The organism is Kitasatospora sp. NPDC058184, from assembly GCF_042883725.1.
In the GTDB taxonomy this organism is placed as follows: Bacteria; Actinomycetota; Actinomycetes; order Streptomycetales; family Streptomycetaceae; genus Kitasatospora.
In genome coordinates this window covers 1-48,195 of record NZ_JBHVVE010000005.1, presented here as the reverse complement: position 1 = coordinate 48,195, position 48,195 = coordinate 1, and the positions used below count along the sequence as shown (strand labels likewise).

General features: G+C 71.6%; 39 protein-coding genes, 1 tRNA gene and 2 pseudogenes. 20 read left to right on the top strand and 22 right to left on the bottom strand.

The window, feature by feature from the left end:
• Positions 1 to 179: 179 nt before the first annotated feature.
• Entirely contained in the window at positions 180 to 659 is a 480-nt protein-coding gene (locus ACFVXH_RS10980) for a hypothetical protein (protein WP_074001845.1), read from the bottom strand.
• A 394-nt stretch (positions 660 to 1,053) separates the two neighbouring features.
• Between ACFVXH_RS10980 and ACFVXH_RS10975 the strand changes: the two genes are divergently transcribed.
• From ACFVXH_RS10975 to ACFVXH_RS10965, 3 genes are all read left to right on the top strand, one after another.
• Positions 1,054 to 1,836, top strand: coding sequence for an alpha/beta fold hydrolase (locus ACFVXH_RS10975; protein ID WP_387822271.1), 783 nt, complete (start codon positions 1,054 to 1,056; stop codon positions 1,834 to 1,836).
• Between the two features lie 266 nt (positions 1,837 to 2,102).
• On the top strand, positions 2,103 to 3,221 hold the full coding sequence (locus tag ACFVXH_RS10970) for a glycosyltransferase (RefSeq protein WP_387822268.1): 1,119 nt from the start codon (positions 2,103 to 2,105) through the stop codon (positions 3,219 to 3,221).
• Between the two features lie 626 nt (positions 3,222 to 3,847).
• Positions 3,848 to 4,285: a hypothetical protein gene (locus tag ACFVXH_RS10965; protein ID WP_387822265.1), complete on the top strand. Its 438-nt coding sequence runs from the start codon at positions 3,848 to 3,850 to the stop codon at positions 4,283 to 4,285.
• Positions 4,286 to 4,552: 267 nt separating this feature from the next.
• Here the strand turns inward: ACFVXH_RS10965 and ACFVXH_RS10960 are convergent, their stop codons facing one another.
• The gene (locus ACFVXH_RS10960; RefSeq protein WP_387822262.1) at positions 4,553 to 4,687 is read right to left on the bottom strand and encodes a hypothetical protein; all 135 of its coding nucleotides are present in this window, start codon (positions 4,685 to 4,687) and stop codon (positions 4,553 to 4,555) included.
• Positions 4,684 to 5,943: an MFS transporter gene (locus tag ACFVXH_RS10955; protein ID WP_387822259.1), complete on the bottom strand. Its 1,260-nt coding sequence runs from the start codon at positions 5,941 to 5,943 to the stop codon at positions 4,684 to 4,686. Before ACFVXH_RS10955 ends, ACFVXH_RS10960 begins: the two co-directional genes overlap by 4 nt.
• Positions 5,944 to 6,089: 146 nt before the next feature.
• Between ACFVXH_RS10955 and ACFVXH_RS10950 the strand changes: the two genes are divergently transcribed.
• Complete coding sequence (locus ACFVXH_RS10950; RefSeq protein WP_387822256.1) at positions 6,090 to 7,025, top strand: LysR family transcriptional regulator; 936 nt, start codon at positions 6,090 to 6,092, stop codon at positions 7,023 to 7,025.
• A 61-nt stretch (positions 7,026 to 7,086) separates the two neighbouring features.
• On the opposite strand, the gene ACFVXH_RS10945 is transcribed toward ACFVXH_RS10950, so the two are convergent.
• Positions 7,087 to 7,160 (bottom strand) — tRNA-Gly (locus ACFVXH_RS10945).
• Between the two features lie 276 nt (positions 7,161 to 7,436).
• Between ACFVXH_RS10945 and ACFVXH_RS10940 the strand changes: the two genes are divergently transcribed.
• A complete protein-coding gene (locus ACFVXH_RS10940; RefSeq protein ID WP_074001850.1) occupies positions 7,437 to 7,658 on the top strand; it encodes a hypothetical protein in 222 nt (73 codons plus the stop codon).
• Between the two features lie 71 nt (positions 7,659 to 7,729).
• On the top strand, positions 7,730 to 8,305 hold the full coding sequence (dcd, locus tag ACFVXH_RS10935) for a dCTP deaminase (RefSeq protein ID WP_049651628.1): 576 nt from the start codon (positions 7,730 to 7,732) through the stop codon (positions 8,303 to 8,305).
• A gap of 95 nt (positions 8,306 to 8,400) precedes the next feature.
• On the opposite strand, the gene ACFVXH_RS10930 is transcribed toward dcd, so the two are convergent.
• The 4 genes and pseudogenes from ACFVXH_RS10930 to ACFVXH_RS10915 all read right to left on the bottom strand — a co-directional run bounded on the left by ACFVXH_RS10930 (position 8,401) and on the right by ACFVXH_RS10915 (position 14,308).
• A complete protein-coding gene (locus ACFVXH_RS10930; protein ID WP_074001851.1) occupies positions 8,401 to 9,291 on the bottom strand; it encodes a metal-dependent hydrolase in 891 nt (296 codons plus the stop codon).
• Positions 9,292 to 9,415: 124 nt separating this feature from the next.
• The gene (locus ACFVXH_RS10925) at positions 9,416 to 10,462 is read right to left on the bottom strand and encodes a Yip1 family protein (protein WP_387822252.1); all 1,047 of its coding nucleotides are present in this window, start codon (positions 10,460 to 10,462) and stop codon (positions 9,416 to 9,418) included.
• 186 nt (positions 10,463 to 10,648) lie between these two features.
• A pseudogene (locus tag ACFVXH_RS10920) lies at positions 10,649 to 11,722 on the bottom strand (sugar phosphate nucleotidyltransferase); the annotation flags it as partial.
• A 342-nt stretch (positions 11,723 to 12,064) separates the two neighbouring features.
• Entirely contained in the window at positions 12,065 to 14,308 is a 2,244-nt protein-coding gene (locus tag ACFVXH_RS10915; RefSeq protein ID WP_387822249.1) for a (Fe-S)-binding protein, read from the bottom strand.
• A gap of 308 nt (positions 14,309 to 14,616) precedes the next feature.
• On the opposite strand from ACFVXH_RS10915, the gene dnaK reads away from it, so the two are divergent.
• The 5 genes from dnaK to ACFVXH_RS10890 all read left to right on the top strand — a co-directional run bounded on the left by dnaK (position 14,617) and on the right by ACFVXH_RS10890 (position 20,084).
• Positions 14,617 to 16,458: a molecular chaperone DnaK gene (gene dnaK, locus ACFVXH_RS10910; protein WP_074001854.1), complete on the top strand. Its 1,842-nt coding sequence runs from the start codon at positions 14,617 to 14,619 to the stop codon at positions 16,456 to 16,458.
• Positions 16,455 to 17,072, top strand: coding sequence for a nucleotide exchange factor GrpE (grpE, locus tag ACFVXH_RS10905; protein ID WP_049650422.1), 618 nt, complete (start codon positions 16,455 to 16,457; stop codon positions 17,070 to 17,072). The genes dnaK and grpE overlap by 4 nt, the downstream gene beginning before the upstream one ends.
• A gap of 146 nt (positions 17,073 to 17,218) precedes the next feature.
• Complete coding sequence (gene dnaJ / locus ACFVXH_RS10900) at positions 17,219 to 18,382, top strand: molecular chaperone DnaJ (protein ID WP_049650429.1); 1,164 nt, start codon at positions 17,219 to 17,221, stop codon at positions 18,380 to 18,382.
• Between the two features lie 7 nt (positions 18,383 to 18,389).
• Positions 18,390 to 18,920: a heat shock protein transcriptional repressor HspR gene (locus ACFVXH_RS10895; protein WP_304414261.1), complete on the top strand. Its 531-nt coding sequence runs from the start codon at positions 18,390 to 18,392 to the stop codon at positions 18,918 to 18,920.
• A 174-nt stretch (positions 18,921 to 19,094) separates the two neighbouring features.
• On the top strand, positions 19,095 to 20,084 hold the full coding sequence (locus tag ACFVXH_RS10890; protein WP_074001855.1) for a helix-turn-helix domain-containing protein: 990 nt from the start codon (positions 19,095 to 19,097) through the stop codon (positions 20,082 to 20,084).
• Positions 20,085 to 20,165: 81 nt separating this feature from the next.
• Here ACFVXH_RS10890 and ACFVXH_RS10885 read toward each other — a convergent pair whose 3' ends face one another.
• Positions 20,166 to 20,324, bottom strand: coding sequence for a hypothetical protein (locus ACFVXH_RS10885; RefSeq protein ID WP_158077685.1), 159 nt, complete (start codon positions 20,322 to 20,324; stop codon positions 20,166 to 20,168).
• A 336-nt stretch (positions 20,325 to 20,660) separates the two neighbouring features.
• On the opposite strand from ACFVXH_RS10885, the gene ACFVXH_RS10880 reads away from it, so the two are divergent.
• Positions 20,661 to 21,278: a hypothetical protein gene (locus ACFVXH_RS10880; protein WP_143204511.1), complete on the top strand. Its 618-nt coding sequence runs from the start codon at positions 20,661 to 20,663 to the stop codon at positions 21,276 to 21,278.
• 7 nt (positions 21,279 to 21,285) lie between these two features.
• On the opposite strand, the gene ACFVXH_RS10875 is transcribed toward ACFVXH_RS10880, so the two are convergent.
• From ACFVXH_RS10875 to ACFVXH_RS10850, 6 genes are all read right to left on the bottom strand, one after another.
• Positions 21,286 to 22,257 carry a LuxR C-terminal-related transcriptional regulator gene (locus ACFVXH_RS10875; protein WP_074001856.1) on the bottom strand — a complete coding sequence of 324 codons (972 nt, stop codon included), beginning with the start codon at positions 22,255 to 22,257 and terminating at the stop codon, positions 21,286 to 21,288.
• Entirely contained in the window at positions 22,250 to 23,209 is a 960-nt protein-coding gene (locus ACFVXH_RS10870; RefSeq protein WP_074001857.1) for a hypothetical protein, read from the bottom strand. The genes ACFVXH_RS10875 and ACFVXH_RS10870 overlap by 8 nt, the downstream gene beginning before the upstream one ends.
• Positions 23,202 to 24,182 (bottom strand): helix-turn-helix domain-containing protein, encoded by a 981-nt coding sequence (locus tag ACFVXH_RS10865; protein WP_387822242.1) that lies wholly within the window; start codon positions 24,180 to 24,182, stop codon positions 23,202 to 23,204. The genes ACFVXH_RS10870 and ACFVXH_RS10865 overlap by 8 nt, the downstream gene beginning before the upstream one ends.
• Complete coding sequence (locus tag ACFVXH_RS10860; protein ID WP_387822239.1) at positions 24,175 to 25,149, bottom strand: LuxR C-terminal-related transcriptional regulator; 975 nt, start codon at positions 25,147 to 25,149, stop codon at positions 24,175 to 24,177. Before ACFVXH_RS10860 ends, ACFVXH_RS10865 begins: the two co-directional genes overlap by 8 nt.
• Positions 25,139 to 26,128: a LuxR C-terminal-related transcriptional regulator gene (locus ACFVXH_RS10855; protein WP_049650416.1), complete on the bottom strand. Its 990-nt coding sequence runs from the start codon at positions 26,126 to 26,128 to the stop codon at positions 25,139 to 25,141. Before ACFVXH_RS10855 ends, ACFVXH_RS10860 begins: the two co-directional genes overlap by 11 nt.
• A gap of 701 nt (positions 26,129 to 26,829) precedes the next feature.
• Positions 26,830 to 27,939 (bottom strand): TDT family transporter, encoded by a 1,110-nt coding sequence (locus tag ACFVXH_RS10850; protein WP_387822235.1) that lies wholly within the window; start codon positions 27,937 to 27,939, stop codon positions 26,830 to 26,832.
• A gap of 71 nt (positions 27,940 to 28,010) precedes the next feature.
• Here ACFVXH_RS10850 and ACFVXH_RS10845 point away from each other — a divergent pair, with 71 nt between their 5' ends.
• Both ACFVXH_RS10845 and clpB read left to right on the top strand, forming a co-directional pair.
• On the top strand, positions 28,011 to 28,952 hold the full coding sequence (locus ACFVXH_RS10845; protein ID WP_387822232.1) for a LysR family transcriptional regulator: 942 nt from the start codon (positions 28,011 to 28,013) through the stop codon (positions 28,950 to 28,952).
• 97 nt (positions 28,953 to 29,049) lie between these two features.
• The gene (clpB, locus tag ACFVXH_RS10840) at positions 29,050 to 31,656 is read left to right on the top strand and encodes an ATP-dependent chaperone ClpB (RefSeq protein ID WP_049650413.1); all 2,607 of its coding nucleotides are present in this window, start codon (positions 29,050 to 29,052) and stop codon (positions 31,654 to 31,656) included.
• Between the two features lie 120 nt (positions 31,657 to 31,776).
• On the opposite strand, the gene ACFVXH_RS10835 is transcribed toward clpB, so the two are convergent.
• On the bottom strand, positions 31,777 to 32,058 hold the full coding sequence (locus ACFVXH_RS10835) for a helix-turn-helix domain-containing protein (protein WP_074001862.1): 282 nt from the start codon (positions 32,056 to 32,058) through the stop codon (positions 31,777 to 31,779).
• A 439-nt stretch (positions 32,059 to 32,497) separates the two neighbouring features.
• Here ACFVXH_RS10835 and ACFVXH_RS10830 point away from each other — a divergent pair, with 439 nt between their 5' ends.
• A complete protein-coding gene (locus tag ACFVXH_RS10830) occupies positions 32,498 to 33,055 on the top strand; it encodes a YbjN domain-containing protein (RefSeq protein ID WP_049650411.1) in 558 nt (185 codons plus the stop codon).
• Positions 33,056 to 33,184: 129 nt separating this feature from the next.
• Positions 33,185 to 34,351: a pyridoxal phosphate-dependent aminotransferase gene (locus ACFVXH_RS10825; RefSeq protein ID WP_387822227.1), complete on the top strand. Its 1,167-nt coding sequence runs from the start codon at positions 33,185 to 33,187 to the stop codon at positions 34,349 to 34,351.
• Between the two features lie 28 nt (positions 34,352 to 34,379).
• Here the strand turns inward: ACFVXH_RS10825 and ACFVXH_RS10820 are convergent, their stop codons facing one another.
• The 6 genes from ACFVXH_RS10820 to ACFVXH_RS10795 all read right to left on the bottom strand — a co-directional run bounded on the left by ACFVXH_RS10820 (position 34,380) and on the right by ACFVXH_RS10795 (position 42,798).
• The gene (locus tag ACFVXH_RS10820; RefSeq protein WP_387822224.1) at positions 34,380 to 35,711 is read right to left on the bottom strand and encodes a sigma factor-like helix-turn-helix DNA-binding protein; all 1,332 of its coding nucleotides are present in this window, start codon (positions 35,709 to 35,711) and stop codon (positions 34,380 to 34,382) included.
• 27 nt (positions 35,712 to 35,738) lie between these two features.
• Positions 35,739 to 36,338 (bottom strand): hypothetical protein, encoded by a 600-nt coding sequence (locus tag ACFVXH_RS10815; protein WP_387822221.1) that lies wholly within the window; start codon positions 36,336 to 36,338, stop codon positions 35,739 to 35,741.
• Complete coding sequence (locus ACFVXH_RS10810) at positions 36,335 to 37,999, bottom strand: DEAD/DEAH box helicase family protein (protein ID WP_387822218.1); 1,665 nt, start codon at positions 37,997 to 37,999, stop codon at positions 36,335 to 36,337. Before ACFVXH_RS10810 ends, ACFVXH_RS10815 begins: the two co-directional genes overlap by 4 nt.
• On the bottom strand, positions 37,996 to 40,338 hold the full coding sequence (locus ACFVXH_RS10805; protein ID WP_387822215.1) for an ATP-binding protein: 2,343 nt from the start codon (positions 40,336 to 40,338) through the stop codon (positions 37,996 to 37,998). Before ACFVXH_RS10805 ends, ACFVXH_RS10810 begins: the two co-directional genes overlap by 4 nt.
• 397 nt (positions 40,339 to 40,735) lie before the next feature.
• Positions 40,736 to 41,509, bottom strand: coding sequence for a very short patch repair endonuclease (locus ACFVXH_RS10800; RefSeq protein WP_387822212.1), 774 nt, complete (start codon positions 41,507 to 41,509; stop codon positions 40,736 to 40,738).
• Positions 41,506 to 42,798: a DNA cytosine methyltransferase gene (locus ACFVXH_RS10795; protein ID WP_387822209.1), complete on the bottom strand. Its 1,293-nt coding sequence runs from the start codon at positions 42,796 to 42,798 to the stop codon at positions 41,506 to 41,508. The genes ACFVXH_RS10800 and ACFVXH_RS10795 overlap by 4 nt, the downstream gene beginning before the upstream one ends.
• Before the next feature lie 176 nt (positions 42,799 to 42,974).
• Here ACFVXH_RS10795 and ACFVXH_RS10790 point away from each other — a divergent pair, with 176 nt between their 5' ends.
• From ACFVXH_RS10790 to ACFVXH_RS10775, 4 genes and pseudogenes are all read left to right on the top strand, one after another.
• Entirely contained in the window at positions 42,975 to 43,685 is a 711-nt protein-coding gene (locus tag ACFVXH_RS10790) for an Eco29kI family restriction endonuclease (protein ID WP_387822206.1), read from the top strand.
• An 852-nt stretch (positions 43,686 to 44,537) separates the two neighbouring features.
• Positions 44,538 to 44,963: pseudogene (locus ACFVXH_RS10785) on the top strand (aminotransferase class I/II-fold pyridoxal phosphate-dependent enzyme); the annotation flags it as partial.
• A 513-nt stretch (positions 44,964 to 45,476) separates the two neighbouring features.
• On the top strand, positions 45,477 to 46,007 hold the full coding sequence (locus ACFVXH_RS10780; protein WP_049650409.1) for a DUF2617 family protein: 531 nt from the start codon (positions 45,477 to 45,479) through the stop codon (positions 46,005 to 46,007).
• A 155-nt stretch (positions 46,008 to 46,162) separates the two neighbouring features.
• Positions 46,163 to 47,809, top strand: a complete 1,647-nt coding sequence (locus ACFVXH_RS10775; protein WP_259316660.1) for a polyamine aminopropyltransferase — start codon at positions 46,163 to 46,165, stop codon at positions 47,807 to 47,809.
• Positions 47,810 to 48,195: the final 386 nt, after the last annotated feature.

Genomic DNA, 48,195 nt, shown 5'->3' with positions numbered 1-48,195 from the left:
GGGGGGCGGGGGGGGGGGGGGGGGGGGGGGGGCCGCCCCCCCCCGCCGCGGGGGGGGGGGGGGGGGGGGGGGCGGGGGGGGGGGGGCCCCCCCCCCACGCCTCCCCCGGTCCCCAGCGCCCCCGGTTGGACCAGCACCCCCGGCCGGACCAGCGCTCCCGGCTAGACCAGTACCCCCGGCTAGACCAGCGCGCTCCAGTACGGGCAGCGGACGTACGGCAGCGGCGGCGCGCAGCGGTCGACGCTCCCGGACAGCACCGGGCCCCGCTCCGAGCGGGCCACTCCGGGCGAGCTCGCCGTCAGCCCGGCCTCGCCCGACTCGCCGAAGCGCAGCTCCAGCCGGTAGCCGTCCGGCGTGGCCGCGGCGACGCCCGGGCGGTCCCGGCCGGCGTTCAGCGAGGTGATGGTCCAGCCGCGCCGCCGCCAGTGCCGCTCCACCACGTCCGCCAGCGCCGCCCGTCGGGACAGCGAGACGACGGTGAGGAGGTCCCGGCCCCGGGTGACGTACCAGAGCAGCTCCGACTCGCGCCCCGGCAGCGGCAGTCGTGCCCCCGCCCGCGCGGGCGCCCCCTGCCAGACCGGCGCCGGACGGACGGCGTCCAGGGTGTCCTGGAGCAGCGTCTCGCAGCGTTCGGTGGCGTCGAGTTGGTCGATCGTCACCTCCGGCCCCGACTCCGCCCCCGACTCGGACTCCGACCGCCGGACCGGCGCGACCCGCGCACCGCCGGGGCGGCCGGGGCCGCCGCCACCCGGGCATCCGACGTTCAGTTCGGCACCACCTGACTGCACAGGGCCCTCCGTACTCCCCCGGTGTTCAACCCGGGCCGGCATTCCGTCACTGCTTGGACGGCGGGCGGGTACGGGCAGTTCCCCTCCCGGTTCCGTCCCTCACCGTTCCCACACCTTCAAAATGCACTGCACGGTGTAGTTGAATTACTGATCTGCACTGTGTAGTTTACTTCCCGGGCCGACCGGCCGGTCCGGACCGGCCCACCGGCCGTACCCGGCAGGCCTTCTGACCTGCCGTCCGACCCAGTCATCGAGAGGACCCGCCATGCCCGTCATCACCGTCGGCGCCGCCCGCATCCCCTACCGCGTCGTCGGCGACGGCCCCGACACCCTCGTCCTGGTGCACGGCACCGGCCCCGGCTCCGCCATGTGGGACGGCCTGCTGGACTCCTTCACCGACCGCTGGACCGTGCTGCTGCCCGACCTCTCCGGCAGCGCGGCCGCCGAGGACGACGGCGGTCCGCTCGCCCTGGAGGCCCTGGCCGCCCAGGTCGCCGCCGTGATCGAGGACGCCGGCCGCGGCCCCGCCGACGTCCTCGGCTTCTCGCTCGGCGCCGTCGTCGCCACCGCGACCGCCGCCCTGCACCCCGGGCGGGTCCGCCGCCTGGTCGCCGCCGCCGGCTGGATCAGCGCGGAACAGGACGAGTACCTGCGGCTCTCCATGGCCACCTGGCTCTCCCTCGCCGACCACCCCGCCGCGTTCGGCGGCTACGCCACCCTCACCGCCTTCAGCCCCGGCTTCCTCGACCGGATCGGGCGCGCCGCCGTCCAGGCCAACACCGCCTACATGCGGCCGACCCCGGGCACCCTGCGGCACATCGCCCTCAACCTCGGCCTGGACCTCGGCCCGCTGCTCCCGCGCGTCCAGGCCCCCGCCTTGGTGATCGGCTGCCGCCAGGACGCCACCGTCCCGGTGGAGAACGCCCGCCGGCTGCACGCCGCCCTGCCCGGCAGCGCCTACGCCGAGTTCGACACCGGCCACATCGTGCTCGCCGAGCAGACCGGGGCGTTCACCGGCGCCGTCCGGGACTTCCTCGTCGCCGCGTGACCGCCCGCCGCACGACCACCCGCTGAACGCCGACCGCCGACCGCCGGCCGCCGGCCGCCGGGAGGGAGCGAACGGCGGCGCGCGGGCGGCCCGTCCGGCGGGCGCGCACGGCCCGGGCGACCGGCGCGCGGAGCACACCGTTGCCCGAGAGGCAAGCCCTGCTCCAGAAAGGCCGATTAGCGCGCATGGTGATCCTTATCGAATTGACTGAACGTCAACTTCAAAGGTGAGACTGCCTTGTCAGCAACATTCGCAAGGAGACCACCATGCGCATACTCTTCACCGGCCCCGCCGCGGCCGGTCACCTCTACCCGATGGTGCCCACCGCCCAGGCGCTGCGCGCCGTCGGGCACGAGGTCCTGTTCGCCACCGGGCAGCCCGTCGAGCTGATCCGCTCCGCGGGCTTCCCCGTCGCCCAGGTCGGCGACGGCCGGGGCCTGCGGGAGATCATCGAGGAGGCTCTCGGCGGCAAGGTCCAGTACGTCAACCGGGACAAGACCCAGGAAGAGATCCTCGACATGGCGGCCGCGATGTTCGCGCACGCCTCCCGCCCCGACGTGGACGGCCTGCTCGCGGTCGCCACCGACTGGGGCGCCGACCTGATCGTCCACGACTCCTTCGCCGCCGCCGGCCCGCTGGTCGCCGCCCAGCTCAAGATCCCGTCGGTGGTGCAGAACTTCGGTGCCAGCCCCGGCCGCCCGATGGCCGACCTGGTGGCCTCGCACGTCTCCGACCTGTACGAGGAGCGCGGCCTGACCGCTCCGGGCGTCACCGCGGTGCTCAACCTCGGCCCGCTCGGCGGCGACCCGGACGGCCTGCCGGTGCGCTACGTCCCGTACAACGGCGGCGGCATCGTCCCGGGCGAGTTCCTCCGCAAGCCCGAGCGCCCGCGGGCGGTCGTCACCCTGGGCACCGTGCTCGCCGAGATCGACGGCGTCCGCGCGGTGGTCCGCCTGGTCGAGGCGGCGGCCGAGGTCGACGCCGACTTCCTGCTCGCGGTCGGCAACGCCGACCTCGCCCCGCTCGGCACCCTGCCCGCCAACGTCCGCGGCCTGCCCTGGGTCCCGCTCAACGAGCTGCTCGGCCGCGCCGACGCGCTGATCCACCACGGCGGTTCGGGCACCATGCTGACCGCCCTCCAGGCCGGCCTGCCCCAGCTGCTGCTCCCCCAGGGCGCGGACCACTTCCTCAACGCCGACGCCATCACCGCCACCGGTGCCGCCCTGAGCTCCACCTCCGAGGCCGTCGACACCCCGCTGCTCACCCGTGTCCTCACCGACGCCGCGCTGCGCGACGCCGCCCACCGCCTCCGGGCCGACAACGCCGCCCTGCCCACCCCGGCCGCCCTGGTCCCCACCCTGGAGGACCTCGCCGCCCGCCGCTGATCCCCCACCCCGTTGCCGTCGGCAGCCGCGGCGCCGCAAGGCCTCGCGTCTCCCGGCGGTACGGCGGGCGACGCCCCTTCTCGACGAGGCCCCGCCGGCCGCGCCCCCGCGATTACCAGCTGGAAGCACCCCCGAACCAGATCGATCTCGGCCACTTCCACGCACCGCCGCCCCGAGCACAAGCGCACCCACCGCCCACCGGCCCCACCGCCCGCCGGGCGGCACCACGGCCAGTGCCCCGGGCCCCGTCGCGGCCGGGGGAACCGAACAGGCTGCCGCCATCGACGTGTTCGACCGTCTGCGCGACCGGATCGACGAAGAGCGGGGTGCCGCACCAGGCGTGGAGGTCCGCGAACCCCCTTGCAGGTGCTGCCTCGCCGGCTCCGGCCGCACCCATCCCTCGACAGCGCCCGCGTCGGCCTCCTCATCCGCACCTCCGCCGTGCCCTGCCCCTTGCCGCCTGACCGACCACCCTCCCGGACGCCACGACCATCCCCCGGTCGCTCGGTAGAGGCGCCTGCCCTACACCACACCCGTGCCCCATGAGGCGGATTTTGATGTTTCTGTGCACAGGCGCCGAGGACTCGTCATCGTGGCGGCACTTATCCGGCTTATGGAGGAATTCGATGACAGTTCATGTCTGCCACAGCACAATCGAGGCAATCAAAGCCCGTGTCGAAAGCTCGAACGGGGCCGTCATGATCTCGAATGCAACTGTCCGCGCCCTTGAAGAAAAGGAACGCCTCAGGGTGGAGCGACTGCAGAGGGTGTTCACCTTGCTCCGTGCTCGCGGGCTTGAGTGCTACCCGCAGGTACCGCTGTATGCCAACGAGTGGTGGTCGTTCCTGGTGTACCGCCGAGATCTTCTGACAGTCAACCTCCGCACCGCATCGGCTGATTCAACGACGAGGGCGGCTCTGATCTGCACTATCGACGCGCTCAGCAAGCCTTACTGGCACGAGCAGGCACCAAGTAGCTGGGACCTGCACAAAGCGCTTCGGAAGCTGGGCGCCGCTTCCGTCGATCCGCCCCGCCGCAGCGAGCGACACCTTTCAGTCGCCTGATACGAGGCCCAGAGGCACTCCGAACCAACAGGCTGACGCGGAAATCGATCGGTCAGCGCTCCGTCGTCCACGTGGATCGCACACCGCTCCCCAGCACACACCACCGCAGCTGTCGACAGGTTCCGTCGCTGCGGTGGGCAAATGGATCCAAACCCGACAACGACTCATATGTCGCGAACGCCGCAGGTCAAATGGCCTGCGGCCTTCACATGGTTCGGCTGTATCGGAATGGACGCCACTCGCAAACCCGGATCCGTTCGGGCCCGGTCAGCCCGTCTCCCGGAACAAGGCGCGCAGCGTGGCGGTGTCAAGCACGTGGGCCCTGGAGGGGAGGAGCCGATGGGGCAGGGCGGTGCGCGCGGGGTCGAGCGCGAACGGGCCGGCGGCGGGGGTGGTGGTCATGCGGATGTCCTCCGTGCGGGTGGTGTGCCGGGTACGGCCTCCGGTCGCGCCCGGCCGTCGACCCGGGGCAGCAGGAGCGGCGTGCCGAGGATGAGCAGTCCCGCGACCGCGAGGGCGGTGCGCGGTCCGGTGGCGGCCGCGAGCAGCCCGCCGAGCGCGGTGCAGACGGCGATGGACGCCTGCTGGCCGATCGACCAGGCCGACAGGGTGCGGGCGACCAGGTGCTTGGGCGTGCGTTCGAGCCGGTAGGTGGCGAGCACCGGGTTGAACAGGCTCATGTTGACGATGATCGCCAGCTCGACGGCCATCACGGTGACCAGGCCGACCACGCCGGGGCGGACGAAGGCCAGGCCGATCAGCCAGACGGCGCGCAGGGTGCCGACGGTCCGGAACACCCGGTCCCGGCCGTGGCGTGCCACGACCCGCCGGGCCAGCCGGGAGCCGATCAGCCCGCCGAGGCAGGGGGCGGCGAAGGCCAGGCCGTACTGCCATGGGGCGAAGTGGAGTTGGCGGAGCAGGAGGACGGCGAGCACCGGCTCGGTGGCCATGATCAGACCGGCGACGAGCATGTTGTTGAGGTAGAGCGCCCGCAGACCGGGGTCGCCCAGGATGTGCCGCCAGCCGTCGAGCACCGCGCCCGCCCGGACCGGGTCCCCGCCGGTCCGCCGCGGCGCCTCCTCCCGGCCGCGGATCGCGGTGATGCTCAGCGCGGAGAGCAGGTAGCTGAGCGCGTCGGCCACCACGGTGGTGACCGGCCCGAACCGGCCGACCGCCGCCCCGCCCAGCGGCGGACCGATCGCGATGGAGCTCCAGTTCGTGGACTCGAACCGCGCGTTGGCCACCAGCAGATCGTCCGGCCGGACGAGGGCCTTGAGGTAGGCGCCGCTGGCCGCGCCGAACGCGATCCTGGCCGCGGCGACCACGATCGAGACCACCAGCAGCTGGACGAAGCCCAGCCCTCCCAAGGCGTACGCGACCGGGATCGACGCCATGGCCGCGAACCGGACCAGGTCCATCGCGATCATCACCGGACGCTTGCGCCGGAACTCCACCCACGGCGCGAGCGGCACCGCGATCAGCGCGCCCACCGCCGGCCCCACCGCGGACAGCGCGGACACCTCGGCCGGTCCGGCGTGCAGCACCAGCACGGCGATCAGCGGCAGCGCCCCGAACCCCAGCCCGGACCCGTACGCGCTCACCGCGTACGCCGCCCACAGCCAGCCGAACCGCCGGCCCAGCCGTTTCCCACCCGTCATGCGCGGTGCGCTCCCCTCGACGTCCCGACCCCGACCGGACAAACCGGAGTTGACCGGTGAGAGCCAACCGGGAGGCACAGCAGCCGGTCAAACAACCGTTCCGCCCACCCCGCACAACCACAGGTTGTTCTCTACAGTGGATCGGCGTGGACCTCGAAGCAGTGCGCACCTTCGCCGCCATCGCGGAAGCCGGCCAGTTCCAGAAGGCCGCCGTCGACCTGTCGATCACCCAGCAGGCCGTCTCCAAACGCGTCGCCGCACTGGAGCGCGACCTCGGCGTGCGACTGTTCACCCGCACCCCGCGCGGCGCCGAACTCACCATCGACGGACAGGCGTTCCTGCCCCACGCCCGCGAACTGCTGCGCGCCGCCGAACGCGCGGTCGCGTCCGTACGGGCCGGCCGCCGCCCGCTGCGCGTCGACGTGCTCAACTCGCGCGGAGCCGTCTCGGGCCTGATGCGCGACTTCCACCGCGCCCACCCGGACATCGACCTCGACGTGCTGATGCTGCACGACATCGAGACCGCCGTCGCCGCCGTCCGCTCCGGCGCGATCGACGCCACCTTCCGCGCCGTCGCCATGCCCGGCCGGCCGCTCCCCGAGGACATCGCATCCGTCCGGGTGCTCGACGAACCGCTCCACCTCCTCACCGGCCCCGCCCACGCCCTGGCGGGCGCCCGGACGCTGACCGTCGCCGACCTGGCCGGCCACCGGATCTGGATGCCCGGCATCGTCCCCGGCACCGAGTGGGGCGCCTACTACGCCGACCTCGTCGCCGAGTTCGGCCTCACCATCGAGGCCACCGGCCCCAACTTCGGCTCCGACGCCCTCCTCGACACCATCGCCGACACCCCGGCCCTCGCCACCTTCATGAGCGAGCGGACCCGCCTCGTCTGGCCCGCCGCCCACGGCCTGCGCCGCATCCCGGTGACCGACCCGACGCCCGTCTACCCCCACTCACTCCTCTGGCACCGCGACAACCCCCACCCGGCCCTCCCCGCCCTCCGGGCCCACCTCGCCACCACTGCCCCCACCCCCGGCACCCCCGGCACCTGGACCCCCGCCTGGACCCACCCCCACTGACCGCCCCGACCGGCCCCGGACAACGCGAAAGCCCCAGGCCACTGGCCTGGGGCTTTACTGCTGGAGCGGGCGACGAGAATCGAACTCGCGCTCTAAGCTTGGGAAGCTCATGTTCTACCATTAAACTACGCCCGCCTGATGAGCCGTCAGAGACCGCTCGATCCAGTGTCACTGTACCCCATTCGCACCGGTGGTTGCACAGGGGGCCGGTGGACGTGGCGGAGCCGGGTGGGGCGGGTGTGGAGGCGTACTGTGTGGGCCGCGCGCGAGTGCTCCGGTGGGTGGGGGCCGAGGCGGCGAGCCATGGTGAGGAATGTCCGGAACATCCCCTAATGTGACGCTGTCCCGGGGCTCGGCCGTCGGGGCGAGTGCGTACGGGTGAGTACTGGGTTAGGGATGGGAAGGGGATCGATGGAGCAGCGCGCCGTCGTTCGTTGTGCCGAGGGGCACCTGTTCAGCACCACCACGTTCCCGATGCAGAACCTCGGTCCTGGCCGGCTCGGGCCCGGACGGTTGATCCGCTGCCCGCAGTGCGGACGGATGCGGAGTTCGGTGCTGGCCGACGTGCGGGAGCTGTCGGAGCCGCAACTGGCGCGGGCGATGCGGTTGGAGGCCGCGGAGTTCCTGGCCTGACGGTCGCGGAGGGACGGAACGGGCCCCGGGCGGATTCGTCCGGGGCCCTGTCGTGCACGTAACCTCGAAGCGTGCTGCTCTCTGACAAGGACATCCGGACCGAAATCGACCTGGGTCGGGTCGTCGTCGACCCGTTCGACCCGGCGATGATCCAGCCGTCGAGTATCGACGTGCGCCTCGACCGCTTCTTCCGCGTGTTCGAAAACCACAAGTACCCGCACATCGACCCCTCCGAAGAGCAGCCGGACCTGACCCGGCTGGTCGAGCCGGAGGGCGACGAGGCGTTCATCCTGCACCCCGGCGAGTTCGTGCTGGCCTCGACGTACGAGGTCATCACGCTGCCCGACGACGTCGCGTCCCGGCTGGAGGGCAAGTCGAGCCTGGGCCGGTTGGGCCTGCTCACCCACTCCACGGCCGGCTTCATCGACCCCGGTTTCAGCGGCCACGTGACCCTGGAGCTGTCGAACGTCGCGACGCTGCCGATCAAGCTCTACCCGGGCATGAAGATCGGGCAGCTGTGCCTGTTCCGGCTCTCCTCGCCCTCGGAGCACCCGTACGGCTCGGAGCGCTACGGCTCGCGCTACCAGGGCCAGCGCGGCCCGACGCCGTCCCGCTCGTACCTGAACTTCCACCGCAGCGACGTCTGAGCACAGGACCCGCAGGACCCGCGGGCCCCACGGAGCGCACGCACGACGGGCGGCCTGACCCCTCACCCGAGGGATCAGGCCGCCCGCGGCGTTTCTCAGGCCCGCTTCGGGCTGGTGACGGCGACCAGCTCGGTGCCGTCCTCGGACAGCCGCAGCTCGGTGCGCAGCTCGGCCAGCTCGCCGAGGTGGTGCAGGTGGGTGCCGCCGCAGAAGATCTGCGCGCCGCCCTCGGGCAGCTCGCAGTGCCACTGGCGGCGGGCGGTGAGCTCGGGGCCGGGCACCTCGATGCGGACCGGGGCGTCGGCGGCGACCCAGGCGGCCAGCCGGGCGTTGACGGCCTCGGTGAGGGCCGGCAGGGCGTCGGCGAGGGCCGGGAACTCCTCGGTGGCGTCCACCGTGAAGCCCTTCTTCTTCAGCGACTTGCCGAGCCGGTAGGTGTCGGTGCTGGCCGCGGTGTCCATCACCGAGCTCGCCATCGCGAGGCTGTCGAAGTCCGGGTGGCCGAAGGCGTCCGAGCGGCCCGGGTCCTTGCGCCAGCGCGGGGCGAGCGCGGCGTTCAGGGCGAGGGCGAGCAGGTGGCAGCCGCTGTGCGAGGCGCTGAGGGCGCCCCGGCGGTCGGCGTCGACGGCGAGCGCGGCGGTGCGGCCGACGAGGTCCCCCGGGTCGCCGTCGACGACGTGCAGGACCAGCCAGGACCACTCCTCGTCACCGCGCCGGACCGGGATGTCGGCGCCGACCAGCGGCTCCCCGCCCTCCGGGCCGACGGCGCCGGTCAGGCAGTCGACCACGGCCAGCTCGGTGCCGTCGACGGTCAGGGTGCCGAGGTCGGCCGGCTGGTCGGGCCAGGTGTGGTCGAGCGGGTGGAACGGGGTCGCCGCGGTGACGACGGCGTACCGGCCGTCGGCCAGCGGGTGCACCGCGAGCACCGGGGACTCGCCGGTCACCGCCCCGGCCGGGAAGCTGACGTGGGTGGTGGGGAGGGTCATTCCTGGCTCCGGTGAAGGTGGGACGACGAGGGTGGGGCGGGCCCGGCGCTCGGCCGCGACCCGCCCCCATTCTGCCCTTCGCCCGTCGGAGCCCTCGGCCCGGCGTCGCTCCGCCCGGTGCGGCTCAGCCCAGCGTCGGCAGCTTGATCAGCACCAGCAGCGCCACCAGCTGTATCGCCGAGGCGGCTGCGGCCTTGCCCCAGGGCAGGTCGTGCAGCCGCCGGACCATGCTGGTCAGCAGGTACGCGCAGAGCATCCAGGTGGCCCAGCCGACGACCTGGACGACGGCACTGCCGGAGGGCAGCACCAGGTCGAGCAGCAGCCGGGGCGCGTCGGTGAGCCAGCCGATCAGCGCGGCCAGGCCGACGGTCGCCTTCCACGGGCCGTCGCCGCCCAGCTGGCGGGCCATCGCGTAGGTGACCCCGCCGAAGAGCGCGCCGGCCACGGTGAAGCCGATGGCGGCGGCGAGGATGCCGGTCAGCGCCACGGTGAAGGTCGAGTTGACGATGTCGTCGTGGGTCAGCCCGATGCCGAGCACCGCGAGCGCGCCGTACAGCAGCGAGACGGTGAGCGCGGGCAGCCAGACCTGGTGGTCGCGGGTGCGGTCGAAGACCGCGGTCGGGCTGCGGAACAGGCCGGTGAACAGTTCGCGCCAGTGCGGTCGGGGCCCGGCGACGTGCGGGGCGGACTGGCCGCCGGCCCGGTAGACGGCGACGTTGTCCTGGCCGTACGGCTGCTGGTCGTAGCCCTGCTCGGGGCCGTAGCCCTGGTCGGGGCCGTAGGGCGGCTGCGGCCCGTGGCTGTCGTCGTAGTAGCCGTGCTCCTGGCCGGGGTGCCCCTGGTACGGCGGCTGTCCCTGGTACGGACCGCCGGCCGCGTACGGGTCGCCGACGGGGAAGGCCCGGGTGCTGCCGGGCCGGTCCGCCGCGTACGGGTCGTACCCGTCCCCCGCCGTCTGCCCGGGGCCGCCGGGCGTGCCGGGACCACCGGGCGTGCCCGGACCGCCGGGCGCGCCGCCGGGCCCGCCGGGCGCCGCCGCGTGCGGGGCCGTGAAGTACTCCGGCCCGTCCGTCCCCCCGTGCCCCCCGGGCGCGGACGGCGGCGGAGGGGCCGACCACCCGCCGCGCGGACGGTCCGCGCCCTGACCGTTGTCGTATCGATTACCAGCCACGGTCCGAAGGTACCCGTCCGGCCCGGCCCGCGGCGGCCCCGGACGAAGCCGGGGCCGGTTTGCAGCGAGGCTGAGACGAACGGGGCCGAAAACCCGCGGGGCGCGGGGTGGCTACCGCTGTGCGCCGACCGACGGCCCGTGCACCGCCGCGGCCGCGCTGGTGCCGGCCGGGCAGCCGCCCGGGCCGGCCGAGGTGCGGACGGCGCCGACCGGCAGCAGGGTGCCGCAGGCGATCCGGATGCCGTTCGGCAGCTCGTTGTCCGACTCCACGATCGCGCCGTCGCCGATCACCGCGCCGTCCAGCGCCGAGCGGTCGCCGACGGTGGCGAAGGCGCCCACGATCGAGTCCTTGACCAGGGTGTCCGGGCCGATCACCGCGCCGGGCAGGATCACGCTGCCCTCGACGATCGCGCCGGCCTCGACCACCGCGTCCTCGGCGACCACGGTGCCGCCGCTGAGCACCGCGCCCGGGTGGACGGTGGCGCCGGGCAGCAGCAGGGCGTCGCCGGTCGGGCCGGGGACGGCCGGGGAGTCGACCTTGCCGAGCACCAGGTCGGCCGAGCCGCGGACGAAGGCCGCCGGGGTGCCCAGGTCCAGCCAGTACGAGGTGTCGACGACGCCGCGCAGCAGCGCGCCGGTGGCCAGCAGTTCGGGGAAGGTCTCGCGCTCGACGGACACCTCGCGGCCGGTCGGGATGCGGTCGATCACGGACCGGGTGAAGACGTAGCAGCCGGCGTTGATCTGGTCGGTGACGATCTGCTCCGGGGTCTCCGGCTTCTCCAGGAACTCCAGCACCCGCCCGTCCTCGTCGGTCGGGACGAGGCCGAAGGCCCGCGGGTCCTCGACCCGGGTCAGGTGCAGGGTGACGTCGGCCCCGGCGGCCACGTGGCCGTCGCGCAGGGCGGCGATGTCGACGCCGGAGAGGATGTCGCCGTTGAAGACCAGGACCGGTTCGTCCGGGCCGCAGGTCAGGCCGGAGGCGGCGTTGCGGATCGCCCCGCCGGTGCCCAGCGGCTCGCGCTCGGTCAGGTAGACGAGCTCGATGCCGTACGGGGTGCCGTCCTGGAAGTGGTCCTCGAACACCTCGGCCAGGTACGAGGTGGCCAGCACGACGCGGGTGACGCCGGCGGCGGCCGCGCGGGCCAACTGGTGCGCGATGAACGGGACGCCTGCCACCGGCAGCATCGGCTTGGGGGTGTGGGTGGTCAGCGGACGCAGTCGCGTGCCCTTACCACCGACCAGCATGATCGCCTCGGTCATGGTCTGCGCTGTTCCCCTTGTGGTCTCTGCGGCCCGGCCCGGCGGGCCGACACCTCGTCGTCGGTCTGGACCCGGCCGTGCGGCCGGCGCGGGTCGCCACCCGCCCGGGGCTTCCGTCCGGAACGGGTCGACCGGCACGAAGCCGGTCCGGGCCTACTGTATTTGCTTCCGACCGAATGCCCGTCCGGCGCCTGTGCGATTGCCGTCACCCCCCGTACGCCCGCCGTACCGGGGCGGGCCGTCCGGAGCGACCGAAAGCCCGGCCCGGCGGGCGCGTTCGCGGCGTCCACCGGGCCGGGCAGTTGTTGCAGAACTGTCGAACAGCGGGCTCGTCGGCGCCGGTCAGGCGTCCACCGTCGCGGGCTGCTCCTCGTCCCCGGTCGGCGGGAGGGCCTTCACCGAGTCGAGCAGCAGCTGGGCCACGTCGACCACCTTCAGGTGCTCCTTGGCCGCGCCCTCGTTCTTCTTGCCGTTGACCGAGTCGGAGAGCATCACCAGGCAGAACGGGCAGGCGGTGGAGACGATGTCCGGGTCGAGCGACAGCGCCTCGTCCACGCGCTCGGTGTTGATCCGCTTGCCGATGCGCTCCTCCATCCACATCCGGGCACCGCCGGCGCCGCAGCAGAAGCCGCGCTCCTTGTGCCGGTGCATCTCCTGCTGGCGCAGACCGGGGACCTTGTCCATGATCTCGCGCGGCGGGCTGTAGACCTTGTTGTGGCGGCCCAGGTAGCAGGGGTCGTGGTAGGTGATCAGGCCCTCGACCGGGTTGACCGGGATCAGCTTGCCCTCGTCGATGAGGTGCTGCAGCAGCTGGGTGTGGTGGATGACCTCGAAGTGGCCGCCCAGCTGCGGGTACTCGTTGGCGATGGTGTTGAAGCAGTGCGGGCAGGTGGCCACGATCCGCTTGACCGGGGCGTCCTCCAGGGCCGCGTTCAGCGTCTCCACGTTCTGCGCGCCGAGCATCTGGAACAGGAACTCGTTGCCCAGGCGGCGGGCGGAGTCACCGGTGCAGGACTCCTCCTTGCCGAGGATCGCGAACTTCACGCCCGCGGTGTGCAGCAGCTCGGCGAAGGCCTTGGTGGTCTTCTTGGCGCGGTCCTCCAGGGCGCCGGCGCAGCCGACCCAGTAGAGGTACTCGACCTCGGCGGGGTCGATGTCCTCGCCGATCACCGGCACCTCGATGCCGGTCTCCTTCTTGAGCTCCTTGACCCAGTCCAGGCGGGCCTTGGTGGCCATGCCCCACGGGTTGCCCTTGTTCTCCAGGTTCTTGAGCATCGTCCCGGCCTCGGTCGGGAACGAGGACTCGATCATCACCTGGTAGCGGCGCATGTCGACGATGTGGTCGATGTGCTCGATGTCCACCGGGCACTGCTCGACGCAGGCGCCGCAGGTGGTGCAGGACCACAGCACGTCCGGGTCGATGACGCCGCCCAAACCACCGGAGTCAGGGGCCTCGGCGGTGCCGATCAGCGGGCGCTCGGCCTCGGCCAGGGCGGCCGCCGGGACGTCCTTGAGCTGCTCGGAGGTGGCCCGCTCCTCGCCCTCCATGTCCTTGCCGCCGCCGGCCAGCAGGTACGGCGCCTTGCCGTAGGCGTGCTCGCGCAGGCTCATGATCAGCAGCTTCGGCGAGAGCGGCTTGCCGGTGTTCCAGGCCGGGCACTGCGACTGGCAGCGGCCGCACTCGGTGCAGGTGGAGAAGTCGAGGATGCCCTTCCAGGAGAAGTGCTCGACCTGGGAGACGCCGAAGACGGCGTCCTCGGCCGGGTCCTCGAAGTCGATCGGCTGGCCGCCCGAGGTCATCGGACGGAGGGCGCCGAGCGCGGTGCCGCCGTCCTCCTCGCGCTTGAAGTAGATGTTGAAGAAGCCGAGGAAACGGTGCCAGGCCACGCCCATCGAGGGGTTGAGGCCGATGGTGGTCGCCCACGCGAACGAGATGCAGATCTTCAGCATCGCGAACAGGTAGATCAGGTTCTCCAGCGTGCCGTGCGACAGGCCGCCCAGCGCGGAGACCAGCGGGTACGAGACCAGGTGCTCCGGCCCGTACGAGTCGACGCCGTTGAGGGCGCCCTCCAGGCCGCGCAGCATCAGGATGCACAGGCCGATGCCGAGGATCGTGTACTCGACGTAGAAGGCCTGCCAGGCGATCGAGCCGGCGAACCGGGACTTGCGGCCGGACCGGGACGGCAGGCTCATCAGCCGGATCACGATCAGGACGGCGATGCCCAGCGTGGTCAGGGTGCCGACCAGCTCGACGAAGAGCTGCCAGATCATCCAGTGGCCGATGATCGGCAGCGCGAAGTCGGCGTCGAAGAGCTGGCCGAAGGCGTTGACGATGGTCAGCACCAGGCTGAAGAAGCCGACCGCCACGAACCAGTGGGCGATGCCGACGATCCCCCAGCGGTTCATCCTGGTGTGGCCGACGAACTCGGTCGCGACGGTCTTCACCCGCTGGGCGGGCTGCCCGAAGCGGGTGGAGTCCGGCGCACCGGTGCGGACCACCTTGTAGATGTACAGCGCCGCACGGGCGGCGAGCGCGGTGCCGATCACGAATGTGACCAGCGAGATGACGATCGCTGCTAGCTGCATCGGCTCTCCGTCTCCTGCGGCTTTGCGGTTGAGCAGGCTCTGCGTTACACGGTCTTGGGAACTGAGTGTACTGGTCGGTAACTTGCCGGGCCGACGGCCCGGACATTACCGGTGACCGACCGTCGTCCAGAAGATTCCCAAGCTATGGCGGCAGTCACGTGGCCGCACCCCCGCCCCGGCGTGGCGCGCCCACTCCACCCCATCGCTCAGCAAAGTTGAGCGATCAGCGCTCATAGCTGTTGACTCCGTCCACCGGGTCGTGCATCCTTGAGCCTGTAAAGCTCAACTCTTCCGTGGAGGTATCTACGATGGCACGCGCGGTCGGCATCGACCTCGGTACGACGAACTCGGTCGTCAGCGTTCTGGAGGGTGGCGAGCCCACCGTCATCACGAACGCCGAGGGCGCTCGGACCACGCCGTCCGTCGTCGCCTTCGCCAAGAACGGCGAGGTCCTCGTCGGCGAGGTGGCCAAGCGCCAGGCGGTCACCAACGTCGACCGCACCATCCGCTCGGTCAAGCGCCACATGGGCACCGGGTGGAAGATCAACATCGATGGCAAGGACTTCAACCCCCAGCAGATCTCGGCCTTCGTGCTGCAGAAGCTGAAGCGGGACGCCGAGGCGTACCTGGGCGAGACGGTCACCGACGCCGTCATCACCGTCCCGGCGTACTTCAACGACTCGGAGCGCCAGGCCACCAAGGAGGCCGGCGAGATCGCGGGCCTGAACGTCCTGCGCATCGTCAACGAGCCGACCGCGGCCGCCCTGGCGTACGGCCTGGACAAGGACGACCAGACCATCCTGGTCTTCGACCTCGGCGGCGGCACCTTCGACGTCTCCCTGCTGGAGATCGGCGACGGGGTCGTCGAGGTGAAGGCCACCAACGGTGACAACCACCTCGGTGGCGACGACTGGGACCAGCGCGTCGTCGACCACCTGGTCAAGGTCTTCCAGGGCGGCCACGGCGTCGACCTGTCCAAGGACAAGATGGCCCTCCAGCGTCTGCGCGAGGCCGCCGAGAAGGCCAAGATCGAGCTGTCCTCGTCCTCCGAGACCTCGATCAACCTGCCGTACATCACGGCCTCCGCCGAGGGCCCGCTGCACCTGGACGAGAAGCTCACCCGCGCCCAGTTCCAGCAGCTGACCGCGGACCTGCTGGAGCGCTGCAAGGTCCCGTTCCACAACGTCATCAAGGACGCCGGCATCTCGCTGTCCGAGATCGACCACGTCGTCCTCGTCGGCGGCTCGACCCGCATGCCGGCCGTCGCCGAGCTCGTCAAGGAGCTGACCGGCGGCCAGGACGCCAACAAGGGCGTCAACCCGGACGAGGTCGTCGCCATCGGCGCCGCGCTCCAGGCCGGTGTCCTGAAGGGCGAGGTCAAGGACGTCCTGCTGCTCGACGTCACCCCGCTGTCCCTCGGCATCGAGACCAAGGGCGGCATCATGACCAAGCTGATCGAGCGCAACACCACGATCCCGACCAAGCGCTCCGAGATCTTCACCACGGCCGAGGACAACCAGCCGTCCGTGCAGATCCAGGTCTACCAGGGCGAGCGCGAGATCGCGGCGTACAACAAGAAGCTCGGCATGTTCGAGCTGACCGGCCTGCCGCCGGCGCCGCGCGGCCTGCCGCAGATCGAGGTCACCTTCGACATCGACGCCAACGGCATCATGCACGTCGGCGCCAAGGACCTCGGCACCGGCAAGGAGCAGAAGATGACCGTCACCGGCGGCTCCTCGCTGCCGAAGGACGAGGTCGACCGCATGCGCCGCGAGGCCGAGCAGTACGCCGAGGACGACCACAAGCGCCGCGAGGCCGTCGAGACGCGCAACTCCGCCGAGCAGCTCGTCTACTCGACCGAGAAGTTCATCGCCGACAACGCCGACAAGCTGCCGGGCGACGTCAAGACCGAGGTCGAGACCGCCATCGGCGAGCTCAAGGAGGCCCTGAAGGGCGAGGACATCGCGAAGATCCGCGAGGCCTCGGAGAAGGTCTCCACCACCGCGCAGAAGCTCGGCCAGGCGCTGTACGCCAACGCCGACGCCACCGCCGGTGCCGCCCCCTCCGGTGACTCCGCCCAGGCCAAGGACGACGACGTCGTCGACGCCGAGATCGTGGACGACGAGAAGCCCAAGGGCGGTGCGGCATGACGGACAAGCCGCAGGGCGGCAAGCCCGGCGACGACTCCGCCGCCGAAGAGGCCGTGATCAAGGCTGCCGAGGAGGCCGCCGCGGCCGGCAGCGGGGAGTCCGGTTCGGAGGGTCTCGCCGCCGCCAAGCGCGAGCTCGCCGAGCGCACCGGTGACCTGCAGCGCCTCCAGGCCGAGTACCAGAACTACCGCAAGCGGGTCGAGCGCGACCGGCTGACCGTCCGCGAGATCGCCGTCTCCAACATCCTGGAGTCGCTGATCCCGGTCCTGGACGACATCGGCCGCGCCCGCGAGCACGGCGAGGTCACCGGCGGCTTCAAGTCCGTCGCCGAGTCGCTGGAGACGGTCGTCGCCAAGCTGGGTCTGCAGCAGTTCGGCAAGGAGGGCGAGCCCTTCGACCCGACCATGCACGAGGCCCTGATGCACAGCTACTCCTCGGACGTCACCGAGGACACCTGTGTCCAGGTCCTCCAGCCCGGCTACCGCATCGGCGAGCGGATCATCCGCCCGGCGATGGTGGCCGTCGCCGAGCCCCAGCCCGGCAGCCAGGCGTCCACGGACGCCGAGGCCAAGTCCGCCGACGCGGACAAGTCCGACGGTGGCTCGGACAGCTGACAACCTGTGACGGGTGACAACCAGTGCGCTGCGGAGTCGTACGCCGGCCAGTACGGCGGCCGGCTCCGCAGCGCGCTGTCAGCAGTCGTGCTCGCAGCCGCTGTTGACAGCTCAGTGACGATGGACATCGGGAGGTGGCGTACGCCATGAGTGGCAAGGACTTTGTCGAGAAGGACTACTACAAGGTCCTCGGCGTGCCCAAGGACGCCACCGCCACCGAGATCAAGAAGACCTACCGCAAGCTCGCGCGCGAGTTCCACCCCGACGCCAACAAGGGTGACGCCAAGGCCGAGGAGCGGTTCAAGGACATCTCCGAGGCGTACGACGTCCTCTCCGACGAGAAGCGCCGCAAGGAGTACGACGAGGCCCGCAGCCTCTTCGCCAACGGCGGCTTCCGGGCCGGCGGCGGCCCCGGCGGCACCGGCAGCTACAGCTTCGACTTCGGCGACCTCTTCAGCGGCAGCCAGGGCGGCGCCGGCAGCGGGGGCGGCATCGGCGACGTCTTCGGCGGCCTCTTCAACCGCGGCGGCACCCGGCAGGCCCAGCCCCGGCGCGGCGCCGACGTCGAGACCGAGGTGACGCTCTCCTTCGAGGAGGCGGTGGACGGCGCGACCGTCCCGCTGCGGATGACCAGCCAGGCCCCCTGCCGCAGCTGCAACGGCACCGGCGCCAAGACCGGCACCACCCCGCGGGTCTGCCCGACCTGCGTCGGCGCGGGCACCGTCAGCCGCGGCCAGGGCGCCTTCGCGCTCTCCGAGCCGTGCAAGGACTGCCGCGGCCGGGGCATGATCGTCGACGACCCGTGCACCGACTGCCACGGCAGCGGCCGGGCCAGCTCGGCCCGCACCATGCAGGTCCGCATCCCGGCCGGCGTCCAGGCCGACCAGCGCATCCGGCTCAAGGGCAAGGGCGCACAGGGCGAGCGCGGCGGACAGCCCGGCGACCTCTACGTCACCGTGCACGTCGACCCCCACCCCGTCTTCGGCCGCAAGGGCGACAACCTCACCGTCACCGTGCCGGTCACCTTCCCCGAGGCCACGCTCGGCGCCACCATCGAGGTGCCCACGCTGAACGGCCCCGCCGTGAAGCTCAAGCTGCCCCCGGGCAGCGCCAACGGCCTCACCATGCGCGCCCGCGGCAAGGGCGCCACCCGCAAGGACGGCACCCGCGGCGACCTCCTCGTCACCGTCGAGGTCGTGGTGCCGCAGCACGTCACCGGCGACGCGCTGAACGCCCTCGAGCAGTACCGCGAGGCCACCGCCTCCGACGATCCGCGCGCCGCCCTCTTCCGGGCGGCGAAGGGAGCGTGACGACCAGATGTCCCCGATGAACCCGATCGACCCCGACACCCCGATCGGCCCCGGCCTCGGCGAAGGCCTGCCCGGCACCGGCCCCCGCCGCACCCGCCGCGCCGCCGCGTCCCCGCCGCCGTACGTCCTCACCGAGGACACCCCGGTGTACGTCATCTCCGTGGCCGCCGAACTGTCCGGCCTGCACCCGCAGACCCTGCGCCAGTACGACCGCCTCGGCCTGGTCTGCCCCGACCGCACCGCCGGCCGCGGCCGCCGCTACTCCGCACGCGACATCCAGCAACTGCGCGAGGTCCAGCGGCTCTCCCAGGACGAGGGCATCAACCTGGCGGGCATCAAGCGGATCATCGAGCTGGAGAACCAGGTCACCGCCCTCCAGTCCCGCGTCACGGAACTGGTCGACTCCCTGGAAGGCGCCGCCACCGCCCTCCAGCAGCGCGAGGCCGCCGTCCACGCCTCCTACCGCCGCGACCTCGTCCCGTACCAGCCCCCCACCCCGCAGTCCAGCGCCCTCGTCGTCTGGCGCCCCAAGCGCTGACCGGGCACCCACCGGCCGCCGGCCCCTCCTCTCGGGGGGTGCCGGCGGCTGCCGTGTGGTGAGAGAGTGCGGTCGCCGTCCCTCTCCGGGGCCCAATGGATCTGGCATGCTAAAAATCGTCCAGCGTCAGCGCTGATGGAACGCAGGTAGCACTGCAACGGCAAGGAGTCACGAATGAGTGGACGAGAGCAGCCCCTTGCCGCCGGCTCGACCATCCTCTCGGCGGAAGCACGCGAGCTGTATCTCGCCGTCGTCCGGGGTGACGGCAGTCTGCCGTCGGGTCCGAATTCCAACACCGATGATTCCGCACGGGACGAGCTGGTGAGGCTCGGACTTCTCGTCCCCGACGCCGATGACGCGGACTTCCTCGTGGCCGTCGATCCTGCGCAGCTCTCGACCAGTCTCAGCCATTCCTGGCAGCGCCAGGCGCTGGAACTCCTGTCCCGCGCGGTGTCCTTCCCATCCGAACTGCAGGAGCTGGCCCGGGAATTCCACACCCCGAATAACTCCGGGGGTTCGATAGAGCATGTGCGCGGGAAAGCCCTGATCAGGCAACGACTGGAGCAGTTCAGAGATTCCGGGTTCGAGGAGGCCCTGGCGCTCCAGCCTGGCGGCCCCCGCCAACCGGACCTCCTCGCCAGGATGATCGCCTACGACCTGAAGACGCTCAGCAGCGGTACCAGGATGCGGACGATCTACCACGCCAGCACCCGTTACCACCAGCCGACCAGGGATTACGTGGCGACGCTCGCGCAGGCCGGCGGCCAGTACCGGACCCTCGACGAGCCCTACACTCGACTCATCGTGATGGACCGGCGAGTGGCCGTGATCCCGATCGACGACGACATGAGCCTCGCGGCCTTCATCTACGACCCGGCCATCGTCGACTACCTCGCCAAGGAGGTGTTCGAGCAGTACTGGAGCCGCGCGCTCGAATTCGAGGGCGACCGGACGGTACCCCAGCAAGTGGTGTCCCGCCTGCGCCAGACGATCATCGACCAAATGCTCGAAGGCACCAACCACCGGGTGATCGCACGGCGCCTGGGAATCAGCGAACGGACACTGGCGAGACATATCGCCGAAATGCGGGACGACTACAAGGTCGACTCGCTGTTCCAACTCGGGTACGCGCTCGGCCGAAAGACTCAGGGCTCCGTCGACTGAACCGCCCGGCTACTTCCACCCGCATTCGACGAATTCACCAAAGAATTCCGCCCCCGCGACCACGCTCCCCGCCTGCCGCGTTCACTGCCAGGAGATGTCGTCCGCGATGGCAACGGCAGCCCTGCCGGCGGTCCCGTCCTGCGAGTCGGCGCCGATCGCGAGCGAGCCCGCACCGACCACCGCGGCGACGACAGCCAGCGAAAACACTATCTTGCAGACAAATCGGCGCATTTCGGTCACGCCCTCACTCTCTCTGCCTAGATCCGTCACTAGAAGCATCGAGCAGGATAACGGCTCAGATACAACTGCGCGAGAGGTGGCGACTGCCTGCCGCCGGTGGGCGGGATGTGCGTCATCTCCCTGCCAGTCATCCAGATGACACAGGCCAACTCTGGACGCGCCACCGCCCCGCGATGGACGATCAGTTCGCTCCCAATGGTCCGGCAAGGACACCACACCTTGCCAATGTACCGTCAAATTCTAAACCGTTCATCGGTGGCGTCAGTCCACAGAACGGTCCACAGCCAACGCATCGCCGACACACACTCCCCCGGTCGGCCTTTCCCCGGAGTCGACATGACCGAGCCCTACCTGCGTCACCACGACAGCCAGGCCCCTGAGGGTCGGCGTGCACGTGTGTTCCTGGCCGCCCCGCTGATGCGACTGACCGGGCCGGCCGACAGCGTGGTGACCCTCGCCAGCCGGACGCGGCTGACGACGCTCCGCACCACCCTCCTCCGCAGCGGCGCCGCCGTGTACAGCGCGCACCACAGCGACGCCTGGACCATCTCCGGCCGCGCGCCGGAGCCCCGCGTCCCCTCCGACTTCCGCGCCCTCCAGTCCGCGGACCTCGTGTTCGCCTACGTCGGCGCCCCGCTCTCGGCCGGCGTGAGCCTGGAGCTCGGCTGGGCGTCCGCGCTGCGCAAGCCGATCGTCCTCCTGGTCGACGAGGCCATCACCCACAACCCGCTGATCGCCACCATCGAGCAGGTCGCCCCCGTCCTCCCGCTGGTCTTCGACGACACCTGGTCGCAGGAGGCCCTCAACCACACGGTCGAGACCGCGCTCGACTGGGCCGGCATGGCGCTCTCCCTGCGCGAGGGCTTCTGGACCGCCCCCGGCGAGCAGTTCAACGTCCCCCGGCAGCAGCCCGCCGTCCCCGGCTACTGGCCGACCGGCGCCGCCACCGGCTGAGCAGCGGCTACCCACCGGGCTCCCCCGCCCGGGCTCCCCGCATCTGCCAGCCCAACTGGAACAGCGTCTCCGCGTCGTACAGCTCACGCAGCCGGGCGATGTGACCGGCGACGGTGCGTTCGCTCAGCCCCAACCGGCTGGCGATCGCCCGCTGCGTGAGGCCGCGGGCGAGCAGCCGCCCGACCTGCTCGTGGGCGGCGGGTTCCGTCGACGTGGCCGCCAGGTCGACCCAGTCCACGACCTGCGCCTGCCGCCACTGTTGTTCGAAGACCCCGACCAGGTACGTGACGGTCGCGGGATCCTCCACCACCGCAGCGGCCCTGTTGTCGGGGGCGGCCGGGATCAGGGCGACGGTTCGGTCGAAGATGAGGGTCCGGCTGAAGGCCGCGTCGAGGACCCGGATCCGCGAACCGAGCTTCGTGGTCTCCGCCGCGTACTCGACCTGATCCCGGTCCAGCCTGGCCTGCGGTTGGTAGATCGTGCGCACCGAGCCACCGCGCTCGATGTAGCGGCACGTCTGCGCGAGGCTGTCCTCCCGCTGAGCCGGAGGATGGAACCTGCCCGGCTGGGCGGTCAGGCATTCGTGCGGATAGTCCTTGATGAGCTGGGATAGCAGGTGCCGGATCTCCACCATGCCCGCCACCTGCCGGACGCCACTCGCCACGTCCCTACGACGCGGAGCCGCGTCGTAGGCCTGGGTGAGGTCCTCCAGCAGATCCGGGAGACTGGCTGCCCTGGCGAGCAGACGGCTGCTCTCCTCCCGTAGGTCGGCGCCCAGACGCTCGCTCACGGCCCGGGGGTTGATCGCGCTGTAGACGCCGTCGGCCGCATGCAGAACCAGGAAGCCGAGGTCGGCGAGCTGCCTGACCCCCGCTTCGTCCTGCGCTCGGACCTCACTGACACGGAGCCGGCCGCCGTCCCGGAGGATCTCCCGGTAGAGCTCCCGGGCGGCGGCGTCCGGCAGGTCGGCGTCAGACATCGCGAGCCCCCCGCATCCGCCAGCCCAGTTGGAACAGCGTCTCGGCGTCGTACTGATCCCGCAGCCGCGCGATGTGGGCCGCGACCGTCCGCTCGCCCAGGCTCAACCGGGTCGCGATCGCCCGCTGGGTGAGCCCCCGCACGAGTAGGCGTCCCACCTGCTCGTGCGCGGCGGGTCCGGCGGAGCCACCGGCCAGGGCTGCCCAGTCCACCACCGTGGCCCGAGCCCACTGCTGATCGAAGACCCCTACGAGGTAGGCCACCATCGCGGGGTCCTCCACGACGGCGACGACCGTGTTGTCGGGGGCCGCCGGGATCACGGCCACGGTGCGGTCGAAGATCAGGGTTCGGGTGAACGGCCCGTCCAGCACCCGGATCGGGGCTCCGACCTGCGTCGACCCTCGCGCGAACTCGACGGTGGGCATGTCGGCGCAGGCCGTCGGCTCGAAGATCGTGCGTATCGCGCCTCCCGCCTCGATGTAGCGACGGCTCTGCTCCAGCGAGTCCTTCATGTGCTCCGGCGGACGGGCACCGCCGGGTTGGGCACCGAGGGCCTCGTGCGGATAGTCCTTGACCAACTGCGAGACCAGGTGCCGGATCTCCGCCATGCCCGTCAGCCGACGGACGCCTCCACCCGACTCGCTCCGACGCGGTGCGGCGTCGTAGGCCTGGGTGAGGTCGTCCAGCAGATCCGGAACGAGCGCGGCCCGGGCGAGCAGGCGGGCGCTCTCCTCCCGCAGGTCCACGCCGATGCGCTCGGCCACGGACCGGGGGTTCACCGCGCTGTAGGCGCTGTCGGCGACGCGGAGGACGAGCAGTCCCAGGTCGGCGAGTTGTCTGACCGTCGGCTCGTCCTCGGGACGGATGTCGGCGACGTGGAGGCGGCCGCCGTCCCTGAGGATCTCCCGGTAGAGCTCCCGGGCGGCGGCGTCCGGCAAGTCGGCGTCAGGCATCGTGGGCTCCCCGCATCTGCCAGCCCAGCTGAAACAGCGTCTCGGCGTCGTACTGCTCCCGCAGCCGGGCGATGTGGCCGGCCACGGTCCGCTCGCCCAGGCCCAGGCGGGTGGCGATCGCGCGCTGGGTGAGGCCCTGGGCGAGCAGTCGGGCGATCTGCTGATGGCTGGGCGAGTCGGCGGAACCGGCGGCCAGGGCAGCCCAGTTGACTCCCTCGGCGCGCTGCCAGAGCTGCTCGAAGGTGTCCACCACGAAGGACACCATCGCCGGGTCGTCGACCACGGCGGCGCTGGTGTGATCGGGAGCGGCCGGGATGACGGCCACGGTGCGGTCGAAGACCAGGAAGCGTGCGAACGGGACGGCGAGGATCCGGGTGGTGCAGCCGAGCAGGGCGACCTCGGCGGCGAAGCGGACGGTCGGCGGGTCCAGTCTGGCCGAGGCCTCGTAGAGCGAGCGCACGGTGCCACCGCGCTCGTGGACGCGGCGGGCGCGGTCGAGGGAGTCGGGTAGCAGTTCGGCGGGACGGGGGCCGCCGGGCTGGGCGGTCATCGTCTCGTCGGGGAACTCCTGGGCCAGCAGTTCCAGTTCGTGCCGGATGTCCTCCTTCGCCGTGAGGTAGCGGACTCCGGCCGGGCCGCTCCGCCGTTTCGGGGTCGCGTCGTAGGCGCGGGTCAGTTCGCCCATCAGCTCGGGCAGTTGCTCGGCCTCCACGAGCAGGCGGGCGCTCTGTCGGCGGATCTCGGTGCCGATCCGCTCCGTGGCCGCCCGCGGGTCGACCGCGCTGTACGCCGCGTCCTGCAACTGCGGCACCAGCAGCCCGAGTTCCACCAGCCGTCGGAGCGCGGGACCGTCCTCCGCGCCGACCTCGGCCGACCGGACCCGGCCGCCCTCGCGCAGGACGGCGAGGTAGAGGGCGCGGGCGGCGGCGTCCGGGAGGGCGGCGGAGAGCGGGGTGGCGGGGGTGTCAGTCATGGTGTTCTCCGCGGAGCTGCCAGCCGAGGTGGAAGAGGCTGTGGGCGCCGTAGCGGTCGCGCAGCCGGGAGATGTGGGCGGCGACGGTGCGTTCGCTCACGCCGAGCCGGGTGGCGACGGCCCGTTGGGTGAGGCCGCGGGCGAGCAGTCGGCCGATCCGGACGGTGGTGACGGACGGCGGGTCGAGGTGGCGGTCGGCGGGGGTGGCGCGGGCCCAGTCGCGTTCGAACTGGGCGACCAGGTAGGCGACGGTGGTGGGGTCGGTGAGGAAGGCGGCCCGGTTGCGGTCCTCGTCGGCGGGGATGACGGCCACCGCGCGGTCGAAGACCAGTACCCGCTCGTACGGTTCGGCGAGGACGCGGACCTGGGCGCCGTGCCCGGTGCGCAGCGCGACCTGGCTCCGTACGGCGGGGTCGGCGAGGGTGACCGGCTGGTAGACGGTGCGCAGTGAGCAGCCGCGGCGGAGCAGCGAGAGGTCCTGGGCGAGGGCCATCCGGAGGGCTTCGAGGGGACGCGGTCCGGGCTGGGCGGCGAGGACCTCCTCCCGGCATTCCGAGACGAGTTCGCCGACCCGCCGGCGGACTTCGGCGGCGTCGTCGACGGTGCCGGCCGCGGGATCGCCGGTACCGGGATCGCCTGCACCGGGGTGGACAGCCGGGAGGTCGACGCCCGGGTGGCGGGCGGCGTCGTAGGCGCGGGCCAGTGGCCCGAGGGTGCCCGGGAGCCGCTCGGCGTGCCGTAGCAGGCGGAGGGCGCGGGTGCGCAGTTCGAGGCCGATCCGGTCGCCGAGGGCGCGCGGGCTGGCGGCGGTCCAGCCGGTGGCGGTGGGGGTGAGCAGGCCGCGGGCGACGAGGGCGGCCAGGGTGGGGCGGTCGGCGGGGGCGAGGTCCTCGGGGCGCAGTCGGCCGCCGCCCCGGACGGCGGTGAGGTAGAGCGCCCGCTCGGCCGGGCCCGGCTCATCGGTCATCGCGGGAGCCTCGCATCAGCCAGCCGAGTTGGAAGAGGGTCTGGGCGCCGTAGCGGTCGCGCAGCCGGGAGATGTGGGCGGCGACGGTGCGTTCGCTCAGGCCCAGCCGGGTGGCGACGGCGCGCTGGGTGAGGCCGCGGGCGAGCAGCCGGCCGACCCGGTCGGGGATGGTGCGGGCGGGTGTCTGGCCGGGGGCGGCGGCGCCGGCGGTGTCGGCGCGGGCCCAGTCGCGTTCGAAGGTGCCGACCAGGTAGGTGATGGTGGCCGGGTCGGTGATGAAGGCGGCGGTGCTGTTGTCGTCGTTGGCGGAGATCACGGCGACGGTCCGGTCGAAGACGATCAGCCGCTGGAAGGGCTCGTCGAGCACCCGGATGAGCGAGCCGTGCCGGGTGACCTCCTCGGCGTAGGCGAGGGCGGGCGGGTCGGCGAGGGCGACCGGCTGGTAGATGGTGCGCAGCGAGCAGCCGCGCCGGAGCAGTTGGACGTCCTGGAGGAGGGCGACCTGGAGGGTGTCGGCGGGCCGGTGGCCGGGTTGCGCGGTGAGGACCTCGGAGCGGCAGTCGGAGACCAGTTGGGAGATCCGCTGGCGGATGTGGACGTGCCCCTCGACGTGGACGGCGCCGCCGGCCCGGTCGGTCGGCCGGGGCATCGCGTCGTAGGCCCGGGTGAGGCCGTCGAGGGCGCCCGGGAGGTTCTCCGCGCGGACCAGCAGCCGGGTGGCCTCGCTGCGCAGTTCGGCGCCGAGGCGGTCGCTGACCGAGCGCGGGCTGACGGCGGTGTAGCAGCGGTCCATCCGGTTGACCATCAACAGGCCGATGTCGATGAGCTGTTGGAGCGCGCCCCGGTCGGCGTCCGCGACCTCGCCGGTGGGGACGCGGCCGCCCTCGGCGATGATGGCCAGGTAGAGCTGCCGGGCGGCCTCGTCGGGCTCCTCGCCCACCGGTCCCTGCTGCGGTGTGACCGCCGGTTCCGCCGTCACGTCGCACTCTCCCTGCCGGACGCCTCTCCCCTGGTGCTGCCCCTGTTCCTCGCCGCGCGGGCCGCGGCACCGGTGGGCCGGGCGGGCTCGCGGTGCCGGTGGGCGGTACGGCGTGATCATGGATCAGGCGGTCACGGTACCGGGTGGGACGGCGGACCCCCGGGCCCGGGTGCCGTCGCACGCCGGGTCGTCCGGGGGCCGCCATCGGTACGCCAATGCCAAGGCGCTCCCGTCGAGGCGGAGCAGCAACGCCTCGACGGGTCCGGCCGGGAGGCCATCACCACACATGGTCCCGGCCGGCGCCCTTCCCCCCCGTTCCACCGGTGCGGGTTGTCGCACCTGCGGTCAGTTTCGAAGAGCGAGTCGCCACCATCAGGCTGCGGTTGCCTGGACGACTTGGCGTGCCTCCACCCTCACAGCGTGACGGCCGGTGAACAAGTGCCGCCCGAGTGCATGTTCGCGCAATTGCAGCTATCTGCATCCGGGGGCGGCCGCGGGCGGTTCGGGCGGTGGGGCGGATTCCGGTGGGAACCCGGGCCTGGAAGGGGAGTCGGCGCCGACCGGCACTTCCGCCGGGCGGCTGTGCGCGGTCGTCCCGGCCGTGCACGTTCCTGCATCCGCGGCGTGCTCCTGAGCCGTACCGTCCGCGCGCGGGGACGGGCCCCGCACCACGCGGACGGCCGCCCCGGGCGACGGGCTTCTCAGCGGGCCAGCAGCCGCCCCCGCGCGAGCCCGGCCGCAGTGCCGCCCGCGGCGAGCACCCAGGCGGACGCGAGCAGCAGGTAGAGGCCGACGGCCAGCGCGCTGAAGCCCGCGAAGCCGGTGTGCCGGGCGAGCGCGGAGGCGCCGGTGACGCAGGTGCCGACCGGGAAGGTGTACGCCCACCAGGTCATCGCGAACGGCATCCCGGCCCGGCGGGCCCGCAGGTTGGCGGCGAGCGCGACGGCCAGCCAGAGCATCGCGACGCCGATCACCGCCACGCCGTACAGCTCGGCGAGGTCGGTCATGGCGGGGGCCAGCGCGGGCAGTACCGGGCGGGCGGCGTCGGCGAGCTGGTGGACCGCGGTGACGGACTGGCCGAGCGGGCCGAGCACCAGGAACAGCGTGGGGGTGAGCGCCAGGGCGGGCAGCCTGCTGTGGAACAGCCCGGTGAACACCACCGGCAGCAGCACCAGGGTGGCCAGCAGGCCGACGCCGAACAGCGCCCAGCAGCCGTACAGCATGGCCTGCTGGGCCGTTCCGGCCGGCAGGTGCGGGACGAGCGCCGGGCCGCAGGCGGAGGCGACCAGCGGGGCGACCACCGGCAGCAGCCAGGTCGGGTTGGCCTCCAGGGCGGAGACCCGGTGCCGGGTGATCATCAGGTACGGGATGCCGCCGGCCACGGCCAGCGCGTACACGGTGCCGAGGCTCCACAGCACCGCGTCCAGGGCGACCGCCGGGCCGGTGCCGATGACCCGGGAGCCGAGCAGCAGGGTGCCCAGTCCGACCGAGAGCAGCGCCATCGGCGGGCAGCCGTAGAAGACCGCGGTCGCCGGGTTGTCCAGCAGCTGGGCGCGGGCCGCCTCGCGGTGCCGGGTGAGGTGGACCAGCCGGGCCCCGGCCAGCACCAGCAGGGCGGCCAGCGCGAGCGCCCACAGCACCTCGCCGAAGCCGGTCAGCCCGGGCGGCCGCACCGGCAGGACGGCGGCGCCGTTCGCCAGGATCGCGGTGCCCATCACGGCGGCGTACCAGTTGGGGCCGAGCTGGGCGAGGTCGGGCCGGCGGCGGGCGGCGGGGCGGGCGAGGGGTCGGATACCGGCCAGAGTGGACATGCTCCCACCGTCGCCCGGAGGGCCCGGCGGCCGGTAGCGCCGGGGCTTCTATGGGGGCATAGCCTGGATCTATGCCCCTCTCCTCGCACGTCCCCGAACTCGGCGCCCTGGAACTGCTGCTCGCGGTGGCCCGGCTGGGCAGCGTCGGACGGGCGGCGGCCGAGCTGGGCGTCAGCCAGCCGACCGCCAGCGCCCGGATCAAGGGCATGGAGCGGCAGATCGGCGTCGCGCTGCTGGACCGCTCGCCCCGGGGCAGCCGGCCGACCGAGGCGGGCCGGCTGGTGGTCGAGTGGGCCCGGCAGGTGGTGGAGGCGGCGCAGGCGCTGGACGCCGGGATCGACGCGCTGCGCGAGCGGCGGGACGCCAAGCTGCGGGTGGTGGCCAGCCTGACCGTCGCCGAGTACCTGATGCCCGGCTGGCTGCTGGGCCTGTCCGAGGCCAGCCCGGGCACCGCGGTGACGCTGCGGACCGCGAACTCGGCGGAGGTCGCCGGGCACGTCCTGGCCGGGGACGCCGACCTCGGCTTCGTCGAGGGCCCGTCCACCCCGCCCGGGCTGGCCGGCGCGGTGGTGGCGGCGGACCGGCTGGTGGTCGTGGTGGCGCCCGGCCACCCGTGGGCGCGCCGCCGCGCCCCGCTGACCGGGGCCGAGCTGGCGGCCGTCCCGCTGGTGCTGCGCGAGCCCGGCTCGGGCACCCGGGAGGTACTGGAGGCGGCCCTGAAGCCGTACGGGGGCGCGGTGCGGCCCCGGATGGAGCTGGCCTCGTCGACCGCGCTGAAGGCGGCGGCGATGACCGGGGCGGGGCCGGTCTGCCTGAGCGAGCTGGCCGTGGTGGAGGAACTGGCCACCCGGCGGCTGGTCGAGGTGCCGCTGGTGGAGGAACTGGACCTGCGGCGGCCGCTGCGCGCGGTCTGGCCGGCCGGGCAGCGGCCGAGCGGGCCGGCCCGGGAGCTGCTGGGGCTGACCCGGCGGCCCGTCGGGCGTCCGGCGGCGCGCCGGCTTCCCCCGGCCTGAAGAAGCCCTGTCCGGGAAAGGTTGAGCGGAATAGACTCAACTTAGTGCATGCTGTACGTAGCAGTAGTGAAGGACGACCAGGGAGGACCCCCCAGCAGTGGACGCCAGCAAGTTCACCACCAAGACGCAGGACGCCCTGTCCGCCGCGATCCGGCAGGCGGGCACGGCCGGCAACCCGGACGTCAGGCCGGTGCACATCCTGATCGCCCTGCTGGAGCAGCCCGAGGGCATCGCCCGGCCCCTGCTGGAGGCGGTCGGCGCCGACGTCGCCCGGGTCGACGCCGAGGCCCGCCGCCAGGCGGCCGCGCTGCCCAGCGCGATGGGCTCGACGGTCTCCGCGCCGCAGCTCGCCCGGGACACCATCGCGGTGCTCACCGAGGCCGGCAAGCGCGCGAGCGACCTCGACGACCAGTACGTCTCCACCGAGCACCTGATGGTCGGCCTGGCCGCCGAGGGCGGGCAGGTGGCCGAGCTGCTGGTGCAGCAGGGCGCCACGCCGAAGGCGCTGCTCGCCGCGTTCAAGGACGTCCGGGGCAGCGGCCGGGTCACCTCGCCGGACCCGGAGGGCACCTACAAGGCGCTGGAGAAGTACGGCACCGACCTCACCCAGGCCGCCCGGGACGGCAAGCTCGACCCGGTGATCGGCCGCGACCACGAGATCCGCCGGGTGGTCCAGGTGCTCTCCCGCCGGACCAAGAACAACCCGGTGCTGATCGGCGAGCCCGGCGTCGGCAAGACCGCCGTGGTCGAGGGCCTGGCCCAGCGCATCGTGGCCGGCGACGTGCCGGAGTCGCTGCGCGGCAAGCGGCTGGTCTCGCTGGACCTCAGCGCGATGGTCGCGGGCGCCAAGTTCCGCGGCGAGTTCGAGGAGCGGCTGAAGGCCGTCCTGAACGACATCAAGGCCTCCGACGGCCAGGTCGTCACCTTCATCGACGAGCTGCACACCATGGTCGGCGCGGGCGCCGGCGGGGACTCCGCGATGGACGCGGGCAACATGCTCAAGCCGATGCTGGCCCGCGGCGAGCTGCGGATGGTCGGCGCCACCACGCTGGACGAGTACCGCGAGCGGATCGAGAAGGACCCGGCCCTGGAGCGCCGCTTCCAGCAGGTGCTGGTCGGCGAGCCCAGCGTGGAGGACTCGATCGCCATCCTGCGCGGCCTCAAGGGCCGGTACGAGGCGCACCACAAGGTGCAGATCTCGGACGCCGCCCTGGTCGCCGCGGCCACCCTGTCCAACCGCTACATCACCTCCCGCTTCCTGCCCGACAAGGCGATCGACCTGGTCGACGAGGCGGCCTCCCGGCTGCGGATGGAGATCGACTCCTCCCCGGTCGAGATCGACGAACTCCAGCGCTCGGTCGACCGGTTGCGGATGGAGGAGCTGGCCCTGGAGAAGGAGTCGGACCCGGCCTCGGTCGACCGGTTGGCCCGGCTGCGGCGCGACCTCGCCGACCGGAACGAGCAGTTGAGCGTGCTCACGGCCCGCTGGGAGCAGGAGAAGAAGAGCCTCAACCGGGTCGGCGAGCTCAAGGGGCGGCTGGACGACCTGCACGGCGCGCTCGAACGCGCCCAGCGCGACGGGGACTTCGAGCGGGCGTCCAAGCTGATGTACGCCGAGATCCCGGCCGCCGAGAAGGAGCTCACCGACGCCCAGGAGCGGGCCGCCGACCAGGACGCCTCCGCCTCGATGGTCAAGGAGGAGGTCGGCCCGGACGACGTGGCCGACGTGGTCGCCTCCTGGACGGGCATCCCGGCCGGCCGGCTGCTGGAGGGCGAGAGCGCCAAACTCCTGCGCATGGAGGAGGAGTTGGGCCGCCGCCTGATCGGCCAGAAGGAGGCCGTGCAGGCCGTCTCGGACGCGGTGCGGCGCACCCGCTCCGGCATCGCCGACCCGGACCGCCCGACCGGCTCCTTCCTCTTCCTCGGCCCGACCGGCGTCGGCAAGACCGAACTCGCCAAGGCCCTGGCCGACTTCCTGTTCGACGACGCCCGGGCCATGGTCCGGATCGACATGAGCGAGTACGGCGAGAAGCACTCGGTCTCCCGCCTGGTCGGCGCCCCGCCCGGGTACGTCGGCTACGAGGAGGGCGGCCAGCTCACCGAGGCGGTCCGCCGCCGCCCGTACAGCGTGGTGCTGCTGGACGAGGTGGAGAAGGCGCACCCGGAGGTCTTCGACGTCCTGCTCCAGGTGCTGGACGACGGGCGGCTCACCGACGGCCAGGGCCGCACGGTGGACTTCCGCAACGCCATCCTGATCCTCACCTCCAACCTGGGCTCGCAGTACCTCGTCGACCCGGCCACCCCGGAGGCCGAGAAGCGGGAGCTGGTGCTGGGCACCGTCCGGTCCGCGTTCAAGCCGGAGTTCCTCAACCGGCTGGACGACATCGTGGTCTTCGAGCCGCTGGGCACCGGCGAGCTGAGCCGGATCGTCGACCTCCAGGTGGCCCTCCTGGGCGAGCGGCTGCGGGAGCGGCGGCTCACCCTGGACGTCTCCGAGGCCGCCCGCGACTGGCTGGCGCTCACCGGCTACGACCCGGCGTACGGCGCCCGCCCGCTGCGCCGGCTGGTGCAGTCCGCGATCGGCGACCAGCTGGCCCGGGCGATCCTGTCCGGCGCGGTGCACGACGGGGACACCGTCGTGGTCGAGCGGGACGAGGAGGGCGACCGCCTCACCGTCCGCGGCCGGGGGCCGCTGGAGAAGTAGCACCGCCGGGCGTCCGGCGCACGGGCCGTTCCCTCCGCTCCGGCGGCGGGGGACGGCCCGTTCCGCGTCCCCGGCCCGGTTCGCGCCCCCGGCCCGTCTCGCGCCCCGGGCCGGACGCCGTCACTCCGCCGCCTGCCGCAGCAGCCGCCGCGTCCGGTCCCGCCGGCTGCGCGCCAGCCGGTGCAGTTCGGCCACCTGGGCGTCCGGCAGGTTCCAGGTCTGGGTCAGCAGCCGCAGCGTGGACACCCGCGGGCAGGACACCTCCCGTTCCAGGTCCCGGATCGACCGTACGCTCAGCCCGGTCGCCTCGCCCAGCTGCTCCTGCGTCATCCCCCGGTCCAGCCGGATGCTCCGCAGCAGCGCCCCGAGCGATGCGCCGTCCCCCGTCGCCGCTCCACCCACTCCTGTTCCCCCCTCAATTCCGGACAGTCCGCCTCAGGACAGCTCAACTCACCCGGCTGGGCCGGGATTTGACCGAAGCGATTTCCGTCGCACGCTAACCGCATCCGGCCCGCACGGCAGCCGAACCGGCGCGCCGGGCGCGTGACGTGGCTCACGCGTGCTCTCCGGACGGCCTCCACCCCGCCCCGCGCACCCTCCGTGACCGCCGCCCGCTCCACCCCCGCCGGAACCACCGGGGAACACGCGGAGGAAGCCCGGGAAGAACCGGGGAAGGACACCGGGAACGACACCGCGAAGAACGCCGCGAAGAACGCCGGACGAAGATCGACTCGCCCCTCGGCTGCCCCTGTGAGCGGAGCCCCGAATGAGGCAGGATGGGAGGTGGAAAGGGCGGCCTCTCATTGCCGGCCACCACGTGCACTGAGGAATGAGGACCCCCATGAGCATCGACCCGTCGTCCATCCCGTCCTTCGGCGTCCCCCAGGGCGGCCAGCCCGGCGGCCAGGGCGGGCGGCCGGCCGGCCCGCCGCCGATCATCGTCCCGGACCAGGGCCTGGTCACCCAGCTGCTGGACCAGATGCAGCTCAAGCACGTCGTGGACGAGGAGGGCGACCTCACCGCCCCCTGGGAGGGCTTCCGCGTCTACTACATGTTCCGCGGCGAGCAGAAGGAGCTCTTCGCGGTGCGCGCCTTCTACGACCGCGCGTACCCGCTGGAGAAGAAGGGCGAGATCCTCGACCTGATCGACGAGTGGAACCGCGAGACCCTCTGGCCCAAGGTCTACACCCACACCCACGAGGACGGCGTGGTCCGCCTGATCGGCGAGGCCCAGATGATCGTCGGCGCCGGCGTCAACCTGGACTACTTCGTCACCACCACCGCCAACTGGACCCAGGCCGCGGTCGGCTTCGAGCAGTGGATCGTCGAGCGCCTCGGCCTCCAGAACGAGATCGAGGGCGAGGACGGCGAGGGCGCCGAGGGCACCGACGAGGCCTGATCCCTCCCCGGTACCCCCCGCACCGCCCGTTCGGCCCGCCACCCGCCCCCGCGCCGGTGGCGGGCCGTTCTTGTCCCCGGCTCCCGGCTGACCCAGGATGGCCTGACAACGAGCCGTGAGGAGCCACCGATGGGTACCAGGCCACTGCTGAACCGCCGACTGGCCGGGATGGGCACGACGGTCTTCGCCGAGATGTCCGCCCTGGCCACGGCCACCGGTTCGATCAACCTCGGCCAGGGCTTCCCGGACACCGACGGGCCCGAGGAGGTCCGCGAGGCGGCCGTACGGGCCCTGCGCGAGGGCCGCGGCAACCAGTACCCGCCCGGCCCCGGCGTCCCCGAGCTGCGCACCGCGATCGCCGAGCACCAGCAGCGCTTCCACGGCCTCGCGTACGACCCGGACAGCGAGGTGCTGGTCACCGCCGGCGCCACCGAGGCCATCGCCGCCACCCTGCTGGCCCTCCTGGAGCCGGGCGACGAGGTGATCGCCTTCGAGCCGTTCTACGACTCGTACGCCGCCTGCATCGCGATGGCCGGCGCCACCCGGGTGCCGCTCACCCTGCGGGCCCCGTCCTTCCGCCCCGACCTGGACGAGCTGCGCTCGCTGATCACCCCGCGCACCCGGCTGCTGCTGATCAACACCCCGCACAACCCGACCGGCACCGTCCTCACCGCCGAGGAGCTCGCCGCCATCGCCGAACTCGCCGTCGAGCACGACCTGCTGGTCGCCACCGACGAGGTCTACGAGCACCTGGTGTTCGGCGCCGCCCACCACCCGATCGCCGCCCTGCCCGGCATGCGCGGACGCACCGTCAGCATCTCCTCGGCCGGCAAGACCTTCTCCTTCACCGGCTGGAAGGTCGGCTGGGTCACCGCGAGCCCGGACCTGGTGGCGGCCGTGCGCACCGCGAAGCAGTACCTCACCTACGTCAGCGCCGGCCCCTTCCAGTACGCCGTCGCCGAGGCCCTGCGGCTGCCGGACACGTACTTCGACACCCTCCGCGCCGACCTGCTGCGCAAGCGCGACCTGCTGGTCGACGGCCTCACCGCGGCCGGCTTCCGGGCCTTCACCCCCGAGGGCACGTACTTCGTCACCACCGACATCACCCCGCTCGGCGAGAAGGACGGCATCGAGTTCTGCCGTGCCCTGCCCGGCCGTTGCGGCGTCGTCGCCATCCCGAACGCGGTGTTCTACGACGACGTGGAGGCCGGCCGTAGCCTGGTCCGCTTCACTTTCTGCAAAAAGGACGAGGTCCTTCAGGAGGCCGTCGCCCGCCTGCGGCGCTTGGTGTCCTGAGCTCACGCGACCCGCGTCTCGACGGCGTTCACCTCCGGCTGCCCGGCACGGCGGCCGGCGGCCGCCGTGCCGGGCAGGTCTCCGGCACGCAGCCGTGACCGACGCGCGCGGTGCCGTCGTCGAGGCGGAGAAGGACGGCAAGCACGCAACCATCGGCCACCCTGAGTTCGAGCGCGTGGCGGCGCAAGCTGGAGATCTGGGCGCTGCTGGTGCCACGCCGGACGACGAGCGGCGAGTGGCCGCCGGGAGTCGTGAACGCGCGGCTCATCGGGGCCCTGCGCAGCCCGAGCCGCCAGGTCAGCCATGTGTGCACGTTGACACCGCTGCCGCGCAGGATGTCCCCGTTGACAGGGATTCGCATGCCGAGGACCTCGCCTTCAACGGCCATCGTGTCCGGCTGGACCGGTTCTTCCTCCTCGAAGTGGCGAGCGCCGCGGGAAACGAGATCGACCAAGCCGTCGAGGGTCTCGCCGAGCTGGTCACTGAGCAGGCACTGCTTCAGACGCCATGGGGTGACCGGGTACAGCTCCGTCACCTTGGCGAAGAGGTGTGCCCGGGAGAGGGGACCCGACTCAGTGACCACCGAGACCATCGCCTCCACTGCAGTGGCGTACGGGGATGCGCGCAGGTGCGTCCACTCGACCAGGGCCCAGGTGCCCTCGGGACGGATCTGCCGGAAGCGGTCATCACGGCGCAGTGCCTCCCGTACGGCCGCAGCGGTCGTCGCGGCCATCGGGGCGAGCAGCTCGTCGGCCCGACACGGGCGCCCGGTCTCCAGCAACCATAGGTACGCCGCGTCACGTCCCCGTGCTTTGCGGCGGACCCAGTCCCCATCGGGGCTCAGAGCGAGCCGCGACGAGGAGTGGCTCAGCAGCCAGTGCAGAGGGAGCCCTGCGGGCAATCCGGCCCCGGAAGCCGCATGGCTGAGGTCATCGCCCCGGAAGGGCGCGGCGTCAACCAGACGACGTAGGGCTCCGTCCAGCACCCCCGGATCGGCGCTCCACCATCCCCGCAACGGCCCCGCCCACGTCCGCGGCACAGCCAGCCCCGCCGCTGCCAGCAGCTCGTCCAGCAACACGTGGTCGACGGTCCCGAGCGTGGCAGCGTAGTACCCCCGCGGGGCGGCCACGCCCGCACCCATCGCGCGCAGGCTCTCCCGCCAACCGTTTTGGACCATGTCCGCCATCACCACGAGCCGCTTTCGCGTCCCGCTCTGAATCTGACGCACGCGCTCGCGGCTCAGCCCCAGCGGCGCCCCGACCTCGTCCAGAGTCCGGCCCTTGGATCGGCCCGCGATGACGGCTCGCTCACGCTCATCAAAGACCCCGGACTCCCACGCCCTGACCAGCCATTCGCCCATCGACCACTCATCCCCCATCGAAACCTCTCACAGCTCGCTGAAGTAGACGACCCGCACACCGAGGAACTCAGCCATGCGCTGGTGCTCCTCTTTCTTCTCCGGCGACACAGGGTTGCGGAACGGATCGACGACGCAGATCGTCCAGGGCCAGGTCTCGCCAGTGGATCGATCGAGGATGGCGGGCCACACGAGGTGCTTGAGGTTCGCCGCCGTGCCAGCCACGAAGTGCTGCTCCTCGTCCTCAGTCCCGATTTCGCGGATTTTCGCGCGCATCGGCTTCTGTTGCGTGGTGTCCGGAATGACCTCCCAGCTGGGTCCGTACGTCGCCACGACCATCTGCTCGAGCGTCGCCGCCGGCCGGGTCACATACTTGGCGTACTTTCCCTCGCCACGCCTCGCCCTCTCGTACTCCTTCATGGGACAGTCCTTCAGCCACGGGCGGATGTTGGCCTGCTGCCCCACGAATCCGAGGAGGCGGCCGCCGATCTCCGGATCCTCCGTCCATTCCTGGTACAGGCGAGTGCGGTCCGCGTCCTGAAGATGCGGCCACTGAGCCTCATCGGCCTGGGCGTAGATCCGCGTAACCACGGCCTTCTCAACAGCGGACGGGATCTTGTAGTCAGTCACAGTATTCCTTTCGGCAGGGGGAACTGGAGGCGGACTTCGTCCGCCGCGGTCTCAAGGTCGGCGGCGTCCTGGATCCACATGTCCATGAGAGAGCCGACCGTCTCGTCCTGGAACTCGATACGGGAGACGTACGGGAGTTCCAAATGCTCGGTCTTCTCAGCCTCCAGCGTCCGGCGCAGGTTCAGCACCGCCGCGGCGCGACGGATGTCGGTGACGAAGTCGAGGACCTTCAGAGCCTTCTTGCCAGGGCTCAGACGCAGCCCCCGGCCCAGCTGCTGCACGAAAATCCTTCGACTGTGGGTGACGCGAAGGAACGCGATCAGATTCACGTCGGGCACGTCGACACCCTCGTTGAACACGTCCACGCAGGTGATCGCCGGTACACGGCCGAGACGGAACTCATTCAGCAGGACATCGCGGTGACGTTTCGACAAACCACTATGCAGATGTGAGGCGTTGGCCCACGCGGAGTCCGAGACAGCGAGAAGACCCGCCATGTGCTCGGCGTGCTCGATGGTCTGGCAGAACACGATGGCCCGGGGTTCGACGGTCTCCCGCCAGGTCTCCCGCAGGTGCTCGACGATCTCCTCGTCCCGCTGGGGAAGGAACAGGCGCCGATTGAGGTCCTTGATCGAGTAACCATGACGACTGATGTCCTGGACCGCGTCCCAGTCGACGCCGTCCGCGTACAGCTTGTAGTCGACGGCCGACAGGTAGCCCGCCGCCATACCCTCAGCGATTCCCATCTTGAAGCTGGGCCGTCCGAAGCGGGCGGTGATGTCGAACTTGTCGCCACGCCAAGGCGTGGCGGTGACTCCGAATCGCCCTGCAGCCCCACACAGATCGAGGAGTTTCGCAAACCTGCCGGTCTCGGCGACGTGGTGGGTCTCGTCGATCATGATGAGGTCGGGCTCGTAGCCCGCGCGTACGGCGGCCAGCGCGGACTCGACGGTCGCGACGACGACACCGTCGAGGGCCCTGGGCTTATTCTCCCCGGTGAGGAGGCGGGTCGGCACACCCTTCGGGATGTGCCGCCACAGCGCCTTCTCGAGCTGACCCACCAGGTCGCGCATGTGTGCGACGACCAGAACACGCGCGTCTGGACGCGAGGCGAGGAAGTTGCCGATGACTTCCCCACCGACGACCGTCTTGCCCAAACCCGTCGCCAGGACCAGCAGCGCCGTCCCCGCCGCGTCGAGGTCCCGCTCAATCGCAACCACGGCCTGTTCCTGGTAGGGCCGCAGGGCATAGGAGGCGGGTACGCGGTCCGGCATTCGCTCACCGATGGCGCGCAGGGTGGCCCCGTGCCACAGGGTGATGTCGACGCCGATCCCCGCCAGTGCCTGGCGCCGCGCCTGAGCCGACGCGGTGATGTCGGTGTTGGTGACCAGGACGGCCTTGTCGGCACGGTAGTGGGTACGGGCGCGCTCGAGGTCGTCGATGCCGGCGTGGTCGGCGGTGCCGTGCGCCTTCCACTTGCTTTGGAAGACCCACTGCTCCTGGTCGCGGACCGCGAGCAGGTCGGCGCCCTGGTCGTGGGCGCCGTCGATGACACGGACGTCCTGAAACCCGAGGTGCCACAAGGTTCGTTCGAGCGCCTTGGTCAGACCCTCAGGGCCACCGTCGCGGAGTTCGGCAGCCGTCAGGAACGCGGCGCTCACTCCTCACCCGCCAGTTCGTCACGCAGGAGGGCGATGCTCAGGCGAGCGCGCCGCAGCTGCGGTGCGGTGGCCTCGCCCACGAAGGTGCCGAGCGTCGCGACATCCGCGAGGCAGCCCGTGACTCGGGCCAGACTCAGGGCCTTTGCGGATGGCGAGGACACCCCGGTGTACGGGCCACGGAAAGCGGCGCCATCCATGAACGTCGCCGGCATCGCTTCGACAAGCCGGACCAGGGCCAGCGCGGGAACGTGGTGGACGAACCCGGAGTCGAGGCCGAGACGGCCGAGGAGACCAAGACGTCCGGCGGCGATCATCGCCTCCTCGGTCGCGGTCTTCTCTTCCTTGGAGAGGTGGCCGTAGGCAGGCGTGTGGCCGCCGCTACGGTCGAGGGCCTCGGCCACACGCTCGCGGATCTCCCCGAGGAGGTCTCGGGCCTCCGCGCCGACGGTGGTGCCGTCGAGCGCGCTGTCCTGCAGGGACTCGGCGCGGATCGCGGCGACGAGCTGCGACGGGCTCCAGTCGGAGCGCGCCCGCACTTTCAGGACGGCGGCCAGGTCGACCAGGAGGAGATCGGCGTAGTCCATGCCGAAGCGACGGAACGCGGCGTGCTCGGAGTCCACAAGAGCGGTGACCTCATTGCCCGACCGCTGGTCGAGGAGGACCGGAACGTGCAGCTCGTTGTCGTCGCGAAGCCGCTCGCCCGACTTCAGAAGCAGGGTCCGCACCTTCAGGTAGCCGAGTTCGGGGTGCCCGAACGGTCGACTCAGGTAGGCGTGTGGCGACGCCGCGTCCTCGTACCGAGCCAGGCGCTCGCTACGGGTCTCCGACCTCTCCTTGATCGCCACAGGCTGGGCGGCCACGGTGGCGACAGCCCCGGCCCCGGGCTTGGCGGTACCGGTGGCGGGAATGTCGACGGGCATGCCGAGCGCGCCCAGAACCGCCTGCTCGTCGGGCTGGACCGGCACGCTGGCGATCGTCCTCGCCTCCTTGCCCTGCTTCTTGATCTCCTCATGCCGCAGGACCGCCTGCCACCAGTGCTCGTCGGTCTGGAACTCGGAGACGCCCGCCTGGAACTTTCGGCCCCAGTCCCGGGTATCCGCGTGGACCGGCTTGTTTCCATCGCCCGGGACGAGGCACCGGAGACCCGCGTCGTTACGGCGGAAGCCCTTGAACAACAGGCCCAGCGGGCTCTCGTTCTCCGTGTAGCCGAGCTTCCGGGCACGCTGAGGCTGGAGTGGGGCCACGCCGCGTAGTACCTCCAGGGCGGTGAGCCAGCTGCGATCCCCGTACTCGAAAGCGTCCTTCTGGTAGGTCACGGGGACGTGGTCGAGGTGGATCTCGCCGATGAGGCGGCCGCCCTGGTGGGCGAGCTCGACCGGGTACTCTGGCTCCTCGTTCCCCGCGATCCCGTCGGGGTTGTTCCAGGTGAAGAGCTGCTTGTCCCAGCGCAGGATCTTCCGGCCGTTGCGCAGGAAGTCGATCCCGTAGTCGGTCTTGTCGAGGTAACGCTGGACGCCGAGCCAGCCGTGGATCCGGCGCTCGCGCACCGACAAGTTGCCGCCGTCACAGACCGAGCAAACCTCGCCCGACCCGATCTGCCACTCTCCACAGTCGCGGCAGGCGATCCCGTCCTGGAGCTTCTCGTCGATCGGGATGTACGCGGGAATCCGCTCCTTGCCGTTGTAGAGCACGTAACGGTCATCGCCCCAACGGCAGTGACGGACCGGCTTGACCTCCCTTCCGCCGACGTAGAGCTCGAAGGGGTGCTCCGTGAGGATCCACGAGTACACCGAGCCCAGGATGTTCCGAAGTGAGGCGCCGTTGCGCCGCAGCCAGTCCGCGCGCGTCACATGCAGACGGTCGACGATGATCCTGGTGCCGTGCTGGGACGGGTCACTCTTCGGCTCGGTGATGTCCTTCGCCTCGAAGTCGTCCTTGATCTGGTCAAGGTCGATCTCGACGCCGATCCAGTCCGGGTCGCCCGCTCTGGTCGTGAGGACTCGAGTCCGACGGCCGAGACGGGCGGTGGAGATGTTGAAGCCCATGCCGAAGAGACCGAGCTTGTCATGCATGTCGTTGCCGGACCAGCCTGCCCGTACCGCGCGCGCGAGGCGGTCCCGTGACATGCCCCGACCGGTGTCGCGGACCTCCAGAACACCCTTCGGGGACGACGGCAGGGTCACGCTCACCGTGAAGCCGTCGGGCCACTCCACCCCCGAGCGAAGGATGTCGAGGAAGTCGTCGAAGGGGTTGTCGATGAGCTCGGCCAGGCACTGCCACTCGTCGAAATCGATCTCACCCAGCATGCTCAGCACACGGGAAGAAGGGGTGATCTTCACTCCGGCGGAACCCTCCTGAAGGATTGGGACGCTGTCACGGCGGCTGCGGCGTACCTGGGCACGGCGAAGCCACCCGACTCCTATGAGTCGAGCGTTCAAGCATGAGGGTAGAGGGTGCGACCGACAATCCGGCCGGAGTTTGCGAACCGCCGCGAATCATGTGACCGCCGGGACGAGCGATATGGTGACGAACCCTTACGAATGGGCGTGATTCGGTCGCGGCTGGTCTGAGGGGTGCCCCTGCGACCACCGACGCTCTCGCGCGCCAGGCTCCCGACGTACGGCGCAGAGGCCTCCGGTGCGTCGTGTTCTCCGAACCGCGGGGTCATCCGGCCATCGAGATCCCGATGGGCGTCCCGGTCGAGGGCCCGCTCCCGACCGGGGACCGCGGCCCGGTTCACTGACCGCGCACCACCGCGATGACGCGCTGAGCGGCGTCAACGGGGTCCTCATGCTCCCAGACGCGGATGACCGTCCACCCTGCTTCGGAGAGGCGACGGTTCGTCTCCTCGTCCCGCGAGCGGTTGACCTCGATCTTGTCGCGCCAGAACTCAGGATTCCGATTCGTCGCCGGCCGATGATGCTCCGCGCACCCGTGCCAGAAGCAGCCATCCACGAACACCGCCACGCGGGCCTTCGTGAACACAAGGTCCGCGGTACGGCGCAGCTCAGGCAGCGGCCGTGTGGATACGCGGTACCGTAGCCCGTCACGGTGCAAGAGAGAACGGAGCCTGAGCTCAGGACCGGTGTCCTTGCCCCGGTTGCCGCGCATCGACGAACGGACCGCCTCCGACGAGGCCCACGAGCCCTGCGGAGCCGGTCGGGCGCCCACGAGCCCCTTCTCCACCGCCCGCTCCCACCCGGCGACGAGGTTCGCCGCTCTGGTGTCGTTGTCGACCGGCCCGAGGTACCTGGTCGGCGAACGGCCCTTGTCAGACCACCGCAAGTAGGCGCGGATGCGTCGAGTATTGGGCAACACCTTGAGTTCGACGGAGGCGAGAGCGTACCGCTCGTCATCCAGGCGAACATAGCGCCCCTGACGGCCGCCGGCCGCGCGATCCTGCTCCGCCCTCAGGGCTTCTCTACCGCGGCCGGCCCGACCCTTCCAGGCGCGCGTCGGCGGCGTCCGATCGTTCCAGCCGCTCTGCCCGGCACGTCGCGTATCGGTCACGACCGCGATTCCACATCGTCCAGTGCCGCGTAGATGGCCTTCGCGAAGACCTCCCCCAGGCGTACCGGCACGGCGTTTCCCAGCTGACGCATCCGCTCCCCGCGCGGCCCCATCAGATTCCACTCGTCACCGAACGTCATGACGCGGGCGGTCTCCCGGACGGTCATGTACCGATGGATCTGTTCCAGGCCCCCTGTCTCCGGGTTCGGCGCACGCTTATCCAGGAGCATCACGGACTCGCCGCCCGGGACGCCGTGCACGCCCGCCTTCACGGTCTTCGCCGGGTGGTCGAGCACGTTCGGCGTGTGCCCCTGGTAGATCCTTGCACCCGGCCATCCGACGTGGTCCGCGAAGCCCTGCGACGTCTTCTTGTCCAATTTCTTCAAGTCGATCTCGGGCAAACCCACCAACGCGTCCCTCAGTGTCAGCCACGGCGCCAGAGACTCCTCGCCGTCGATCAGCAGCTCTTCCTGCCCATACTGGCGCTCGACAGCCTGACGGACACGCTTCTCGACGTTTCGGTGCCGATCCCAGTAGGTGTGGTCAAGGAAGGACCGGATCAAAGACCGCTTCGAGTGTGTCTCCTTGACCGCCTCTTCGAACTTCCCGCGATCCACACCGAGGTCGGCCCGAAAAGCCACGAGGATGACGCGATTCCGAATCTGCGGCACCCCGTAGTCGGCGGCGTTCACAGGGAACTCGAGGACCTCGTACCGACGCGTCGGATCCGTGTCCTTCGCGTCCAGCCGCTCCCGCAGCCGCCGATCGTGCTCCTGCCACGTCGCGCCGGCGCGCTCCACGAAGGGCAGCTCCAGCTCACGCTTGATGTACTCGAAATACGGGGCGAAGGACTGACGCAGCAAGCCGCGGACATTCTCGCAAAGGACCGCCTTCGGCCTGATCTCCCGCACGGCCCGGAACATCTCGGGAAACATGTTCCGCTCGTCCTCGTCTCCCCTGGCGACGCCGCCGAGACTGAACGGCTGACACGGGGGGCCACCAGCCAGGAGATCGACCTCGTGCTCGCCCAGGTGGGTCATGTTCAGCTTGCGGACATCACCCATGACTAGCGGAGTCCTGTGCTCGTCGGTCCTCTCCTCCCCCTCCTTCAGCTCTTCCGGCACCGGAGGAGACGACCCTTCCGGGTACGCCACGAAGTCGTTCGCCTTCAACGTCTCGCACGCCCACTTCGCGTACTCATTCACGAGGAGATGGCGGAAGCCGGCGTTCGTGCCAGCCTGCACCAGCCCACCGCCCCCGGCGAACAGTTCGACCGACGTCCGTGCCATGTTTCACGCTCCTAGCAGATCAGTACGGGTAGAACCATACCGCGGAGTTGGTGATCATGGCGCCATTCTGGCCAATACCTTCACCACGTGGCGGCTAGAGTTCCTTCGATGACCAACGTCTCCCCGACCGTCGCTGGCCGAGGCGGGGGACCGAGCCCAGCGGAGGAGCCCGTACCGTGACCGAATCCAGCGATCACGGTCGTCGGGATCCATCCGCAGAGTCCGGGCGCGACCGCATCTACGACCCGCTGCGACGCGAAAACCTCGGGCGGAGCGTGCTCTGGGCCCTGGTGTCGTCGAAGCCAGTACCCCTCGGCCACATACCCCACTTCCGTGGCTCCGGCATCTACGCCATCTACTACGCGGGACCTCACGAGCTGTATACGCCCATCTCCTCCACGAAGTGCGATGTGCCCATCTACGTGGGCAAGGCCGATCCAGAGGGAAGCCGCAAGGGCCAGAACGTGGGCGTGGCCTGGGAAGGCACCAAACTGCGGGACCGGCTCAGGCAGCACGCCCGCAAGATCGACAAGGCGCTTGACCTCGATCTCAGCGACTTCTTCGCGCGATACCTACCCGCCGATGATCTCTTCACGCCCATGGCTGAACGGCTGATGATCAGCGACCTACAACCCGCGTGGAACGTGGTGTTGGAAGGGTTCGGCGTCAACCGGCAGGGGTCAGGTCGCGAGGACAAGCAGCTTCGGCCGAAGTGGCACGAGGTGCACCGCGGTATCGCTTGGGCGGATGCCATGCCCGCGCAACGAGGGGGACCGGAGCCTTTGCGCGCGGCGATAGTCGCTCACTTGGAACGTCACGGCTCGGCTCCTTCCGCCTCCGACGGCGAAGCAGGTCAACCTGGCCTAACGGATCTCAGCCCGATCTGAGCGGACGTTGCCGACACGCGCACGGCCACGGACCTGATGCACCTGTACGCGGTCGTCTCCGAGTCCTCCATCCTGACCACGGTCGCCGCCACGCGCGATAGTTCGCCCTTGAGAACGAAACACGCCTGCGGTGACCGCAGATCAGGCCCCGACTCGCCCGACCTACGCAGCAGCGGCGGCGACCGCTGAGGGCCTGACACCGAGCCCGGCCCTGGCCGCGTTCAGTGCGGCTCGGGCGCGGGCGGCGCCGCCGCGGGTGACCGCCTCTCCTCCGCCGACTCCGACAGTTCGAGGTCCGAGGCCCGCGCAGAGGCCGCAGATGCCCGGTTGAGGCACCGGGTCGTGGCACTTGGCGCATTCGGCGTATCGGGCCACTGCGGGCCGCACAGCGGTCTGGACGAGTGGCGTCTTGCGCTGCAGGCGGTAGCGGAGCACCGCGACCGCCGAGCGCATCGGGGCAGGCAGGCCGGACAGCAGGGCCTGGGCGAGGTCGGCTTGGGTCGCGCCGCGCTCCAGCCACCGCGCGACGAGGGGCGCGAGTTTTCGGCTTCGGTCTGGCCGACCCGCAGGCGCGGCTCCGGGCGCATTACCCGGAACAGCGTGGCGACCGCCTCGCGGACCTGCTCGTCCGGCACCGCCACGGGCTGTTCCTCGGCCTCCTCGTGGTCTTCCTTTCTCCCTCCCGTCCTCGCGGACGGCTCGTCGGCAAGGACCGGCTCACCGGCTTGCTCGGCCGGGAGGGAGGCTTCTTTCACCAGGTCCTTTACAAAGGCGCCAGCACCGCCGGTGATCGCTTCACCGGAAAGCGGACGGGTGGCACCCGGCAGCGCCAGGTGCGGGGTGTCGTAGACGTGGGTCACCGCGAGCCCGGACCTGGTGGCGGCCGTGCGCACCGCGAAGCAGTACCTCACCTACGTCAGCGCGGGCCCCTTCCAGTACGCCGTCGCCGAGGCCCTGCGGCTGCCGGACACGTACTTCGACACCCTCCGCGCCGACCTGCTGCGCAAGCGCGACCTGCTGGTCGACGGCCTCGCCGCGGCCGGCTTCCGGGCCTTCACGCCCGAGGGCACGTACTTCGTCACCACCGACATCACCCCGCTCGGCGAGAAGGACGGCATCGAGTTCTGCCGTGCCCTGCCCGGCCGTTGCGGCGTCGTCGCCATCCCGAACGCGGTGTTCTACGACGACGTGGAGGCCGGCCGTAGCCTGGTCCGCTTCACTTTCTGCAAAAAGGACGAGGTCCTTCAGGAGGCCGTCGCCCGCCTGCGGCGCCTGTGAGGGGCCGCACGCCCCCTTTCACGCCCTTCTCCGCACCCTTCGAACAGGACTGCCCGCAGCCCGACACCAGTTCTGATGGATCATCAACTTCCTTGATCGGCTTGCTTGTTTGCCGCCACTGAGGCACGCTGGCCGACCCTCCGGGCACTCTCCCGCCGCCCTCCACGCCCCGCGTCTGGAGGGCGGCGGCGCGTGATGCGCCCGAACAGCGCACACCCGGCGCGCACGGCGCGCAATCCGGTGATAGGGGCGCGCGCTGTGCAGACTCGTACACGGGCTCGATCAGAGCCGGGAAGCAGGTGTGCTCGAAACGGTGAATGCTTGACAAAGTTGGGTAAATCACCGGCGGGCCCGACGTATTCGTGCTTCTCTGCTGCTGAATCTCCAGCCGGAATCCTTCCTTCCACGGTCGGCCGCGCCCAGGGCCGCACAGCCACGAACAGCCTCGCCATCGCCTAGGCCTACTCGGTGCTGCTCGGCGGGCGCGCACGGAGCTGAAACGCGGAGCCGAGCATGCTCACCACACTGCAGACCTCCTACACGGACACCCGCGCCGGTGACCTCGCCTGGTGCCTCGGCGGCGACCCGCTGCCCGCTCTCGCCGTCCGCGACCTGAGACTCGACGGAGGCGGCCGCCCGGGCGCGTCCGGCACCCTCCAGCTGCGCCTGCTGGGCGCCTCCCACCAGGTGGTGATCGACGCGGGCCCCGGCCGATGTCTGGAGACCGTCGCCTGCCTGCCCGGCCGCCGCACCCCGCTGCCGGCCCGGGTGGCCAAGCAGATCGGCGGCTGGGAGTACGAGTTCGCCGCCCGCATCGAGGCGCTGCCGCCGCACGACTTCGCGGCCCGCGCCCAGGAGCTGCTGGCCCTGGTCGAGGGGCACCCCCGGGGCCTCGCCGGGGTCTTCCCGGGCGACCCGAGCGCCTTCACCGCGCTGGTCACCCAGGGCGGCCCGGACCGGCTGCTGTGGCGCACCTGGCACGCCTACCCGCAGGAGGGGCAGCTGGTGTGCACCCGCTCCTCGCTGGTGGTGTCCGGGGCATGACCGCCCCCAAGTCCGGAGCGGGACACCGGTCCGGCCGTAGGCCGCCCAAGCCGGGCCTACGAATCGTACGCAGGAACGATTCGTCAATTCGACGTCGCTCACTGTCCGTCGGATGGGCGCAGCCATCCGTCCCGCACGTCCCCTAGCGTTTGTTCGTGATCAACCATCCGGCCGGTCCGCCCGCACGCCCGCGAGTGGACCTCGACGACGGCACCCCACCCCGGCCCGGGCGAGCCCACGCCCCACTCCTGCCCGCCCGCCGTCGGCCCCGGCTGCGCTCCCGACCACGGTTCGCCCGCCTGACCGTCCTGCTGGCCGCGTTCGTCTGCGCGGCCTGCGGACTCGTCTACGAGCTCGAACTCGTGGCGCTCGGCGACTACCTGCTCGGGGACACGGTCACCCAAACCTCCGTCGTGCTCTCCGTCATGGTCTTCGCGATGGGCCTCGGCTCCCTCCTCGCCAAACGGCTCACCAGCCGGCCCGCCACCGCCTTCGCCCTGGTCGAGTGCGCGCTCGCGCTCACCGGCGGACTCTCCGTCCTCGCCCTCTACTCCTGCTGGGCCTGGATCGGCCGCTACCAGGCCGCCATGGTCGGCCTCACCTGCCTGATCGGCATCCTCATCGGCGCCGAGATCCCCCTGCTGATGACCCTCATCCAACGGATCCGGCGCGAGGACGCCGGACGGGCCGTCGCCGACCTGTTCGCCGCCGACTACGTGGGTGCCCTGATCGGCGGCCTCGCCTTCCCGTTCCTGATCCTGCCCGGCCTCGGGCCCGGCGACGGAGCACTGCTCACCGGCGCCGTCAACGCCGTCGCCGGGGCGGCCGTGGTGCTCTGGCTGTTCCGCGAGGAACCCGCCCCCCGGATACGACGGCTGCTCTGGGGCGGCTGCCTGCTGGTGCTCGCCGTGCTCGCGGCGGCCGCGGCCGGCTCCGACGCCGTCGAACGCGCCGCCCGGCACGCCCTCTACGGCGACCAGGTCCGCTACGCGACCCGCAGCCGGTACCAGGAGATCGTGCTCACCGGCCCCGCCGAAGGCCCGCTCCGGCTCTACCTCGACGGCCGGCTCGCCGTCTGCGGACCCGACGAGTACCGGGGCAGCGAGGGCCTCGTCCACCCCGCTATGGCGGCCGGCCCGGACGCCCGGGTCCTGCTGCTCGGCGGCGGCGACGGACTCGCCCTGCGGGAAGTGCTGCGGCACCGGGGCGTCCGCACCGTCCGGCTGGTCGACGCCGACCCCGCCCTCCCCCGGCTCGCCCGCACCGACCCCGGGCTCGCCGCCCTCGGCGGCCGCTCCCTGGACGACCCCCGGGTCCGCACCACCGCCGCCGACCCGATGGCCTGGCTGCGCGGCGCGGGCGCCTCCGGCGGGGACGGACCGTACGACGTGGTGCTCGCCGACCTCCCGGCACCGGCCGACGGCGGACCGGTCAAGTTCCACTCCCAGGAGTTCTACGGCCTCGCCACCCGGCTGCTCTCCCCCGGCGGCCGGATCGCCGTCCGCGCCGGGAGCGACCTGGACGGCCTCTGGCAGATCGAGTCCGGCCTGCGGACGACGGGCCTGCAGACCGCCCCGTACGCCGTCCCGGGCAGCGCCACCGCCGCCTGCCGCCCCGGCCCGCCGGACGGCGCCCAGAACTTCCTCCTCGCCGCCGCCACCCGACCCCCGCTCACCCTCGCCCCCGACGCCCCGGCCCCCCGCGCCCTCACCCCCGACACCCTCCACGCCACCACCACCCGCCTCACCGCCCTCCGCCCCGCCCACCCCCCGGCCGCCCTCACCCTCCTCGGCCCCCGCTGAGGTCGCCGCTGAGCCGCGGCCCGGCCATCGTTGAGGCCGACAGCCGGGAACCCCCGCACCCGAACCCACGCCGCCGCTCCCACGGCCCTGCGGAGCCGCCACCGGCCGCACCCGACGCCCCGGGAAGAGCGGCCGGGGGAAGGCGGCCCCCGCCGGACACGGCAGGGGCCGCCCGGCATCCGCGAAGCGGGCCGAGGCGGGCAGAAGCCCTCCGCTCCCCGGGGTCCGCCCGCAGGCGGAGCGGTGATCGACTCGCCGCCCCCCATCGCCGCTGCGCGAGAAGTCGATCCAGCGACTCTGCTGGCGAAGTCGGTTGGGTTGGGCGTGGGACAGTAAGTGTCTGCCGGTCGGGGCGGGTTGACTGTCTGTGGGGGTGGGTCGTGTTG

What these genes read in the sequence shown, in the direction of transcription:
- ACFVXH_RS10915 (WP_387822249.1), bottom strand. Translation starts at nt 14,308, where the DNA reads ATGCAGCTAGCAGCGATCGTCATCTCGCTGGTCACATTCGTGATCGGC.
- ACFVXH_RS10940 (WP_074001850.1), top strand. Translation starts at nt 7,437, where the DNA reads ATGGAGCAGCGCGCCGTCGTTCGTTGTGCCGAGGGGCACCTGTTCAGC.
- ACFVXH_RS10825 (WP_387822227.1), top strand. Translation starts at nt 33,185, where the DNA reads ATGGGTACCAGGCCACTGCTGAACCGCCGACTGGCCGGGATGGGCACG.
- ACFVXH_RS10795 (WP_387822209.1), bottom strand. Translation starts at nt 42,798, where the DNA reads ATGGCACGGACGTCGGTCGAACTGTTCGCCGGGGGCGGTGGGCTGGTG.
- ACFVXH_RS10865 (WP_387822242.1), bottom strand. Translation starts at nt 24,182, where the DNA reads ATGACTGACACCCCCGCCACCCCGCTCTCCGCCGCCCTCCCGGACGCC.
- ACFVXH_RS10965 (WP_387822265.1), top strand. Translation starts at nt 3,848, where the DNA reads ATGACAGTTCATGTCTGCCACAGCACAATCGAGGCAATCAAAGCCCGT.
- ACFVXH_RS10820 (WP_387822224.1), bottom strand. Translation starts at nt 35,711, where the DNA reads ATGGGCGAATGGCTGGTCAGGGCGTGGGAGTCCGGGGTCTTTGATGAG.
- ACFVXH_RS10780 (WP_049650409.1), top strand. Translation starts at nt 45,477, where the DNA reads ATGCTCACCACACTGCAGACCTCCTACACGGACACCCGCGCCGGTGAC.
- ACFVXH_RS10895 (WP_304414261.1), top strand. Translation starts at nt 18,390, where the DNA reads ATGTCCCCGATGAACCCGATCGACCCCGACACCCCGATCGGCCCCGGC.
- ACFVXH_RS10875 (WP_074001856.1), bottom strand. Translation starts at nt 22,257, where the DNA reads ATGTCTGACGCCGACCTGCCGGACGCCGCCGCCCGGGAGCTCTACCGG.
- ACFVXH_RS10930 (WP_074001851.1), bottom strand. Translation starts at nt 9,291, where the DNA reads ATGACCCTCCCCACCACCCACGTCAGCTTCCCGGCCGGGGCGGTGACC.
- ACFVXH_RS10960 (WP_387822262.1), bottom strand. Translation starts at nt 4,687, where the DNA reads ATGACCACCACCCCCGCCGCCGGCCCGTTCGCGCTCGACCCCGCGCGC.
- grpE (WP_049650422.1), top strand. Translation starts at nt 16,455, where the DNA reads ATGACGGACAAGCCGCAGGGCGGCAAGCCCGGCGACGACTCCGCCGCC.
- ACFVXH_RS10880 (WP_143204511.1), top strand. Translation starts at nt 20,661, where the DNA reads ATGACCGAGCCCTACCTGCGTCACCACGACAGCCAGGCCCCTGAGGGT.
- ACFVXH_RS10890 (WP_074001855.1), top strand. Translation starts at nt 19,095, where the DNA reads ATGAGTGGACGAGAGCAGCCCCTTGCCGCCGGCTCGACCATCCTCTCG.
- ACFVXH_RS10955 (WP_387822259.1), bottom strand. Translation starts at nt 5,943, where the DNA reads ATGACGGGTGGGAAACGGCTGGGCCGGCGGTTCGGCTGGCTGTGGGCG.
- ACFVXH_RS10830 (WP_049650411.1), top strand. Translation starts at nt 32,498, where the DNA reads ATGAGCATCGACCCGTCGTCCATCCCGTCCTTCGGCGTCCCCCAGGGC.
- ACFVXH_RS10970 (WP_387822268.1), top strand. Translation starts at nt 2,103, where the DNA reads ATGCGCATACTCTTCACCGGCCCCGCCGCGGCCGGTCACCTCTACCCG.
- ACFVXH_RS10860 (WP_387822239.1), bottom strand. Translation starts at nt 25,149, where the DNA reads ATGACCGATGAGCCGGGCCCGGCCGAGCGGGCGCTCTACCTCACCGCC.
- dnaJ (WP_049650429.1), top strand. Translation starts at nt 17,219, where the DNA reads ATGAGTGGCAAGGACTTTGTCGAGAAGGACTACTACAAGGTCCTCGGC.
- ACFVXH_RS10870 (WP_074001857.1), bottom strand. Translation starts at nt 23,209, where the DNA reads ATGCCTGACGCCGACTTGCCGGACGCCGCCGCCCGGGAGCTCTACCGG.
- dnaK (WP_074001854.1), top strand. Translation starts at nt 14,617, where the DNA reads ATGGCACGCGCGGTCGGCATCGACCTCGGTACGACGAACTCGGTCGTC.
- ACFVXH_RS10975 (WP_387822271.1), top strand. Translation starts at nt 1,054, where the DNA reads ATGCCCGTCATCACCGTCGGCGCCGCCCGCATCCCCTACCGCGTCGTC.
- ACFVXH_RS10845 (WP_387822232.1), top strand. Translation starts at nt 28,011, where the DNA reads ATGCCCCTCTCCTCGCACGTCCCCGAACTCGGCGCCCTGGAACTGCTG.
- ACFVXH_RS10850 (WP_387822235.1), bottom strand. Translation starts at nt 27,939, where the DNA reads ATGTCCACTCTGGCCGGTATCCGACCCCTCGCCCGCCCCGCCGCCCGC.